Source organism: Micromonospora andamanensis (assembly GCF_016863495.1).
In the GTDB taxonomy this organism is placed as follows: domain Bacteria; phylum Actinomycetota; class Actinomycetes; order Mycobacteriales; family Micromonosporaceae; genus Micromonospora; species Micromonospora andamanensis.
The window spans coordinates 455,286-497,308 of the sequence record NZ_BOOZ01000003.1; the positions used below are offsets into that span (position 1 = coordinate 455,286).

The 42,023-nt window shown below is 72.0% G+C and carries 36 protein-coding genes and 1 pseudogene (1 of these 37 only partly in view); 24 read left to right on the forward strand and 13 right to left on the reverse strand.

Annotated features, from left to right (window positions below; translation table 11 throughout):
- The 4 genes and pseudogenes from Van01_RS04650 to thiC all read left to right on the forward strand — a co-directional run.
- Positions 1–784: the 3' portion of a thiazole synthase gene (locus tag Van01_RS04650; RefSeq protein ID WP_204000363.1), read on the forward strand. The gene continues 2 nt to the left of window position 1, outside the view; 784 of the gene's 786 nt are visible here — the last part of the coding sequence; its start codon straddles the left edge of the window (only 1 of its three bases is visible, at position 1); its stop codon occupies positions 782–784.
- 65 nt (positions 785–849) lie between these two features.
- Positions 850–1,521 (forward strand): annotated as a pseudogene (locus Van01_RS04655) (thiamine phosphate synthase); the annotation flags it as partial.
- Between the two features lie 173 nt (positions 1,522–1,694).
- A complete protein-coding gene (gene thiD / locus Van01_RS04660; protein WP_204000366.1) occupies positions 1,695–2,483 on the forward strand; it encodes a bifunctional hydroxymethylpyrimidine kinase/phosphomethylpyrimidine kinase in 789 nt (262 codons plus the stop codon).
- Between the two features lie 14 nt (positions 2,484–2,497).
- Positions 2,498–4,090, forward strand: a complete 1,593-nt coding sequence (thiC, locus tag Van01_RS04665) for a phosphomethylpyrimidine synthase ThiC (protein WP_204000381.1) — start codon at positions 2,498–2,500, stop codon at positions 4,088–4,090.
- 104 nt (positions 4,091–4,194) lie between these two features.
- On the opposite strand, the gene Van01_RS33430 is transcribed toward thiC, so the two are convergent.
- The 4 genes from Van01_RS33430 to Van01_RS04685 form a co-directional block, all read right to left on the reverse strand.
- The gene (locus tag Van01_RS33430) at positions 4,195–6,258 is read right to left on the reverse strand and encodes a hypothetical protein (protein ID WP_275410248.1); all 2,064 of its coding nucleotides are present in this window, start codon (positions 6,256–6,258) and stop codon (positions 4,195–4,197) included.
- 78 nt (positions 6,259–6,336) lie between these two features.
- Positions 6,337–6,666: a cupin domain-containing protein gene (locus Van01_RS04675; RefSeq protein ID WP_204000385.1), complete on the reverse strand. Its 330-nt coding sequence runs from the start codon at positions 6,664–6,666 to the stop codon at positions 6,337–6,339.
- The gene (locus Van01_RS04680) at positions 6,663–7,613 is read right to left on the reverse strand and encodes an LLM class F420-dependent oxidoreductase (protein WP_204000637.1); all 951 of its coding nucleotides are present in this window, start codon (positions 7,611–7,613) and stop codon (positions 6,663–6,665) included. The genes Van01_RS04675 and Van01_RS04680 overlap by 4 nt, the downstream gene beginning before the upstream one ends.
- Positions 7,614–7,695: 82 nt before the next feature.
- Positions 7,696–8,481, reverse strand: a complete 786-nt coding sequence (locus tag Van01_RS04685) for an ABC transporter ATP-binding protein (RefSeq protein WP_204000387.1) — start codon at positions 8,479–8,481, stop codon at positions 7,696–7,698.
- 268 nt (positions 8,482–8,749) lie between these two features.
- On the opposite strand from Van01_RS04685, the gene Van01_RS04690 reads away from it, so the two are divergent.
- A complete protein-coding gene (locus Van01_RS04690; protein ID WP_204000413.1) occupies positions 8,750–9,775 on the forward strand; it encodes an ABC transporter substrate-binding protein in 1,026 nt (341 codons plus the stop codon).
- A 98-nt stretch (positions 9,776–9,873) separates the two neighbouring features.
- On the forward strand, positions 9,874–10,734 hold the full coding sequence (locus tag Van01_RS04695; protein WP_204000416.1) for an ABC transporter permease: 861 nt from the start codon (positions 9,874–9,876) through the stop codon (positions 10,732–10,734).
- Between the two features lie 15 nt (positions 10,735–10,749).
- Here the strand turns inward: Van01_RS04695 and Van01_RS04700 are convergent, their stop codons facing one another.
- Positions 10,750–11,931, reverse strand: coding sequence for an ABC transporter substrate-binding protein (locus tag Van01_RS04700; protein WP_204000420.1), 1,182 nt, complete (start codon positions 11,929–11,931; stop codon positions 10,750–10,752).
- A 445-nt stretch (positions 11,932–12,376) separates the two neighbouring features.
- Here Van01_RS04700 and Van01_RS04705 point away from each other — a divergent pair, with 445 nt between their 5' ends.
- From Van01_RS04705 to Van01_RS04720, 4 genes are read left to right on the forward strand one after another with little or no spacing between them, the layout of a single operon-like run.
- A complete protein-coding gene (locus Van01_RS04705) occupies positions 12,377–15,520 on the forward strand; it encodes a sensor histidine kinase (protein ID WP_204000423.1) in 3,144 nt (1,047 codons plus the stop codon).
- Positions 15,517–15,924 (forward strand): roadblock/LC7 domain-containing protein, encoded by a 408-nt coding sequence (locus Van01_RS04710; RefSeq protein ID WP_099849649.1) that lies wholly within the window; start codon positions 15,517–15,519, stop codon positions 15,922–15,924. The genes Van01_RS04705 and Van01_RS04710 overlap by 4 nt, the downstream gene beginning before the upstream one ends.
- A gap of 42 nt (positions 15,925–15,966) precedes the next feature.
- Positions 15,967–16,329, forward strand: coding sequence for a DUF742 domain-containing protein (locus Van01_RS04715; RefSeq protein WP_093403660.1), 363 nt, complete (start codon positions 15,967–15,969; stop codon positions 16,327–16,329).
- On the forward strand, positions 16,310–16,933 hold the full coding sequence (locus tag Van01_RS04720) for a GTP-binding protein (protein ID WP_099849653.1): 624 nt from the start codon (positions 16,310–16,312) through the stop codon (positions 16,931–16,933). Before Van01_RS04715 ends, Van01_RS04720 begins: the two co-directional genes overlap by 20 nt.
- A 68-nt stretch (positions 16,934–17,001) precedes the next feature.
- Here Van01_RS04720 and Van01_RS04725 read toward each other — a convergent pair whose 3' ends face one another.
- From Van01_RS04725 to Van01_RS04745, 5 genes are read right to left on the reverse strand one after another with little or no spacing between them, the layout of a single operon-like run.
- The gene (locus tag Van01_RS04725) at positions 17,002–18,090 is read right to left on the reverse strand and encodes a uroporphyrinogen-III synthase (RefSeq protein ID WP_204000425.1); all 1,089 of its coding nucleotides are present in this window, start codon (positions 18,088–18,090) and stop codon (positions 17,002–17,004) included.
- Positions 18,090–18,437 (reverse strand): nitrite reductase small subunit NirD, encoded by a 348-nt coding sequence (nirD, locus tag Van01_RS04730; protein WP_204000428.1) that lies wholly within the window; start codon positions 18,435–18,437, stop codon positions 18,090–18,092. The genes Van01_RS04725 and nirD overlap by 1 nt, the downstream gene beginning before the upstream one ends.
- Positions 18,434–20,956 (reverse strand): nitrite reductase large subunit NirB, encoded by a 2,523-nt coding sequence (gene nirB, locus Van01_RS04735; RefSeq protein ID WP_204000431.1) that lies wholly within the window; start codon positions 20,954–20,956, stop codon positions 18,434–18,436. The genes nirD and nirB overlap by 4 nt, the downstream gene beginning before the upstream one ends.
- Positions 20,953–22,398: an FAD-dependent oxidoreductase gene (locus Van01_RS04740; RefSeq protein WP_204000434.1), complete on the reverse strand. Its 1,446-nt coding sequence runs from the start codon at positions 22,396–22,398 to the stop codon at positions 20,953–20,955. The genes nirB and Van01_RS04740 overlap by 4 nt, the downstream gene beginning before the upstream one ends.
- A complete protein-coding gene (locus Van01_RS04745) occupies positions 22,395–24,506 on the reverse strand; it encodes a molybdopterin oxidoreductase family protein (RefSeq protein ID WP_204000437.1) in 2,112 nt (703 codons plus the stop codon). Before Van01_RS04745 ends, Van01_RS04740 begins: the two co-directional genes overlap by 4 nt.
- A 147-nt stretch (positions 24,507–24,653) precedes the next feature.
- Here Van01_RS04745 and Van01_RS04750 point away from each other — a divergent pair, with 147 nt between their 5' ends.
- The 8 genes from Van01_RS04750 (at position 24,654) to Van01_RS04785 (ending at position 31,322) form a co-directional block, all read left to right on the forward strand.
- Entirely contained in the window at positions 24,654–25,385 is a 732-nt protein-coding gene (locus tag Van01_RS04750; RefSeq protein WP_204000440.1) for a class I SAM-dependent methyltransferase, read from the forward strand.
- A gap of 71 nt (positions 25,386–25,456) precedes the next feature.
- Positions 25,457–25,714, forward strand: coding sequence for a hypothetical protein (locus tag Van01_RS04755; RefSeq protein WP_099849667.1), 258 nt, complete (start codon positions 25,457–25,459; stop codon positions 25,712–25,714).
- Complete coding sequence (locus Van01_RS04760; RefSeq protein ID WP_204000443.1) at positions 25,692–25,997, forward strand: type II toxin-antitoxin system PemK/MazF family toxin; 306 nt, start codon at positions 25,692–25,694, stop codon at positions 25,995–25,997. Before Van01_RS04755 ends, Van01_RS04760 begins: the two co-directional genes overlap by 23 nt.
- 119 nt (positions 25,998–26,116) lie before the next feature.
- Positions 26,117–27,484, forward strand: coding sequence for a NarK family nitrate/nitrite MFS transporter (locus Van01_RS04765; protein ID WP_204000445.1), 1,368 nt, complete (start codon positions 26,117–26,119; stop codon positions 27,482–27,484).
- A 204-nt stretch (positions 27,485–27,688) separates the two neighbouring features.
- Positions 27,689–28,132 carry a 50S ribosomal protein L13 gene (gene rplM, locus Van01_RS04770; RefSeq protein ID WP_099849671.1) on the forward strand — a complete coding sequence of 148 codons (444 nt, stop codon included), beginning with the start codon at positions 27,689–27,691 and terminating at the stop codon, positions 28,130–28,132.
- Between the two features lie 20 nt (positions 28,133–28,152).
- Entirely contained in the window at positions 28,153–28,617 is a 465-nt protein-coding gene (rpsI, locus tag Van01_RS04775; protein WP_018784602.1) for a 30S ribosomal protein S9, read from the forward strand.
- A gap of 133 nt (positions 28,618–28,750) precedes the next feature.
- Positions 28,751–30,103, forward strand: a complete 1,353-nt coding sequence (glmM, locus tag Van01_RS04780; RefSeq protein ID WP_204000448.1) for a phosphoglucosamine mutase — start codon at positions 28,751–28,753, stop codon at positions 30,101–30,103.
- 124 nt (positions 30,104–30,227) lie between these two features.
- Positions 30,228–31,322: a hypothetical protein gene (locus tag Van01_RS04785; protein ID WP_204000451.1), complete on the forward strand. Its 1,095-nt coding sequence runs from the start codon at positions 30,228–30,230 to the stop codon at positions 31,320–31,322.
- 11 nt (positions 31,323–31,333) lie between these two features.
- Here Van01_RS04785 and Van01_RS04790 read toward each other — a convergent pair whose 3' ends face one another.
- A complete protein-coding gene (locus Van01_RS04790; RefSeq protein WP_204000454.1) occupies positions 31,334–32,527 on the reverse strand; it encodes a pyridoxal phosphate-dependent aminotransferase in 1,194 nt (397 codons plus the stop codon).
- A 158-nt stretch (positions 32,528–32,685) separates the two neighbouring features.
- On the opposite strand from Van01_RS04790, the gene glmS reads away from it, so the two are divergent.
- Positions 32,686–34,599 (forward strand): glutamine--fructose-6-phosphate transaminase (isomerizing), encoded by a 1,914-nt coding sequence (glmS, locus tag Van01_RS04795; RefSeq protein WP_204000457.1) that lies wholly within the window; start codon positions 32,686–32,688, stop codon positions 34,597–34,599.
- Between the two features lie 11 nt (positions 34,600–34,610).
- On the opposite strand, the gene Van01_RS04800 is transcribed toward glmS, so the two are convergent.
- Together Van01_RS04800 and Van01_RS04805 are read right to left on the reverse strand one after the other, a co-directional pair.
- The gene (locus tag Van01_RS04800; RefSeq protein ID WP_204000460.1) at positions 34,611–36,209 is read right to left on the reverse strand and encodes an alpha/beta hydrolase; all 1,599 of its coding nucleotides are present in this window, start codon (positions 36,207–36,209) and stop codon (positions 34,611–34,613) included.
- Positions 36,206–36,502, reverse strand: coding sequence for a type VII secretion target (locus Van01_RS04805; protein WP_204000463.1), 297 nt, complete (start codon positions 36,500–36,502; stop codon positions 36,206–36,208). Before Van01_RS04805 ends, Van01_RS04800 begins: the two co-directional genes overlap by 4 nt.
- Positions 36,503–36,698: 196 nt before the next feature.
- On the opposite strand from Van01_RS04805, the gene Van01_RS04810 reads away from it, so the two are divergent.
- From Van01_RS04810 to ung, 5 genes are all read left to right on the forward strand, one after another.
- A complete protein-coding gene (locus Van01_RS04810; RefSeq protein ID WP_204000466.1) occupies positions 36,699–38,168 on the forward strand; it encodes an NAD(P)H-hydrate dehydratase in 1,470 nt (489 codons plus the stop codon).
- Between the two features lie 42 nt (positions 38,169–38,210).
- Positions 38,211–39,329: an alanine racemase gene (gene alr / locus Van01_RS04815; RefSeq protein ID WP_204000469.1), complete on the forward strand. Its 1,119-nt coding sequence runs from the start codon at positions 38,211–38,213 to the stop codon at positions 39,327–39,329.
- Positions 39,326–40,429, forward strand: a complete 1,104-nt coding sequence (locus Van01_RS04820) for an alpha/beta fold hydrolase (RefSeq protein ID WP_204000473.1) — start codon at positions 39,326–39,328, stop codon at positions 40,427–40,429. Before alr ends, Van01_RS04820 begins: the two co-directional genes overlap by 4 nt.
- Before the next feature lie 5 nt (positions 40,430–40,434).
- Complete coding sequence (gene tsaE, locus Van01_RS04825) at positions 40,435–40,905, forward strand: tRNA (adenosine(37)-N6)-threonylcarbamoyltransferase complex ATPase subunit type 1 TsaE (protein ID WP_204000653.1); 471 nt, start codon at positions 40,435–40,437, stop codon at positions 40,903–40,905.
- Between the two features lie 80 nt (positions 40,906–40,985).
- On the forward strand, positions 40,986–41,687 hold the full coding sequence (ung, locus tag Van01_RS04830) for a uracil-DNA glycosylase (protein ID WP_204000476.1): 702 nt from the start codon (positions 40,986–40,988) through the stop codon (positions 41,685–41,687).
- Positions 41,688–42,023 lie beyond the last annotated feature (336 nt).

Sequence of the window (42,023 nt, forward strand, 5' to 3'; positions counted from 1 at the left end):
GGCGAACGAGTCGACAGGCTTCGAGCTGGGCGGTGTGCGGTTCAACTCGCGGCTGATCCTCGGTACCGGCGGTGCGGCGAACCTGCACGTGCTGGAGCAGGCGATCCGGGCTTCCGGCACCGAGCTGGTCACCCTGGCGCTGCGTCGGGTGGAGACGGTGCCTGGCGGTTCAGGTGGCCTGCTGGACCTGCTCGACAGGTGTGGCGTGCGGCTGCTGCCGAACACCGCCGGCTGCTACACCGCGGGCGAGGCGGTGAAGGTGGCCCGGCTGGCCCGGGACGCGTTCGAGACCGACTGGGTCAAGCTTGAGGTGATCGGCGACGAGCGGACGCTGCTGCCCGACGGGGTGGAACTGCTGCGCGCCGCCGAGGAACTCGTCGACGACGGGTTCACCGTGCTGCCGTACACCTCCGACGACCCGGTGCTGGCGCGGCGGCTGGCCGACGTCGGTTGCGCTGCGGTGATGCCGGCCGGCGCGCCGATCGGCTCCGGCCTGGGGATCAACAATCCGCACCACATCCGACTCATCCGGCAGGACGTCGGCGTGCCGGTGATCCTGGACGCGGGTATCGGCACCGCCTCCGACGCGGCGCTCGCCATGGAGCTGGGCTGCGACGCGGTGCTGCTGGCCAGCGCGGTGACCCGGGCGGCGGACCCGGTGGCGATGGCCACCGCGATGCGGTACGCGATCGGGGCCGGCCGCCTCGCCCACGCCGCCGGTCGCATCCCCCGCCGCTTCCACGCCCTGCCCTCCACCCCCGACGAAGGCCGCCCCCACCTGTGACCACACAAACTGATTTCGTGGATCTTGGCCCGGGAGCGCCCCTCCAGGGGCCGGTCCGCACCAAGATCCAAGTGCCCTCGGGGGTCGTGGTGTTGACGGATCGGCGGGTGGCGCGGGGTGGGCTGGTTCGGGTGGTGGCGGCGGCCGTGGCCGGGGGAGTGCGCTGGGTGGTGCTGCGGGAGAAGGATCTGCCGCGTGCCGAACGCCTCGCCCTCGCCGTCGAGCTGCGGTCGATCCTGACCGAGGTCGGCGGAACCCTCATCGTCGCCGGCCCCGACCCGGTGCTGGATGACGATCCGGGCCGCTCGGTCACCGCCGAGCCCGGCTCCCGTACCTGGGCCGGTGGCACCGGAACGGGCAGCTTTCCGATCGCACTGCATTTGCCGGCGGCTGGCCCGTACCCACCGCCCCCGGCCGACCTGGTCGGCCGCTCCTGCCATGACGCGGCGGAACTACGCCGGCTCACCACCGAGGACTACGTGACCCTCTCGCCGGTCTTCCCCACCCGGACCAAGCCCGGCTACGGCCCACCCCTGCTCGCCGAGGGGCTGGCCGAGCTGATCCGGCTGAGCCCGGTACCCGCGCTGGCCCTCGGCGGCATCGAGACCCCCGCCCAGGTACACGCCTGCGTCCAGGCCGGAGCCTCCGGCGTGGCAGTCCTCGGCGCCATCATGCGCGCCAACGACCCACAACGGACAGCCACCACCCTCACCGCCGCCTTCCACGCCACGACCGCTCCGGAACCCGCCAAGAATCCGCCAAGCTGGCACGTTCCGGCGGGCGATGACCACGACGGGGCTGCGGCCGACCGTGCCCACGCAGGGATCAAGCCTGACCGCCCGGAGTGGGCACGGTCGGCCGCAGCCCCCAACCGCAACCACAAGACAACCCCAGACCAAGAGGACGTGCCGTGACCCCCACCACCGTGCTCACCGTCGCCGGTTCCGACTCCGGTGGCGGTGCCGGCATCCAGGCCGACCTGAAGGTCTTCGCCGCGCTGGGCGCGTACGGCACGAGCGTGCTCACGGCGGTCACCGCGCAGAACACCAGGGGTGTGGACGCGGTGCTGCCGCTGCCCCCGCAACTGGTCACCGACCAGCTCGACAGTGTGCTGTCGGACTTCGCGGTGCGGGCGGTCAAGACCGGGATGCTGGGTACCCCGGCTGTGGCGGCCGCGATCGCCGACGCGGCGGCGGCGGGCCGGCTGCCGCAACTGGTCGTCGACCCGGTGCTGGTGGCCACCAGCGGGCATCAGCTCGGTGTGGTGGAGGCGGTGGAGCGGTTGCTGCCGTACGCCCGGGTGGCGACCCCGAACAGCGCGGAGGCGGCGGCGCTCACCGGGGCGGCCGTGACCGACGTGGCGGAGATGACCACTGCGGCGCGGGCCCTGGCGGCCGGTGGACCGGAGTGGGTCATCGTCACCGGCGGCGACGTGGATGCCGGCGACGAGGCGGTGGACGTGCTGCACGGCCCGGAGGGGACGACGGTGCTGCGTGCCCCTCGGGTGCCGACCCGGCACACCCACGGCACCGGTTGTTCGTTCTCGGCGGCCGTGACGGTGCGGCTGGCGTTCGGCGATCAGGTGCCGGCGGCGGTTGGTGCCGCGAAGGAGTACGTGACCCGCGCGCTGACCGGCGCGCGGGACTGGGAGCTGGGCGCGGGACGCGGACCGATGGACCACTTCGGCTGGTCCGCCTGATCAGGGAGGCTGTCATGCAGGCACGTCGCAAGGTGTACGTCGAGGGATCCCGACCGGACATCCGGGTGCCGTTCGCGGAGGTGGAGCTGACCGGGGACAACCCGCCGGTACGGCTCTACGACACCTCCGGCCCGGGCTCCGATCCGGAGGTGGGGTTGTCGCCGTTGCGCGGACCGTGGATCGCGGAGCGGGGCGACGTGGCGCCGGTACGCGGTGCCGGGACCCCGCTGGCCGGCTCGGACGGCAAGCGGCCGACGCAGCTCGCGTACGCGCGGGCTGGTGTCGTCACGCCGGAGATGGAGTTCGTGGCGATCCGGGAGGGGATGGCACCGGAGTTCGTCCGGGACGAGATCGCGGCGGGGCGGGCCGTGCTGCCGCTCAACATCAACCACCCGGAATGTGAGCCGGCGATCATCGGCAAGGCGTTCCTGGTCAAGGTCAACGCCAACATCGGCACCTCGGCGGTGACCTCCTCGGTGGCCGAGGAGGTGGAGAAGCTGACCTGGGCCACCCGGTGGGGTGCGGACACCGTGATGGACCTGTCCACCGGCAAGCGGATCCACGAGACGCGCGAGGCGATCGTGCGCAACTCACCGGTGCCGATCGGCACGGTACCGATCTACCAGGCGCTGGAGAAGGTCGGCGGCGATCCGGTGAAGCTGAGCTGGGAGGTGTTCCGGGACACCGTGATCGAGCAGGCTGAGCAGGGCGTGGACTACATGACGGTGCACGCGGGGGTGCTGCTGCCGTACGTGCCGTTGGCGGTGGACCGGGTCACCGGCATCGTGTCGCGGGGCGGTTCCATCATGGCCGCCTGGTGCCTGGCGCATCACGAGGAGAACTTCCTCTACACCAACTTCCGGGAGCTGTGCGAGATCCTGGCCCGTTACGACGTGACGTTCTCCCTGGGCGACGGTCTGCGGCCCGGTTCGATCGCGGACGCCAACGACGAGGCGCAGTTCGCTGAGCTGCGTACCCTCGGCGAGTTGACGAAGATCGCCTGGGAGTACGACGTGCAGGTCATGATCGAGGGTCCGGGGCACGTGCCGATGCACAAGATCAAGGAGAACGTCGACCTCCAGCAGGAGTGGTGCCACGAGGCGCCGTTCTACACGCTCGGCCCGCTGACCACGGACATCGCGCCCGCGTACGACCACATCACCTCGGCCATCGGGGCCGCGATGATCGGTATGTTCGGCACCGCCATGCTCTGTTACGTCACGCCGAAGGAGCACCTCGGACTGCCGGACCGGGACGACGTGAAGGCCGGCGTGATCGCGTACAAGATCGCGGCGCACGCGGCCGACCTGGCGAAGGGCCATCCGGGGGCGCAGGCGTGGGACGACGCGTTGTCCAAGGCGAGGTTCGAGTTCCGCTGGGCCGACCAGTTCAACCTCTCGCTGGACCCGGAGACCGCGCGTTCCTACCACGACGCGACGCTGCCCGCCGAGCCGGCAAAGACCGCGCACTTCTGCTCGATGTGCGGGCCGAAATTCTGTTCGATGAAGATCACCCAGGATCTGAAGGAGTACGCCGCCCGCGGCATGCAGGACAAATCCGACGAGTTCGTCGCCTCCGGTGGGAAGGTCTACCTGCCGCTGGCCTGATCGCGTCGGGCCGGGGGACGAGGATGTCTTGAGCGCCCGTATGTCTGGGTGACATGATCATGTCACCCAGACGTGAGGTGCTCAACACTCACTGTGCTCCACCCTCAGCGCTTGTGGTGCCGTCCGGTCGAGCGCAGGGAGCGGCGGGGCTCCTTCGGCGGCGTCGGTTCGTCGTCGTCAAGTGGCCGGCTGAGCCCGGCGACCCAGTCCACGTACTCCTCGTCGTGGGCCGGCAGCGGCTCGTCCTGATCGGTCGCCGCACCCTCTCCGGAGCGGGACCTGCCCCGCCGGAACAGCCCGCGTCGGCCCTTCTCCGGCTCGCCGTCCGGCTGGACGTCCTCGGGCCGGACGGCAGGTGGTTTCGTGAAGGCGGCCGACAGGTCCCGGGCGGCGGCCGACGTCTCGATGGAGACTTCCGGGGTCTCCGGGAGAGTCGCCGCGATGCCGGCCGCGGTCGGCGCGTCGGACCCGGCCGTCGCCCGCCCGAGATCGGGCAACGCGAACTGCCGTGGCCGAGGTGTCGCCCCGGGCGACTCCGCCCCCACCGCGTCGGCCTCGGCACTACCGGCCGGTGCCGGCTCGATGACAGGTGTGTCCTGCGCCGCCGCTGTCCCGGGCGACGGAACGGCCTCCGGAGCCGGGACAGTGACCGGAGCTTCGGCTCCGGCCGGGGCCGACGCCGGGACTGCTGCGGGAGCCGAGGTCGGGGCTGGCGCCGGGGCCGGAACTCGGGTCGGGGCTTGGGCTGGGGTCCGGGGCGTGCGGGTGCGTCGAGGCGTCGGGGTCTTGCCGACGGGATCCGCCGACGCCTCCGTCTCCACGGTGGTGGGTGCCGTCCGGGGAAGGTCGCTGCCGTCACCCACCGGAGCCGGATCGGTCGCCCCGGGCTTGCCGTCGGCCTGGCCGACAGCACCGAGGCGTTCGCTGTCGTCTGAGCGCGCGTCGTCCCGAGGGCGCTCGCTGTCCTCGACCGGTGCGTCGATCGTCGGTGCGGCTGCCTGTCGTGGGGCTGCCTGCGGTGCTGCTGCCTGTGCTGCGGTTGCCTGTGGTGCGGGGACGGCGACGGCCTCGGTGCGGGCGCCCGCAGTGCTGGCGGTCGGCGTGGTCGTCACGGCGGACGGGTCGGTGTGCGCGATCGGCCAGTGCCAGTGCGGCGGTGAACCGTCAGCGGTGGCCGGGGCGTCAGCGGTGGCCGGGACGTCAGCCGAGGCACCGGCCGACGAGGGAAGCGCGGGGGTCGCGGGCAGCGGCTGGAGGATGGCGGTCGGCTCGATGGCGGTCCTGCTGGCGGGCGCGGCGGCTCGCTGGGTGAGCCAGCCGGTGGCCGTCCAGGGCAGCAGGGCAGCCGCAGCCGACCCGAGCGCGCCGACCACCACAGCGATAAGCGCCGCGTAGTAGGGGGTCAGCTGGTACCGATCGCCGGGGTCACCGGGACCGGCGGCCAGGTAGGCGAACGCCACCAGAACCGGTCCGGCGACCCCGCTGGGTCCGCTGACCAGCGGCGGATGCCCACGCCACCGGGCCACCGCCGCAGTCGTCGCACCGGCCAGCAGGGTCACCATCGGCAGCAGCAGCAGGGCCAGTTGCTGCGCGGTGCCGGCGGTGAGCCAGGCCGGTTCCAGCACGCCGAGGCGTACCGGGGTCAGTGGTCCGGTCGCCCCCAGCGACGGCAGCACCGAGAGCAACGCGAGCAGCCAGACCACCGCTGCGACAGCCGCCATGTTCCAGGCCAACGGGGGCCGGACCAGCACGGCCAGCGCGGCACCGGCGCCGACCACCGCGCCGAGACCGGCGCAGATGGCCACGGCCCAGACCGGATCGACCGAGATGAGTTCGGCGCTGCGGGCCGGCTGCATGCACAGCGGCGCCACGACCGTGGCACCCAGCGCGGCGCTGCCCGCGACGGCCAGTTGCCGGGCAGTGCCGGTGAGCTGCCCACCGGGCCGGGCCAGCCGTTCGGTGAGCACGGCACCGATGACTGCGGCGTTCGTGGCGAACCAGCCGGCCCAGACGAGCTGTGCCGGCCACTGGTTGATGCTCGCGCCGGTGAAGGTGCCGGTGAGCCGGACGATCCCGAAGCCGAAGGCGAGGCCGAGCTGACCGGCACCGGCCAGCAGGCTCACGCCGAAGGCGGTGAACAGTAGTCGGCTCGATGTCCGATGGGCCATGACCGGCACGTTACGGTCCGTTTCCACCAATCGCCACCGGCACGCCGTGGACGGACGTATGACCTGCTCGCGGCGGGTCTACTTGAGCTCGACCAGCCGGGCCAGGTATGTCGTGTCGCCGACGTTCGTGAGCATGTGCACCGCACCCGGATCGCGGTAGACCACCCCGCCTGTCGGCTCGTCGGCGTCGATCCGCACGCCGTCGACGGTCTGGATGAGGTTCTTCGCGCCCTGAACGGCCACCACGAGGTAGGGGTGGTCGTGCCGGTGCAGCGGCTGGCGTTCACCGGGCGCCAACCGGATGTGCCAGACCCGGACCCGGTCGTTCTCGAAGACGATCTCCTGCCCCACCGGGCCGAGCGCCTGTGCGGGGTCGAGCGTGGAGACCTCGGGCGGCGTCTCGGTCATCGGGTTCCGTCCAGTCGGGGGAGCACCTCGGCGGCGATTAGCTCCAGGTGGTCCAGGTCGGTGAGTTCGATCAGGCGGAGGTGCACCCGGGTGGCGCCGATCGCCGCGAACTCGCCGATCCGGTCGACAAGTTGCTGTGGTGAGCCGACCACCGGGTCCTCGGGCGGCAGGGCGCTCTTGACGTGCAGCGGCGCCGCTCGCCGACGGGCCTCGCTGTCGGTACGGCCGATCGCCACCACGATCCCGGCCGAGAGGGTCAACGGCTTGCGCCCGGTGCCGGGGCGGTCGACCCGGTGACACGCCTCCTGCACCCGTTCGTACGCCTCGCGCGCCTGCTCGACGCTTGTGAACGGGACGTTGAACTCGTCGGCGTACCGGGCGGCGAGTTCCGGGGTGCGCTTCGGGCCCCGCCCACCGACGATCACCGGTGGGCCCGGCGTCTGCACCGGTCTGGGCAGGGCCGGACAGTCGGTGAGCCGGTAGTGGTCACCGTCGTAGCTGAAGGTCCCGCCGGACGGGGTGCGCCACAGGCCGGTGATCACGTCGAGCTGCTCGGCGAGCCTGTCGAAACGTTCGCTGGTGCTGGGGAACGGGATGCCGTACGAGACGTGCTCCCGGGCGTACCAGCCGGCGCCGATGCCCAGCTCGACCCGGCCGCCGCTCATCTGGTCGACCTGGGCCACCATCACCGCCAGCGGGCCGGGCAGCCGGAAGGTCGCCGAGGTGACGAGCGTGCCCAACCGGATCCGGCTGGTCTCCCGGGCGAGCGCCGCCAGGGTCAGCCAGGCGTCGGTCGGCCCGGGTGGGGCCGGTTCGTCGCCCATCGCCTGGTAGTGGTCGGCCCGGAGGAAGGCGTCGAAACCGCCCTGTTCGGCGAGCCGGGCGAAGCGGAGCTGATCGTCGTAGGTGGCGCCCCGGTGCGGCTCGGTGAAGACGGCAACCCGCATGCTCACCACGCCACCTCGCTGCGCTCGGCGCCGCGATGAGGCACCATCGCACTGAGCCGAATGATTCGCTCGCCCTGCTCGCTCATCGTCCCTCCGCAACGGCTTCCGCCGGCTGGTCGCGTTCCATAAGCAGTTCGTGCAGGTCGGCACTGACCCGGGCGACGTCCGCCAGGTGCGCGTTGCGACCCAGGGTGCGCGGGCGGGGAATCGTCACCTCGACGACCTTGCGGACGCGGCCGGGGCGGGGGCTGAGCACCACCACCCGGTCGGCGAGCAGCACCGCCTCGTCGATGGAGTGGGTGACGAAGACGACAGTTGCGCCGTTGCGCATGTGTACCCGCTGGAGTTCGCCGGCGAGTTCCTCACGGGTGAGCGCGTCGAGCGCGGAGAAGGGTTCGTCCATCAGCATCACCCGGGGGTCGCCGATCAGCGACCGGCACAGCGAGACCCGCTGCTGCATGCCACCGGACAGCTCGTGTGGCAGCCGCTTCTCGAAGCCGGACAACCCGGCCACGTCGAGCAGGTCCCGGGCCCGGTCACGGTGCTGAGCCCGCTTCCAGCCGAAGATCTCCACCGGCAGCAGGACGTTGTCCAGGACGGTGCGCCAGGGGAGCAGGGCCGGCCGCTGGAACAGCATGGCGATGTCCCGGCGTGGGCCGGTGACCGGCTTGCCGGCGACGGTGACCTCGCCGGAGGTGACCGGGATCAGGCCGGAGATCAGCCGCAGCAGGGTGGACTTGCCGCACCCGGAGCGGCCGAGGACCGCGACGAACTCACCCTCGGCGACGTCGAGGTCGATGCCCCGCAACGCCTCGACCCGGCCGGCGCGGCCGTCGAAGGTGCGGGACACCTCGGAGAGTCGGATCATCGCCGACGGGCCTCCCCTGAGTGGAAAGTCAGGAACTGGCAAAGGCTATCGGCCTCGGTCCCGTATCGCACCGTCCGGGGTGGACATCACTTTGTTTCCGTTCCGCAACCCGGTACGCCTGGCGTCGCAACTGTGTGGTTCTCGTACGCTGTGCCCGCGAGAGTCCCCCTCGATACGCGGTGTCGGCTTGCATCCGGCTGCCGGTGCCGCCCCCGACAACTCCCTCCCGGCGGCCCGACGCCCCGGTTGGAAAGGACAAGGTGCACTGATGAGAAGGCTGACCCGCACGGTCGCCGCGGCCACGATGGCCACCGCCCTCGCCCTGGTCTCCGCGTGCAGCAGCGGCTCGGATGACGCGGACGGCAGCGACGTCGGCTCGTCGCTGGAGAAGGTGACCTACCTCACCTCGTTCGGCAACTTCGGGCGCGACTCCTACGCCTGGGTGGCCAAGGAGAAGGGCTACTTCAAGGAGGCCGGCTTCGACGTCGAGATCAAGCCCGGGCAGGGCACCGGTGCCGTGATCCAGACCGTCGTCGGCGGTCAGGCCCAGTTCGGCCCGATCGACCTGACCGGTGGCCTGCTCCAGCTCGGCAACGGTGACGCCAAGGACTTCGTCGCGGTCGCCGCCATCCAGCAGCGCACCATGGCGGCCATCGCCACCGTCGACGGCACGGGCATCACCACCCCGAAGGACCTGGAGGGCAAGACTCTCGCCGACACTCCCGGCTCGGTGGTCCGCAACCTCTTCCCGACGTACGCGCGGATGGCCGGCATCGACTACACCAAGGTGAAGTGGGTCAACGGCGAGGCGCAGACCCTGATGGGCACGCTGGCCTCCGGATCGGTGGACGGCATCGGCCAGTTCGTGGTCGGCCAGCCGACCATCGAGGCGGTGACCAAGAAGAGGGCGGTCCTGCTGCCGTACAGCAACGTGATGCAGGACCTCTACGGCAACGTGCTGATCACCTCGAAGCAGTACGCCAGCGAGAAGCCGGAGCAGGTCAAGCGGTTCAGCGAGGCGCTGCTCAAGGGCCTGGAGTACGCCCTGGCGAACCCGCAGGAGGCGGCCGAGATCCTGGCCAAGAACGCCGAGGCGGTCGTGCCCGCGGCAGCCGCCGCCGAGTTGCAGCTGATGGCCGGGTACGTCCGCTCCAGCAACTCCGGCACCGCGCTGGGCACGCTGGACAGCGGCCGGGTCGCCAAGAGCATCGCGATCCTGCGCGGTGCCGGCGCCCTGAAGTCGGACCTCACCCCCGACCAGATCATCGACTTCAACCTGGCACCGAAGGCCTGAGGTCGCCCGGTATCACCGCACGGAGTACGCCGCACCGCATCGGCGGTGCGGCGTACTCCGCTCCCCGACACGAAGGCGCCGAACCGCAGGAGGATCCGATGACCTACGTCCGACCACGGGAGCCGGAGGCGACGCTCGCACCCGAGCAGTCCCCGGCCGCACCGGGTGGCCGACGGTGGCGAGCGGGCGACCTGCGCTCCGGTACGACGGCGGCGTTGCTCCCGGTCGCCGGGCTGCTCGTCGCGCTCGGCCTCTGGTGGCTGGTGGCCCGGCTGGAGCTGATCCACCCGGCTGCCCTGCCGCCGCCCGGCGACGTGCTCGCGGCTTTCTCCGACCGACCGGCCCGGCTGCTGGAGCACACCGTCGCCACCACCGGCGAGATCCTGATCGGGTTCGCGCTCTCCGCGGTGGCCGGGGTGCTGATCGGCCTGGCGCTGGCCGCCTCCCGGACCGTCGAGCGGATGTTCACCCCGCTGCTTGTCGCGGTCAACGCGGTCCCGAAGATCACTCTGGGCCCACTGCTGGTGGTGGCGCTCGGTTGGGGCCAGAAGCCGATCCTCACAATGGTCTTCCTGCTCTGCTTCTTCCCGATCGTGCTGTCCACCGCCACCGGCCTGACCACCACCCCGGCCGAACTGGCCGAACTGGTGCGTTCCTGGAACGCCTCCCGTTGGCAGGCGTTCCGCAAGGTTCGCTTCCCGGCCGCGCTTCCGCAGATCTTCGTGGGCCTGAAGGTCGCCATGCCACTGGCCGCGATCGGTGCCGTGATCGGCGAGTTCCAGGCCGGCGAGGGTGGCCTCGGCTACGTGATCCAGCAGTACGCCGGCATCGGCGACACCGCCACCGCGTGGGCCGCGATCATCCTCGTCGCCCTGGTCAGCATCCTGCTCTACGCCGCGCTTGTCGTCATCGAGCGGCGCAGCCTGCCCTGGCTGCGGGAAACCACGTCCAGCCGCTGAGCCGGCCGGTCCGGCTCAGCCTGCCAGACGCCACCTGCCGTTGCGGGCGATCAGGGTCGTCAGCGCCTGCGGCATCAGTCCGGAGTGGTTGTCGGGCGTCATCCGGATCGGGCCGGACAGGCCGTCCATCTGGGACGTCTCCAGCACGTCGCGGAGGCGGTTCCGGTCGACCTCGCCGACGGGTCCGCCGGCCCGCAGCTCCGCGTCGGCGATCAGCTGGATCGCGTCAGCGGCGAACGAGGCGGAGCCGTGGTATCCACCGAAGCGGGCCGTGTAGTCCTGGAACCACTGACGGCGTGCGGCCTTCGCGGGGGTGGTCGCGATCACGTCGTCGATCACCATCGTCTGGGTGAAGACCAGGGTGGCCCGTTCCGCGGACCTGGCGGCCGGCCCGAGGAAGAGGTCGCCCGCAGCCGAGGCGTCCAGGAACAGGGCGCCTGTGTAGTCGGCCCGCTTGACCGCGCTGGAGGCGAGCATCGCCTGCTCCGGCGGGGTCCAGATGACCAGCGCGTCGGGGTCGGCCGAGGCCAGTCGGCCGGCCTGCCCGTCCAGCTCCGTGTCGGTGCCACGGACGGTCGCCTCGGCCAGCACCTGAATGCCGACCTTGCTGAACTCGCGGCGCAGGGCGGTGGCACCCTCCTGGCCGTACGCGTCGTCGCTGCGCAGGAGACCGACCGTGTCGACGTTGCGGCGACGCAGTTCGACGGTGAGCGCCCCCGCGTTGTCGTCGGCGTTGGGGGCCAGTTTGAACATGTAGCGACGTTCCGCGACCGGGTTCACCACAGCGCCGGCCGCGGCGAGCGCGACGGTCGGGATCTGGTTCTCATTCACCGTGCGCACCGCGCCGACAGCGCATTCGTTGCAGCCGCCCATGATGATGGCGGTGACCCGCTTATCGTTGCTGAAGTCGACGATGTTCCGCAGCGACTCACTGGCGTCGGATCGGTTGTCCTTCAACAATAGTTCGACAGTGCGGCCGTTGAGCGCGCCGGAGGCGTTCAACTGATCGCGCTTCAGTTCCAGGGCCTGCCGGTACGCCTTGCCGACCCCGGCCGCAGCCCCGGAGAGTTCCAGGTCGGCGGCGATCACGATCGGGCTCGTGTCCTGCTCGTCCCCGCCGAACTGACAGCCGACGAGGGTGGTGGCGAGCACTGTCGACACGAGCGCCGTGGCGGTCGCGGAGCGGAAGGGGGTCAACTCTGTCCTCCTGATGCGGCACGGGCGGGGCCCGGTCACCGGCGGCGCGTCCGTCCTCTGTGGATAATGAGACGGCGCTGCCGTACCGTGTGCGCGAAGCCTGCAAAACCTTGCCAATGCCGGGCGCTGCGGTCAAGCGAGTCAGCGATGACGTTTCGGGACACCGATCCCACATGTTGGTGTAACCAAATGTTTTCAAATGCTCACTGTGGCGACACGTATGGCCACTCTGGAGTTACATGCCCTGTTCAGGGGCGCTGTGGAAATGTAGGTATTAGTTGACCGGATCACGGGTTGCGTGCCGTCCGACCGTTTCCTGCCCTCCTGCGGCTTCCCAAACACGATCTCGTCTGATGAAATCGCGGCCGTGCCGCGCGTGGCGCCGGCCGTCGCCCGGCGCACGGGTCGGCGGTTCTGGCGGGAAGAAAACGACGGAGGCGATGTCGTGAGCACCGGACCGACGACCCTGCCCGCCAGCGGTGACGCCGCGCCGAAAAACGGCGGTCGGCTGCCCCGGCTGCGCGACGCCCGGATCCGGTCCAAGCTGGCGCTGATCCTCGTCGTGCCGGTGGCGGCGGTCATCGCGCTGGCCACGGTACGCCTGGTCTCCGTTGGTGAGGGTGCCTACGACGCGAGCCAGGCCCGCGCTCTCACGGCCCTGTCCATCGACGTCTCCGCATTGACGAACGAGTTGCACGCCGAGCGGATGGCGGCGGCGGCCTTCCTCGCCGCACCGCAGCAGCGGGCCGACGCGTACAACCTGCGGGTCCGGGAGACCCAGCAGCGGATCGACGAGTACCGCGCGGAGCGAGCCGAGATCGATGATGCGCCGGCCGCGGTACGGGACCGGCTCGCGGCCATCGACGCACACCTGGACACCCTCGACGGCACCCGGCAGGAGGTGCTCGCCCGCCAGCAGATGGAGGTAGCCGAGGCGGCGTTGCGCTACGGCGTGGTCCTCAACGACCTGGTCGCGTACGGCGACGGGCTGGCCCAGCTGCCCGGCGACGAGGAACTAGGTGACACCCGCCGGGCGGTCGCCGCCTTCGCCCGGGCGAAGGCGGCAGTGGCCGAAGAGGAGGCGGTCGCCTTCACCGCACTCAGCGCCGGCCGACTGGACAACGAGCAGTTCTCCTCCTTCGTGGCCACCCTCACCGGGCAGCAGGAGGCGCTCGTGGCCTTCTCGCTCGCCGCCGACCCGGCGCAGCGGGCGCTTGTCGAGAGCACCGTTTCCGGTGACGCGGTGGTGCTTGCCGACCGGATCGCCACCGATCTCACCCGGTCGGTCAACCAGCGCGCGCCGTTCACCGCGCAGGAAGCCACGGCAGCGATCGGCGCGGTAAACGAGCTGATGCGGTGGGCCGAGATCGAGTTGCAGAGCCGCCTGCTCGACCAGGCCGAGCAGGCCCGTTCGGACGTCATCCAGCAGGCCGTCGTCGAGACGACGCTGGTGCTGCTCACGCTGATCATCGCGGTGACCCTGGCCGTGGTGCTGGCCCGCTCGTTGAACCACTCCCTGCGCCGGCTGCGGGAGGGCGCGCTCTCCGTGGCGAACCACGACCTGCCGGAGGCGGTGCGGCGGCTACAGGGGATGGGCAACGTCAGCGACGGCAGCGTCGACGAGATCGTCCGCGAGGTACGCGACCCGATCCAGCTCAACAACCGCGACGAGGTGGGGCAGGTCGCCCTGGCCTTCAACGTCGTGCACCGGGAGGCGGTCCGGGTCGCGGCCGAACAGGCGGCCCTGCGGACCAGCGTCTCGGCGATGTTCCTGAACCTGGCCCGGCGTAGTCAGACCCTGGTCGACCGCATGATCGGCGAGCTGGACGCGATCGAGCGCGGCGAGGAGGACCCGAAGCGGCTCGCGCAGCTCTTCGAACTCGACCACCTCGCCACCCGGATGCGCCGCAACGACGAGAACCTGCTCGTGCTGGCCGGAGCGGACTCGGCCGTGCCGCGACGCGACGACGCCCTGCTGGTGGACGTGCTGCGGGCCGCGCAGTCCGAGGTCGAGCTCTACAACCGGATCGAGTTCGGCACCGTCGACACCGACGTGTCGGTGGCCGCCCACGCGGTGAACGACGTGGTACGGCTGGTGGCCGAACTGCTCGACAACGCCACCCGCTTCTCGCCGCCGAACACCACTGTCGTCGCCGACGGGCGGCGGATCCGGGACTACGTGCTCATCCAGATCGAGGACCGGGGTCTCGGCCTCACCGACGAGCAGTTGGACTCGCTCAACCGGCGGCTGTCCGCGCCGTCCACTGTCGACGTCGCGGCGTTCCGCCTGATGGGTCTGGCGGTGGTCAGCCGGCTGGCGGCCCGCTACGGCATCCGGGTCGAGCTGCGCCGCAATGTCGAGGGCGGCACTGTCGCCCAGGTCACCCTGCCCGCCGCCACCGTGGTGCTGCCCAGCCTGCGGGGCCGCGACCAGGCGATCACCCGGCCCCGGCAGCCGCTCGCGGTCGAGCAGCCCCCACTCGCGTCGGTGGGCCTCGGCGATCCGGCCGGGGCCACGGGGCGCGGCAGCACCGCGACCCTTGTCGACAGGTGGCACAACGGCACGTCCTCCGGCCCGACCTGGCCGGGGACGGGGGCCACCCCGGCGGACCCGCCGCCGACCCGTACACCGCCGCCCGCCTTCAGCGGATTCAACGCGGGTACGCCGACTGTCGCGCAACCCACCCTGGACCCGCTGCCGAGCCGGGGTGCCGGCGACCACAGCCAGGCCGCCGCGCCCGGGCTGCCGGTGGGACCGGTCGCGGGTGCGGGGGTGGCCGCACCTACCGGATTCGCGCCGACCGCCGGCCAGCAACCCGGCGGTACCGGTTTCGACGGCTCCGGGTTCCGTGGGCTGGGCGCCAGCCTGGCCGCCACCGCTCCACCCCCGACGCGGCCGATCACCGTCCCACCCGAGCAGACCTCCGAAGCGCCCATCTTCCGGGAGATGGAGGCGGTCTGGTTCCGGTCGCACGGCAACGACGTCACCACGATCTTCAGCCGGCCCCAGTTCGACGAACCGGCCCCGCAGCCGGCCGCCGGACCACCGGCGCCCCCGGTCGAGCCGACCAGGGGACGGAGTCCGTTGCCGACCCGTACGCCGGGTGCGGCTGCCGCCGCGACGCCCGCGCCGGCACCGACGCGGACGCCCGGTACGGCCGCCGCCGCACCGTCCGCGCCGCCACCGTCGTACACTGCCTCGTCCGTCAGCACGACCGGTCCGGCGCCGAGCGCGCCGCCGACCCCGCCCCCGCCGCCACCACCGTCCGCGCCACCGCAGTCCGCCCGGCCCGAAGCGGGTCAACCGGAGGACGACGCCTGGCGGACGGCGGCCGACGAGGGCTGGTCACGGGCCAGTCGGGCGGCCGAGCCCACCCCCGCCGGTACGACCCGGTCAGGGCTTCCGGTGCGGGTGCCCCAGGCACAGCTCGTGCCGGGTGGCATCGAGCCACGCGGCGGGCGTGAGCACGGCCGCCGGACCCCCGACGAAGTACGCGGTCTGCTGTCGGCCTACCACCGAGGCGTCCAGCGTGGCCGGATGGCCGGAGTGAGTCAGAACAGCACCTCGACCAAGGAGACGAGCCGATGAACAGGCCAGCGGCCATACAGGACATGGGTTGGCTGCTCAGCAACTTCGCCGACAGCGTGGCAGGCATCGCCCACGTGGTGGCGGTGTCCGCGGACGGGCTGTTGCTCGCCTCCTCCCGGGACCTGCCGACCGACCGGGCGGACCAGCTCGCCGCGATCACCTCCGGTGTGGTGAGCCTGACCGAGGGTGCCGCGCGGATGTTCAGCGCCGGCGGGGTGTTGCAGACAGTGATCGAAATGGACAGTGGCTACCTGTTCCTGATGTCCATCAGTGACGGGTCGTCGATGGCGGTGCTCGCGGCGCGCAGCTGCGACGTCGGCCAGGTGGGCTACGAGATGGCGCTGCTCGTGGAACGGGTCGGTGCGGCGCTGGTGCCGCTGCCCCGGGACGCGGTGCGGTCGTAACGGGTGCACCAGACCGGCGGAAGGCAGAGGAGGTGATCGCGGATGGAGCGGCAGCGTGACCCACGAGGTGCGCTGGTCCGGCCGTACGCGGTCACCCGGGGCCGGACCGAGCCGTTGCAGGACATCGCCCTGGAAGCGGTGTTGGTGGCCAGCCCCACGCAGATCGCCGAGTCACGTTTCGCCGGGCACGACAAGCATCGCATCGCCATGGTCTGCGAGGGCCGGCCCGAGTCGCTGGCGGAAATCGCCGCGTACACCCGGCTACCGCTGGGTGTCGCCCGGGTGCTGGTCGCCGACATGGTGGCCGAGGGCCTGTTGACGCTACAGACGGCCGCTCCCGCCACAGGTTACGAGGAGCGGATGGAAATGCTGGGAAGGGTGCTGAGTGGACTTCGCGAGCTATGACCCCGCCGGGGCCCGCCAGAGCCGGGGAATCATCTCCGCGAAGATCGTCGTCGCGGGTGGCTTCGGTGTCGGTAAGACCACGCTTGTCGGTGCGATCTCCGAGATCACACCGTTGACCACCGAGGCGGTGATGACCTCGGCCGGCGTCGGCATCGACGACCCGTCCAAGGTGCCGGGCAAGGAGACCACCACGGTCGCCATGGACTTCGGCCGGATCACCATGGCGCAGGATCTGATCCTGTACCTCTTCGGCACGCCTGGGCAGACCCGGTTCTGGTTCATGTGGGACGAGATCATCCGTGGTGCGGTAGGTGCCGCGGTACTTGTGGACACGCGCCGCATCACCGACGCGTTCGCCCCGCTCGACTACTTCGAGAACCGCAACCTGCCGTACGTCGTCGCGCTCAACCGGTTCGACGGCGCGCCTCAGTACGAGCTGGACGAGGTGCGCGAGGCGTTGGCCATCTCGCCGGACGTGCCGTTGGTGATGACCGACGCCCGGCAGCGGGAGTCGGTCAAGAGCGTTCTGGTGACGGTCGTCGAGCACGCCATGGCGCGACTCCAGGCCGAGCACGACCGAGGCTTCCCGACCCCTGTCGGATAGGCCCTGCGTTGGCGGCGTCCTCCCGCCGGTCCGGCCGAGGCCGGGGCCGGCGGGAGGACCGTACCGCCTCAGTCGACGCGGAGGCGGTAGCCCCGCTTGACCACCGTCTGCACGACGCGTGGTGCCTTCAGCCCGGCCCGCAACCGGGCCACCGCCATCTCCACGGCGTGCTCGTCGGCACCCCGGGGCAGCGTCCGCAGCAGTGCGGTACGCGACAGCACCCGCCCCGGGGTCTGGGCCAACGCCCGCAGCACGGCCATCGGCGCGGGGGCCAGTGGCCGCAGCTCACCGTCGACCACCGCCGCATGGCCGCGCAGGGTGAGCAGATGCCCGGCGACCTTGATGGTCACCGTACGGCGGGGTAGTTCGTCGACGATGGTGCGGACCAGCGCGCCGAGCCGGGCCCGGCTCGGCGCGCTCACCGGCACCCCGCGCCGGACCAGCGGTTCGGCGGTGACCTGGCCGACGCAACTGGCCAGCACGTCACTGCGCAGCGCGTCCAGCACCGCGTCCGTACGATCACCGGCGGCCCGCAGCAGCGCCTCCACCGCCGGCGCCGAGGTGAAGGTGACCGCGTCGACGAGCCGCCCCGCCACCAGGTCGACAAGCCGGTGCAGCGGCGCCGGGTCGGTAGGCGGGGCCCAGCGGTAGACCGGGATCTCGATGACCGTGGCACCCGCCTCCTCCAGCGCACGGGTGCACTCCGGCTGCCGTTCGCCGTGCAGCTGCATGGCGATCACCTGACCGGACACACCCCGCTGGCGCAGGTGGTCCACCACCTCGTCACAGCTCTCCGAGGCGGGCGACCACTGGTCGTACAGGCCGGCCGCCCGGATCGCGCCGCGGGCCTTGGGCCCCCGGGCCACCACGTACGCGTCACCGAGGACCCCACGCAGCGGCTCGGCGAGCCCCCAACCCTCAGCGGCCTCCAGCCACCCGCGCATCCCGATGCCTGTGTTGGCCATCAGGATGTCGGGTGGCCGTTCCAGGCAGGCCCGGGTGGCCTCGCGCAACTCGGTGTCGTCCGCGAGCGGCACGATCCGCAGGGCGGGGGCGAGCACCACCCGGGCACCGCGCCGTTGGAGCAGCGCGGCGAGTTCGTCCCGCCGCCGGTCGGCGGTCACCCCGATGGTGAAGCCGGCCAGTTCCTCGCGCATCAGCCCTCCTGTCGCAGCCGCACCTCGACCATGCCGTTGTGGCAACGGACCTGGTGCCGGGCGACCGAGACGCCCGGCAGGTCGAGACAGTCCCCCGTGCGCAGGTCGTACACCTGCTTGTGCAGCGGCGACGCGACCGTCGGCACCTCGCCTCGGCTGCCCACGATGCCGCGGGAGAGCACGTACGCCCCGGAGACCGGGTCGAGGTTGTCGATCGCGTACAGCCCGTCCGCGGTCCGGAAGATCGCCACCTGCACCCCGGCGACCAGCGCGGCGACGCCACGGTCCTGGTCGAGGCGATCCAGCGGGCAGACGGTGACCCAGCTCAGTACCGTCGCGGCGGTCATCGACGCACCTCCGGCAGGCCGAGCGCGACCGGCTGGCGGCCCTGCGCGTCGGATGGATGTCCGCCGACGGGTACCGGTTGTCCGCGTTCGGTGACGAAGGTGATCGACGGGTCGGGCACCCCAGGCGCGTTGACGAACGAGGTGAACCGGCGCAGCCGGTCGGCGTCGCCCAGCACGTCCCGCCACTCGTCCGAGTAGGACACCACGTGCCGGGCCATCGCGGCGTCGAGTTCGGCGCAGAGGCCGAGTGAGTCCTCCACGATCACCGCCCGGAGGTGGTCCAGGCCACCCTCCATCGCCTCGATCCAGGCGGCGGTGCGTTGCAGCCGGTCGGCGGTACGGATGTAGTACATCAGGAATCTGTCGATGAGCGTGACAAGCGCTTCGGTGGACAGGTCGGTGGCGAACAGGTCGGCGTGCCGGGGTCGGAAGCCGCCGTTGCCGCCGACGTAGAGGTTCCAGCCGGTTTCCGTGGCGATCACACCGAAATCCTTGCTGCGGGCCTCGGCGCATTCCCGGGCGCAGCCGGACACCGCCGACTTGATCTTGTGTGGGGCGCGGAGGCCCCGGTAACGCAGTTCCAGGGCGACGGCCAGTCCGACCGAGTCCTGCACCCCGTAGCGGCACCAGGTGGAGCCGACGCAGGACTTCACCGTGCGCAGCGCCTTGCCGTACGCGTGCCCGGACTCGAACCCGGCGTCGACAAGCCGTCGCCAGATCTGCGGGAGCTGGTCCACCCGGGCGCCGAACAGGTCGATCCGCTGCCCCCCGGTGATCTTGGTGTAGAGGTTGAAGTCGCGGGCCACCTCGCCGATGACGATCAGCTTCTCCGGGGTGATCTCGCCACCCGGGATCCGGGGCACCACCGAGTAGCTTCCGTCGCGTTGCAGGTTCGCCAGGAAATGGTCGTTGGTGTCCTGCAACGAGGCCTGCTCGCCGTCGAGGATGTGACCGTTGCCGAGCGAGGCGAGGATCGAGGCGACTACCGGTTTGCAGATGTCGCAGCCCCGCCCCCGACCATGCTCGGCGATCAGCCGGGAGAACGTCCTGATGCCGCGTACCCGGACGATGTCGAACAGCTCCTGCCGGCTGACGTCGAAGTGCTCGCACAGCGCCTTGGACTGGACGACACCTGCCGCGTCGAGCAACTGCTTGAGCATGGGTACGCAGGAGCCGCAGCTCGTGCCGGCCCGGGTGCACGTCTTCAGGGCGGCCACGTCGGCGCAGCCGTCCGCGATGGCCGAGTCGATGTCCCCCCGGGTCACCGCGTTGCAGGAGCAGACCTGGGCGGTCGCGGGCAGGGCGCCGGCCGTGGCTCCCACCGCGTCGTCGCCGGCCAGCAGGGCCAGCGGAGCGGCCGGCAGCGGCCCGCCGACGCTGGCGCGCAGGGTCGGGTACGCGCTGGCGTCGCCGACCAGCACCCCACCGAGCAGCGTCGACGCGTCGTCGGAGAGGACCAGCTTGGCGTACACCCGGGCGGCCGGGTCGGTCCAGGTGACGTCCAGGCAGCCCGGCGTGGCGCCGTGCGCGTCGCCGAACGAGGCGACGTCGACGCCGAGCAGCTTGAGCTTGGTGGCGGTGTCCGCGCCGGGGAACGTGGCGGCGCCACCGACCAGCCGGTCGGCCACCACCTCGGCCATCGCGTAACCGGGGGCGACCAGGCCGTAGCAGGTGCCGTCGACCGCCGCGCACTCGCCGACCGCGTAGATCCGCTCGTCGGTGGTGCGGCAGGCGGCGTCGACGAGCACGCCACCGCGCGGACCGATGTCGAGGCCGGCCGCCCGGGCCAGTTCGTCCCGGGGCCGGATGCCGGCGGCCACCACCACCAGATCGGCCTCGACCACCGCGCCGTCGGCGAGTTCCAGGGCGGCCACCGTCCCGTCCGCGCCGGGCCGCAGCGCGGTGGTGGCCACGCCCAGGTGGCAGGACACGTCAAGGTCCTCGACGTAGCGGCGGAGCATCGCGCCACCGGCGGTGTCCACCTGCACCGGCATCAGCCGTGGGGCGAACTCCACGACGCTTGTGGTCAGCCCGAGCAGACGCAGCGCGTTCGCCGCCTCCAGGCCGAGCAGCCCGCCCCCGATCACCGCCCCGGTGCGGCGGTCCTTCGCGTACCGGCGGATGGCGGCGAGGTCGTCGAGGGTCCGGTAGACGAAGACACCTGACAGGTCCGCGCCCGGCACCGGTGGCACGAACGGGTACGACCCGGTGGCGAACACCAGGACGTCGTACGGGTGCTCGCCGACGGTGGTGGTGACCACCCGCCGGCTCCGGTCCACGCCGGTGGCCGGCTCGCCGAGTCGCAGCTCCACCCCGTCGTGCGGCGTGTGCAGGTTCAGGTCCTCCTCGTCGGCGCCGTCGAAGTACGCCGAGAGCCGCACCCGGTCGTACGCCGGCCAGCTCTCCTCGGCGAGCACCGTGACCCGCCACAGTCCCTGTGGGTCGCGGGCCCGCAACGCGTCCACGAACCGCTGGCCGACCATGCCGTTGCCGATGACGACCACGTTTCCGCCGGTCATCGCCCCACCTCCACCGGATCCGTTCTGGACAACCAGTCGACGATGCCGGCCACCGCGTCGCGGCATCCGCCGCAGCCGGTGCCGGCCCGCGTCCCCGCGACCATGGCGTCGACAGTGCGGGCTCCGTCCCGCCAACACCGCACGAGAGCGCCCTTGCTCACCGTGTTGCACTGGCAGACGGTGGCCGCGTCCGGCATCAGCGCCGGTGACGCGGCCGGTGCCGCGACAGCCCCGCCGACAGCCCGGCCGAGCAGCAGCGCCCGGCGGTCGGTGGGCACCGGGTGACCACGGTCGAACAGTTGGATCACGGTGCCCACCGAGGGGTTGTCGCCGAGCAGGATCGCGGCGGCCAACCGCTCGTCGTGGATGCGCAACCAGGCGTACGTGCCCCGGGCCGGGTCGGCAAAGGTCAGCTCCTCGCCGGGGCCACCCGTCGGGTCACCCATCGCGGCGAGATCGATGCCGGCCGCCTTGAGTCGGGTGACCGCCGGTCGGGGCCGGTACCGGGCCAGTGGGTCCTGCCCGGTCACCACCTGGGCCACCACCCGGGCCTGCGCCCAGGCCGGTGCCACCAGCCCGGTAAGCGTGCCGTCGTGCTGGGCGCAGTCGCCGATCGCGGAGATGCGCCGGTCGCTGGTGCGCAGCCGGTCGTCGACGAGCACACCCCGGTCCACGGCCAGGCCGGCCGCCGCGGCGAGCGCGGTGTCCGGGCGTACGCCGCAGGCGAGGACCAGCAGATCGGCGTCGAGTGACCTACCGTCGGACAGCTCCAGCCGCACCCCTGCGGCGTCGGCGTGTACCGCAGTCGGTTCCACAGCCAGGTGGGTGGTCACGCCGAGACCGGCGAGCGTGCCGGCGAGCACGGCCCCGGCGGCCGGGTCGAGCTGACGGTCCATCAGGTACGGCACCCGGTGCACCACGCCCACGTCGAGCCCGCGGATGGCCAGCCCTCGGGCGGCCTCCAGGCCGAGCAGCCCACCGCCGAGCACCAGGGCGCGCCGGGCGGTGCCGGTGAGGGCGAGGATGCGCCGGCAGTCGTCAAGGGTGCGGAACGGGATCACCCGTTCCGGCAGGTGCTCCGGGTCGAGCCCGGGTAGCGCGGGCACCACCGCCCGGCTGCCGGTGGCGAGGACCAGGTGGTGGTACGGGATCCGGTCGCCGTCGTCGGTGCGTACCTGGCCGGTGGCCCGCTCGATCGCGCTCACCGTCACCCCGGTACGCAGGTCAACGCCACGTCCGGCGACCTCCGCCAGTTCCACGTCCGACTCGCCGATCTTGCCGGTGAGCAGGGTGGACAGCATGATCCGGTTGTACGCGGGGTGCGGTTCCGCGCCGAGTACGGTGACCTTGAGGTCCTCGCCCCGGGCGTGCAGTTCCGCGGCCACCCGGGCACCGGCCATCCCGTTGCCGACCACCACGACCCGCTCGCTGTGCCCGGTCATGCCTTCTCCACCCGTACCGCGCAGATCTTGAACTCCGGCATGCCGGAGATCGGGTCGACGGCGTCGTTGGTGACGGAGTTCGCCCGCGCCCGTCCACCCCAGTGGAACGGCGCGAAGACGGTGTCCGGCCGGATGCCCGGGCTGAGCCGGGCCGGTGCCTGGAACTCGCCGCGCCGCGAGAGCACCCGTACCGGCTCGCCGTCGGCGACGCCCAGCCGTTCGGCGAGGTCCGGATGCAGCTCCACGAACGCCTCGGGGGCCGCCCGGCGCAGCGCGGCCACCCGGCGCGTCTGGGTGCCGGACTGGTACTGGGCGAGCACCCGGCCGGTGGTGAAGTACAGCGGATAGTCGGCGCAGACCTCCTCGGCCGCCGGTCGGTGCTCCACCGGGTGGAACCGGGCCAACCCGTCGGCGGTGGCGAAGCGGTAGGTGAAGAGCCGGGGGGAGTCGGGCCCCTCGTCGTCCGGGCACGGCCAGTAGACACCGTCGGCGGCGTCGATCCGGTCCCAGCTGATCCCGGCGTAGTCGGCGATGCCACCGGCCGAGGCGCGGCGCAGCTCGGCGAAAACCGTGTGCGGGTCGTCGGGCGGCTGCCGCCCGGGCGCTCGGAGACGGCTGGACAGGGCGGTCAGGATCGACAGGTCGGTGCGGACACCCGCCGGGGGCGGACGGAGCGCCCGGCGGCGCAGCACCCGCCCTTCCAGATTGGTCATCGTGCCGTCCTCCTCAGCCCACTGGGCGGTGGGGAGTACCACGTCGGCCAGCGCGGCCGTCTCGGAGAGCAGGAAGTCGGTGACGACAAGCAGGTCGAGGTCGCGCAGGCGGCCCTCGATCCGGGCGGCGCGGGGTGCGGAGACCACCGGGTTCGAGCCGAACACCAGCAGCGCCCGTGGCCCCTGGTCGGTGCCGAGCGAGTCCAGCAGCTGGTACGCCGGTACGCCCGGCCCGGGCAGCTCGTCGGCGGGCACTCCCCAGACCTGTGCGACGTGGGCGCGGGCCTCCAGATCGTCGATGCGTCGGTACCCCGGGAGCTGGTCGGCCTTCTGCCCGTGCTCCCGACCACCCTGCCCGTTGCCCTGCCCGGTGAGGCAGCCGTACCCGGAGCCGGGACGGCCGGGCAGACCCAGCGCGAGGGCGAGGTTGACGAAGCCGGTGACGGTGTCGACGCCCTTGGCGTGCTGTTCGGCACCGCGTGCGGTGAGGATGATCGCCCGGCCTGCGGTGCCGAGGGCCCGCGCGGTCTCTTCCAGGTCGGCCACGGGCACCCCGGAGAGCGCTTCGGCGCGCGCCGGCCACCAGCCCGCCACGGTGCGCCGCACCTCGGTGAACCCGGTGGTACGGGTGGCGACGTAGTCGCCGTCGACGTACCCCTCGGTCAGGGCGATGTGCAGCAGCGCGTTTGCCACCGCCAGGTCGGTGCCGGGCAGCGGTTGCAGGTGCAGGTCGGCCTGCCGGGCGGTGGCGGTGACCCGAGGATCGATCACGATCAGCCGGCCACCCCGCTCCCGTTGCTCGGTCAGCCAGCGCATCAGCGGCGGCATGGTCTCCGCCGGGTTCGCGCCGACCAGCAGCAGGGTGTCCGCCCGACCGAGGTCGGACAGCGGGAACGGCAGGCCCCGGTCCACCCCGAACGCCCGCATGCCGGCGGCAGCCGCCGACGACATGCAGAACCGTCCGTTGTAGTCGATGTGCCGGGTGCCCAGCGCCACCCGCGCGAACCGGCCCAGGGCGTACGCCTTCTCGTTCGTGAGCCCGCCGCCGCCGAAGACGGCGACCGCGTCGCGGCCGTGCTTCTCCTGCACGTCGCGAATGCCTGTGGTGATCCGGTCCAGCGCGGCGTCCCAGCTGGCCGGGCGCAGCTCGCCGCTGGCCGGGTCGCGCAGCAGGGGACTTGTCAACCGCTGCGGGTGGCTGAGCAGCTCGGCCGAGGTCCAGCCCTTCTGGCACAGGCCGCCCCGGTTGGTGGGGAACTGGCGGGGGAGCACGCTTACCGCGTCGTCCTCCTCGCGCAGGATCATCCCGCACTGGAGGGCACAGTACGGGCAGTGGGTGGCCACCTCCCGGGGCTCCCGCCCCGGTGGCGTTGCCGGCCGTGCACCGTCTGTCATGTCGGCAAAGCGTGCCGTTGGGCAGTTTCCGGTCCGCGTCCCGTTTGTTTCGGTCCTGTCAAGAGCCGCTCACACCGCACCGCGGCTGAGGGCCGGCTCGCGAGGTCTACAATGTGGAACGGTAATCCTGTTATATGGGAGGCTGTTGTGAGCGTTGCCAAGGCGTTCGACGCGGTGGCGGGCGACTACGACGCCGCGCGCCGCAGGCTGATCCCCTGTTTCGACGCGTTCTACTCCACCGCCGTGGAGGTGGCCGCGCCACAGTTGCGGGCCGCCCTGGCGGCCGGGCGTACGCCCGAGGTGCTCGATCTCGGCGCCGGAACCGGTCTGCTCTCGTCGTTACTCTCCGCAGTCGTGCCGGGCGTGCGGCTGACCCTTGTGGATGCCGCACCGCAGATGCTTGCCGTCGCCGCCGAGCGGTTGGCCGGCCGGGGCGTCGCGCACCAGGTGGTGGTGGCCGACCTGGCTGACCCGCTGCCCGCCGGGCGTTACGACGCGGTGGTCAGCGCGTTGGCCATTCACCACCTGGACGACGCCGCCAAGCGTGACCTCTACCGGCGGGCGGCAGGTGCGCTGATCTCCGGTGGGGTCTTCGTCAACGCCGAGCAGGTGGCCGGCCCGACCCCGGAACTGGACCGGCGCTACCACGAGGTCTGGCTGGCACAGGTCGCGGCGCTCGGCTCCGATTCCGCCGAGATCGCCGCTGCCGAGCAACGGATGGCCTACGACCGCCCCGCACCGGTGGCGGAGCAGTGCCGTTGGCTGACCGAGGCGGGCCTGGCGGACGTGGACTGCTTCTTCAAGGCGTGGCGCTTCGCCGTGATCGGCGGCCACGCGCCGGACGGAACCGGCGCTGCGGGAGCGCCGACCGCTGGCTGAACCGCCATCCGGCCGGGGTGAGCGGTACGTCGAGGATGACTGGAAGTCATACCGGCGGGTAGTCTGCCGGTATGACAGCCAAGGTGACTCTGTCGTTCGCTGACGAGACGATCGCGGACGCCCGGCGGTTCGCCAAGCGGGAAGGGCTCTCGCTCTCCGCCTGGATGGACCAGGCGGCCCGGGAGAAGGCGCTGCGCGAGGTCTTCGCCGCGCACGCCGCCGCGGTCGGGCGGGCGGGGCTGGATCTGGAATCCGCCGCACTGGCCGACGCACAGGAAGTCGGCATGGTCGACGACCTGCTCTTCGGTGGTCCGCCGCGTGCTGCGTAGGGGCGAGGTCTGGCGGATCGAAGGCGCCCGGGAGCGCCTCGGTTTGGTGATCAGTTCCGATGTCTACAACTCGACGGCCGTGCCCATCGTGATCGTGGCCGAGGTGGTGGAGGCGGCGCTGCTGCGTGACTCGCCGCTCGCGGTGCCGATGGAGGATCGGGTGGTGATGCCCGACCGGATCTCCTCGCCGATGAAGAAGTGGTTCACCGAGTGCGTGGACGTCGCCGACACGGAGACCATGCGGCGGGTGGACCGGGCGTTGCGGATCCTCCAGCAACTCTGACAGTGACTGTGCCGCACCGCGCTCCTCACCACCGTCGCCGGTGGGTGGTGCGATCCCCGTTGCCGGGCCGACCCGAACGGCGAACGCCGTGGTAACGGCGGCTGCCTAGCTTCTGCGCCATGACCACCACGAGCGCACAGCCGACGGTAATCGACGAGGAGAGCCTGGACCACCGACCGGGGCGGTGGATCGGGCACTGGGCACCTGAGGATCCGGCCTTCTGGCGGCGGATCGGTAGCGGCGTCGCCCGGCGCAACCTCATCTGGTCGATCTTCGCCGAACACATCGGCTTCTCCGTATGGCTGCTCTGGAGCATCGTCGTCGTCCGGCTCGGCGACGCCGGCTGGCAGCTCACCACCAGCCAGGCGCTCTGGCTGACCGCCGTGCCCAGCGGGGTCGGTGCCCTGCTGCGGCTGCCGTACACCTTCGCCGTGCCGGTCTTCGGCGGGCGCAACTGGACGGTCATCTCCGCGTTGCTGCTGATCGTGCCCTGCGCCGGACTCGCGTGGGCGGTCGAGCACCCGGAGATCGGCTTCGTGTCGTTGCTGTTGATCGCGGCCACGGCCGGGTTCGGTGGCGGCAACTTCGCCTCCAGCATGGCCAACATCTCCTTCTTCTATCCAGAGCGGGAGAAGGGATGGGCGCTGGGGCTGAACGCGGCGGGCGGCAACATCGGGGTGGCCGTCGTGCAGTTCGTGGTGCCCCAGGTGATCGTGCTCGGTGGCGGTCTCGCGCTGGCCCGGGCCGGACTGATGTACATCCCGCTCGCGGTGATCGCGGCCGTCTGCGCGTACCTGTTCATGGACAACCTGGTCGAGGCGAAGGCCGACGTGCGGCCGGTCTGGTCGTCGCTGCGGCACCGGGACACGTGGATCATGTCGCTGCTCTACATCGGCACCTTCGGCTCGTTCATCGGCTACTCGGCAGCCTTTCCCACCCTGCTCAACTCGGTGTTCAACCGACCGGACGTCGCCCTGGCCTGGGCGTTCCTCGGCGCGGGGGTGGGCTCGCTCTGTCGGCCGTTCGGTGGCCGCCTGTCCGACATCGTCGGCGGGGCCCGGGTGACGGTGGCCAGCTTCGTGCTGATGGCGGTCGGTGCCCTGGGCGCGCTCTGGTCGGTCGAGCGACGCAGCATGGGCCTGTTCTTCGTGGCCTTCCTGCTGCTCTTCGTGGCCACCGGCGTCGGCAACGGCTCCACCTACCGGATGATCAGCAGGATCTTCCAGATCAAGGGGGAGGAACGGGGCGGTACGCCGGAGGTGATGCTGGCGATGCGCCGGCAGGCCGCCGGTGCCCTGGGCATCATCTCGGCGGTCGGTGCCTTCGGTGGCTTCCTGGTGCCGATCTGTTACGCCTGGGCCCGGTCGACGTACGGGGGCATCCAGCCGGCGTTGCGCTTCTACGTCGGGTTCTTCCTGGTACTGCTGGTGGTCACCTGGGTCGCGTACCTGCGTCCCGGCAGTCGGATGGCCCGCGCCGGGGTGTGACAGTCGTCATACGGACCCGCTTGCCCCGCCAGCCGGACCCCGTTTTGACCGGCCGGTGGGGCTGCGGGTATCGTTGCCTGCTGTTGTACGACATCTGTGGGCGTGCCGCCTGAGGTACGCTTGGTCGTTCGTGCGCGCTGGTCCGGCTGGGTAGCCCTGGTCACCTCGCGCTACCCCAGACCGACGACGAGACAAGGTAGACCTGTGCGTACGTACAGCCCGAAGCCGGGTGAGATCGAGCGTCAGTGGCACGTCATCGACGCCTCTGATGTCGTGCTGGGCCGCCTGGCCACCCACGCCGCCACGCTGCTGCGGGGCAAGCACAAGCCGACTTTCGCGCCGCACGTTGACACGGGCGACTTCGTCGTCGTCGTGAACGCGGGCAAGGTCGCGCTGACCGGCAACAAGCGCCAGCAGAAGATCGCTTACCGGCACTCCGGATACCCGGGTGGCCTGAAGCAGGTCGGCTACGAGGAGCTGCTGGCGAAGCGTCCCGAGCGGGCCATCGAGCTGGCGGTTAAGGGGATGCTCCCGCACAACAAGCTCGGCCGTCAGCTCATCAAGAAGCTGAAGGTCTACGCCGGTGCCGAGCACCCGCACGGCGCGCAGCAGCCGATGCCGTTCGAGATCAAGCAGATCGCGCAGTGAGCGCGGGCGAAGGAAGCAGCATGACCGACATCACCGCCACCGAGGTCGCCCCTGAGGCCACCGAGGCGCCGGCGCCCGTCGCGCGCGCGCCTCGTGGTGACCGCCCGATCCAGACCGTGGGTCGGCGCAAGGAGGCCATCGTCCGGGTGCGCATCGTGCCGGGCACCGGCAAGATCACCTGCAACGGGCGTGACCTGGAGGCGTACTTCCCGAGCAAGGTGCACCAGCAGCTGATCAAGGATCCGCTGGTCACCGCCGAGAAGCCCGAGGCGTTCGACGTCATCGCCAACCTGCGTGGCGGCGGCACCACCGGCCAGGCCGGTGCGCTGCGGCTGGCCATCGCCCGGGCGCTTATCGTCAGCGAGCCCGACGACCGTCCGGCCCTGAAGAAGGCCGGCTTCCTGACCCGGGACGCCCGGGTCAAGGAGAGCAAGAAGTACGGCCTCAAGAAGGCCCGTAAGGCTCCCCAGTACTCGAAGCGCTGATCTCCAGCCGCACCTTGTACTTCTGACGGACGGCCGGTCCGCCTCCCCTCGACAGGGGAGGTGGGCCGGCCGTTTCCGTCGCCTCACGACAAGGCACTCTTCCTGTAACGGCAGTTCATCGGAGGTTGTGGGTATGGGCCGGTTGTTCGGCACGGACGGCGTACGCGGGCGGGCGAACGCCGATCTCACCCCGGAGTTGGCGCTCGCGGTGGCCGTCGCGGCCGCCCACACCCTCGCCGAGTCGGATCGTGGCCGCGCTCCACTGGCCGTGGTGGGCCGGGACACCCGGGCCAGCGGCGAGATGCTCGAGGCGGCAGTGGTGGCCGGGCTGACCAGCGCGGGCGCGACGGTGATCCGGGTCGGAGTGCTGCCCACGCCGGCGGTGGCGTTCCTCACCGCAGAGGCCAAGGCGGACCTCGGGGTGATGTTGTCGGCCTCGCACAATCCGATGCCGGACAACGGGATCAAGTTGTTCGCCGCCGGTGGGCACAAGCTGCCCGACGAGATCGAGATGCGGATCGAGGCGGCCATCGAGGCCAACGCGGCAAGCGCCTGGGAGCGTCCGGTGGGTGCCGGCGTGGGCCGGGTGCACGACCTGCTCGACGGCGCGAACCACTACGTGCAGCACGTCGCCGGCACCGCGGCGCACCGGCTCGACGGGATCAAGGTAGTTGTCGACTGCGCCAACGGTGCCGCCGCCGAGGTCGCTCCGGCGGTCTACCGGGAGGCCGGCGCCGAGGTCGTCGCGATCCACGCCGAGCCGGACGGGCTCAACATCAACGACGAGTGCGGCTCCAACCACATCGAGGCGCTGCGCCAGGCAGTGGTGGAGCACGGCGCGCATCTCGGCATCGCGCACGACGGCGACGCCGACAGGTGCGTGGCCGTGACCGCCGACGGCGACGAGGTCGACGGCGACCAGGTGATGGCGATCCTGGCGCTGGCCATGCGGGAGGCCGGCACGCTTACCGGAGACACCCTTGTCGCCACCGTGATGAGCAACCTCGGTCTGCGCCTGGCAATGTCCGCGGCCGGCATCCGGCTGGTCGAGACAAAGGTCGGCGACCGGTACGTACTTGAGGAACTGCGTGCCTCCGGGTACGCCCTGGGCGGCGAGCAGAGTGGCCACATCGTGATGCCGGCGTACGCGACCACAGGCGACGGGGTCCTCACCGGGCTGCACCTGATGGCCCGGATCGCGGCCACCGGCCGCACCCTGGCGGACCTGGCCAGCGTGGTCACCAAGCTGCCGCAGGTGCTGATCAACGTGCCGGTGGGTGACCGCACCGTGGGCGCCGCCGCGCCCGCGGTACGCGCCGAGGTCGAGCGGGCCGAGGCCGAGCTGGGCGAGACCGGCCGGGTGCTGCTGCGCCCGTCGGGTACCGAGCCACTGGTCCGGGTGATGGTCGAGGCCGCCACCGAGCAGACCGCCCGCGACGTCGCGGAGCGCATCGCCGCCCACGTCCGTACCGCCAGCCCGGCCTGACCCTGACCGCCTGCGGTGATCGGCTCCACCGTGGCCGGACGGGCGTCCCCCTACTGTGTAGGGTGCCGTGGGACGATGACCGCCGGCCGCCGTAGGGCGGACACCACGTCTCACGGGGGTGACTGTGTCCCACCCAGGTTCTCCTGGTTCCGTCGGGCAACCCGCCGACAGTGCGCTGGACGAGGCGCCGCCCAGCGCGCCGCAGAGCTGGCTCGGGGCCCGCTGGGGCCGGCTGCTCATGATCATGATTGTCCTCGGGCTGACCATCGGCTCCGTGGCGACACCGTGGTCCGAGGTGACGATCGAGGTGCTGGGCAGCAGGTCCGGCTCGCTCCTCTACCAGGATTCGACTGTCGGGCTCAGCGTCACGGAGATCGGCGGGTGGGGATGGGCGTACCTGCTCCTGGTGGTTCCGATGGTGCTGCTGACGTTGGCCTCGGTGATGCTGCCCGGGTACGCGGGACGGGCCGCCGCCGTCGCGGCGGGTGGCACCCTGCTGGCCACGACGACGGTCCTGGCCGGTGCCGCCTATCGCCTCTCGTCGACGCCGGACGAGGGTGCCGACCGCTGGGCTGAGATCGTGCGCCGGGTGGCACCCGCCCTGGACCGGGACTACGGGGCCATCTGGTTCGCCTACGAAAGCTCCGGGCTGACGTTCGCGGTGCTCGTCGTGGCAGCCCTCGCCACAGTGGTGCTGGCCAGCTGGTGGCCGGGCTCCGGCCGGATCGTCGCTGCCGCAGCCGGCACCGTGGCGCTGCTCGCCGGCCTCGCGCTGCCCTGGCTGACCGTGTACGGCGCGACCGCTGACGGACTGGATCAGCGCGACGTCTGGTGGCCCACCTTCGGCACGGCCTCCGTGCTCACCATGGTCGGCACGCTGGCACTCGCCGCCCTGACCTGGTGGGCCGCGCTACGTCGGTCGACCCGGGGTCGGCTGCCCCTGCTGCTCGTCACGGTGCCGGCGGCCTGCGCGCTCATCCTCGTGCACGACTATCTCGGGCTGGATCCTGAGGAATGGCAGGATGCGGCCGAGCGGGCCCGCTACCTCGCGGTCACCGACGACATCCGTTCGGCAGCCGAATTCGCGCAGCTCGCACCCGCGCTCTTCCTCGCGGCGATGGTGCTGGCCTGGTCGGCGGCACGGCGGCGAGCCCGGGCCGCGCGGTCGGCGGTCGACGCGGCGCCTGTCGACACCGGTACGGCCCACGTCCCGAACTGACGCCGGTCCGGTCACCTGACCTCAGGCAGCCGGCGCAGCCGGGTCACCGCCTCGGCCAGCACCTCGGGGCGTTTGCAGAAGGCGAACCGGACCAGCCGCCGACCGGCCTCGGGGTCGTCGTAGAAGACCTGGGTGGGTACCGCCACCACACCGGACCGCTCGGGCAGGGTGCGGCAGAAGTCGACCCCGTCGGTGCCACCCAGGGCGGTGATGTCGGCAGTGACGAAGTACGTGCCCTCCGGGGTGAGCACGTCGAACCCGGCAGCGGTCAGCCCGTCGATCAGCTGGTCGCGGCGGGCCTGCAGGTCGGCCCGGAACGCGGTGAAGTAGTCGTCCGGCAGGGCGAGTGCCACCGCCACAGCGGGTTGCAGGGGTGCGGCGTTGACGAAGGTGAGGAACTGCTTGACCCGCAGCAGCGCCGACACCAGTGGCGCCGGCCCGCTGGCCCAGCCCACCTTCCAGCCGGTGCAGGAGAAGGTCTTGCCGGCCGAGGAGATCCGCAGGGTCCGCTCGCGCATCCCGGGCAGCGTGGCCAGCGGCACGTGCCCGCTCGCCGCGTCGGTGAAGGCCAGGTGCTCGTAGACCTCGTCGGTGACCGCGTACGTGCCGTGGTCCTGGCACAGCTGCGCGACCAGGGCCAGCTCGTCCGGGGTGAACACCTTGCCTGTCGGGTTGTGCGGCGAGTTGAGCAGCACCAGCCGGGTCCGGGCACCGAACGCGTTCCGCAGGTCGTCGGGGTCGAAGGCATACCGCCCGTCGACGCCGGGACGGAGGGTCACCGGTCGCCGGGTCGCGCCGGCCAGGGCGATCGAGGCGGCGTACGAGTCGTAGTAGGGCTCGAAGCAGACGACCTCGTCGCCGGGCTCACAGAGGGCGAGAATGGCCGCGGCGACCGCCTCGGTCGCCCCGGCGGTCACCACCACCTCACCGTCCGGGTCGTACTCCAGCCCCCAGAAGCGGCGCTGGTGCGCCGCCACGGCCGCGCGTAGTTCGGCGATGCCGGGACCGGGTGGGTACTGGTTCCGGCCGGTGGCCAGGGCCTCCGCCGCGGCGGCGAGCATCTCAGGCGGGCCGTCGGTGTCCGGGAAACCCTGGCCGAGGTTCACCGCGCCGGTACGCGTCGCCAGGGCGGACATCTCGGCGAAGACCGTCGTCCCGAACGGGCGCATCCGGGCCACCAGCGGGTCGACATCACTGCTCGTCACGCCCGTCAGGGTACGGCTGCGATCACCTGGCCCGCCCGCCCGCCGGCTGCGTGGTTTGTGGCAACCTGCCACCGCCATCGCCAAATCGCTCAAATTCAGTGATTGTTTACCCCGCTTTCGAGCAGACATCGTGAGCGAAACTGGTTAGGCTGCCACCCATGTGTGGAATCGTGGGTTACGCCGGCGCCCGACCGGCGCTCGGCATCGTGCTCGACGGCTTGCGGCGGTTGGAGTACCGCGGCTACGACTCGGCAGGCGTCGCGATCGTGTGCGACGGCGAGCTGCTGACCGAGAAGAAGGCGGGCAAGCTGGCCAACCTGGAGAAGGTGCTCTCCGAGCGGGCGGCCGAGGACCCGGCCGGCTGCGGCGCCAGCCCGATCGGCATCGGCGACGGCACCACAGGCATCGGGCACACCCGGTGGGCCACCCACGGCGGTCCCACGGACCGTAACGCCCACCCGCACCTGTCGCCCGACGGTCGGGTCGCGGTGATCCACAACGGGATCATCGAGAACTTCGCCAAGCTCCGGACCGAGTTGGAGGACCAGGGCGTCACCTTCGCCAGCGACACCGACACCGAGTGCGCGGCGCACCTGCTCGCCGCTGCCCTGGCCGAGCTGCGCGCCGCCGGCCAGCCGGACGGGCCGCACCTGCTGACCGCCGCCATGCGCGTGGTCTGCCAGCGGCTGGAGGGCGCCTTCACGCTGCTCGCCGTCGACTCGGCGATTCCCGGCGCGGTGGTCGGTGCCCGTCGCAACTCACCCCTCGTGGTCGGCCGTGGTGACGGGGAGAACTACCTCGCCAGTGACGTCGCCGCGTTCATCGAGCACACCCGGGACGCGGTCGAGCTGGGCCAGGACCAGATCGTCCTGATCACCGGGGACAGCATCGAAATCACCGACTTCGACGGTCAGCCGGCCAGCGGCAAGGACTTCCACATCGACTGGGACTCCTCTGCCGCGGAGAAGGGCGGCTACGACTGGTTCATGCTCAAGGAGATCGCCGAACAGCCGGCGGCGGTCGCGGACACGCTGCTCGGCCGGCTCACCGAGACCGGCGAGATCATGCTGGACGAGGTCCGCCTCAGCGACCAGGACCTGCGCGACGTCGACAAGGTCTTCATCGTCGCCTGCGGCACCTCCTACCACGCCGGCATGGTGGCGAAGTACGCAATCGAGCACTGGACCCGGATCCCCTGTGAGGTGGAGCTGGCCAGCGAGTTCCGCTACCGCGACCCGGTGCTGGACCGGTCCACCCTGATCGTGGTGATCTCCCAGTCCGGCGAGACCATGGACACCCTGATGGCGCTGCGGCACGCCAAGGAGCAGAAGGCCCGGGTGCTGGCTATCTGCAACACAAACGGCTCCACGATCCCCCGGGAGTCCGACGCCGTCCTCTACACCCACGGTGGGCCGGAGATCGCCGTCGCCTCCACCAAGGCGTTTCTCACCCAGCTTGTCGCCTGCTACCTGATCGGCCTGCACCTGGCTCAGGTGCGCGGGGTCAAGTTCGCCGACGAGGTGGCGGCCGTGGTCGAGCAGCTCCACCAGGTGCCGGACAAGCTGCGGGACCTGCTCGGGCGGGTCGAGCCGGTCCGCGAGCTGGGCCGCGAGCTGCGCGGCGAACCGACGATCCTGTTCATCGGCCGGCACGTCGGTTACCCGGTGGCGTTGGAGGGTGCGCTGAAGCTCAAGGAGTTGGCGTACATGCACGCCGAGGGCTTCGCCGCGGGCGAGCTGAAGCACGGCCCGATCTCGCTCATCGACGAGAACACCCCGGTGATCTGCATCGTCCCGTCGCCCGTGGGTCGGGGGATGCTGCACGACAAGGTCGTCTCCAACATCCAGGAGGTACGCGCGCGTGGTGCCCGCACCATCGTGATCGCCGAGGAGGGCGACGAGTCGGTCGTCAGGTACGCCGATCACCTGATCTACGTCCCGCGTACGCCCACGCTGCTCGCGCCGCTCGTCACCACGGTGCCGCTCCAGGTGCTCGCGGCCGAGATCGCCGCCGCCCGGGGCCACGACGTCGACCAACCGCGCAACCTCGCCAAGTCCGTCACGGTGGAGTAGCCCGGGGCTGGTCACCTGCCCAGCACCACCCGCGCCATGCCGTCCAGCGCCGGATTGTCCGGATGCCAGTAGCCGGTGTGGCCGTACCGGCCGCTGGGGAACGTCCGCCCCCCGAAGCCCGGCTCGGCCGGGTCGCGCCCGAACCACAGTTCGTCGCCCGGCCCGGCCAGCCAACCGGCGATCGTGCCGATCGGGGAGGCGCCGAGCGCCGCCCGTCGGGCCAGTTCCTCGGGTGGGCGGGCCAGCCGGATCACGTCGTCAGGTGCGGTGCTGGCCCACACCTGCCCGGGCGGCAACCCCAGGTCGGCCGCGTGCGCCACGCCCACCCCGGGTGAGCCGACGAAGACAAGCGCGTCCGCGGCGAGACCGTGGTCGCGAGCGGCGGTGCCCACCACGAGCGACCCGTAGCTGTGCCCGAGCACGGTCTGCCGGCCGGGCGGGCCGTCGTGGGTGGCCCGTAGCCCCTCCTGGAACCGGTGCAGCGCCTCCCCGGCCGCGCGGGCCTGCCCGTCCCCGGCCGCCTCGTGCAGGAAATCCGGGGCGTCGTAATCCAGCCAGAGCACAGCCGAGGTCTGCTCACCCGGGGCCAGCTCGGCGCAGCGGGCCAGCACCCGCGCCGCCCGGCCCAGCTCGCCTGTGGCGTCGCCGAGCCCGGCGGTCATCCCCGGCACGTACGTGAGCACGTCCGAGGCCCGGTCCGGGTTGCCCAGGGCCACCACCGTCCGCCCCTCGCCGCCGACGTCCAGACCCAGCAGGTACGCCCGGGGCTGCCGGGTCGACTCCAGCCGGTCGACGAGCGCGTCCAGCCCGGACAGTTTGCCCTCGACGCCTCGCAGCCCGGCCACTTCCAGCGGGCCCCGGGGCACCCGGGCCAGCAACTGCTCCCACAACTCGGTGAGTGCCGCGCGGCGGGCCGCGAGCAGCAGCCTGTTGGCCTGGTCACGGGCGTCGGCCGGCACCCCGTCGAGCCGCCCGGTCCGCTCCGGCTCGTGCACCACCAACCAGCGCCGCTCGGCCGGGGTCAGCCCGGCCCACCAACGCCGCACCAGACCCGGCTCGGCGTTCGGCGGTGGTCGGTACGACGGTGGCCGGCTCGTCCAGCCGGTACCGGCGGCCTCGGCCAGCCGGGCGAGACGCGTCGTGGCCTCCCCGTCGGCCGTGGCGGCCAGGTCGAGAGCCTCCCGCAGGGCCGTGGCCACCTGGGCGACCGTCGCGCCGGAGCCGTCGGCCGGCACTCGGGCCGGATCGGCGCGTACGCCACCCCGGCGATCGATAAGCACCCCCGTGGCGGCGGCCGCCGCCACGGCCGCCGCCAGCCGGGCCCGGGCGGCCACCAACCGTGCGGCGAACTCGGCGAGCACCTGGTCGGTCTCGATCGCGACAGGCACCAGCGCGACAAGCTCGTCACGCAGCCCCGCCAGCCGGGCACCTGCCGACTCGGCGGCGCTGCCGGACCAGCCGGTGCGCAGGGTGACGCCACCGTCGGCAAGCTCACCGGCCCGCCGCTCGGCCACCCCGGCCAGACTCGCCCAGGCCGACCCGGTGGCCCGCCACGCGGCCGGGTCGGCCGGGGCGAGCTGGGCGTAGCCGACAGCCACAGGTGCGCTCATCGGGGCAGGGCGGAGAGCCGGGCGGCGGCCCGGTCGTCCACCGACTCGTACGCCCCGGCGGCGGCGCGCACCGCGTCGCCGGTCTCCGCGACCCGGGCACCGAGCCGCCCGGACCAGGCGTGCACGGCCATCTCCAGCGCGGCGAGGGCCCGCGCCGTCGACCATTCCCGGGACGGTGCGGTGAGCCCCGGCCAGCCGGCCACCCCGTGCGCCAGCCGGTGGCCGGTGTCACCAAGTGACAGCCCGACCCGGTGCAGCAGCTCCGGTCGTACGGCCAGCTTCTCCTCGACCATCGGTTCCTCCCGCCCGGCGTCAGCGCAACGTCGACGACGCTAGGCGGCGCTGGTGCCGGCCATGGTGCCCTGTGGACAGCCGGCGGTGGGCGTACCCCCGGTTCGTCCACAGGCGTTGCCGGACGCGTGGCCGACGGCTATCTTGCGGCCCGCACGCCGGTAGGGTTGGCCCGGTGATCGGGGAACGGGGTGTGGCATGAGGCCGGTCTGGCGGGTCGCGGACGTACGCGCGGCGGAGGCGGCTCTGCTGGCGACCCTGCCGCCCGGCACGTTGATGCAACGCGCCGCCGCCGGACTGGCCCGCCGTTGCGCGCTGCTGCTCGCCGAACGGGGCGGGGTGTACGCCGCGCCGGTGCTGCTGCTCGTCGGCTCCGGTGACAACGGCGGCGACACGCTGTACGCCGGCGCCCGGTTGGCCCGGCGCGGTGCCGCCGTGTCGGCGTTGCTGCTCACCCCGGATCGGGTCCACAGCGACGGGCTGGCTGCGCTGCGCGCGGCCGGCGGACGGGTCGTGTCGCGACCGCCGGCCGTGGTCGACGTGGTGCTCGACGGGATCGTCGGCATCGGTGGCCGGGGTGGCCTGCGGGAGACCGCCGAGCAGTTGGCGGCGAGTCTGCTGCGGCACCGGGGACGTGACGGTGAGCGGGCGACTGTGGTGGCGGTGGACGTCCCCAGCGGCGTCGCGGTGGACACCGGAGCGGTGCCGCTGACGCCGGCCGGCCGTCCGAACGCGGTGCGTGCCGACGTGACTGTGGCGTTCGGCGCGTTGAAGCCGGCACTGGCGGTCGGCCCCGCCGCCGCGCTGGCCGGCGAGGTGGAACTCGTCGACATCGGGTTGACGCCGTGGCTGCGCGGCAGCCCCGCGCTGCACGTGGTGGAGTGGTCCGACGTGGCCGACTGGTGGCCAGGGCTCGGCCCCACCTCGGAGAAGTACTCCCGGGGCGTGGTCGGGGTGGCCACGGGATCCGCCACGTACCCCGGCGCGGCGGTGCTCTCCGTCGGTGGCGCGCTCGCCGGTCCGACCGGCCTGGTCCGCTACGCCGGGGGTGCCCGGGAGGAGGTGGTCCGCGAACATCCCTCGGTGATCGCCACCGGCCGGGTGTCCGATGCCGGACGGGTGCAGGCGTGGGTCTGCGGGTCCGGGTTGGGCACCGACGAGCGGGGGGCCACCGAGCTGCGGACGGTGCTCGCCGCGCCGGTGCCTGTGGTGCTGGACGCGGACGCGCTGACCCTGCTCGTCGACGGCTCCCTCGCCGACCAGTTGCGCCGACGGGACGCGCCTATCGTGGTCACCCCGCACGACCGGGAGTTCACCCGGCTCTGCGGGGAGGAACCGGGCGCCGACCGGGTGGCCGCCACGCTGCGACTGGCCGCCTGGATGAACGCGGTGGTGCTGCTCAAGGGGGATCGTACGGTGGTCGGCACGCCGGACGGGCGGGCGTACGTCAACCCGACGGGCACCCCCGCGCTGGCCACCGGTGGCACCGGCGACGTGCTGGCCGGACTGCTCGGTTCGCTGCTCGCAGCGGGGCTGCCGGCCGAGCGCGCCGCCGCGGCGGCGGCGTACCTGCACGGGCTGGCCGGTCGGGAAGCGGCCCGGGGCGGCCCGGTGACCGCGCCGGACGTCGCCGTCGCGCTGCGTGCCGTGCTGGCCCGTCTGCCCTGAGTACCCGCCGTGGTGATCAGGGCGGAAAGTAGGGTGGGGAGCATGTGGCAGGCCGAGGTACGTGTCGACCTTGACGCGATCCGGGAGAACGTGGACCGGCTGCGCGCCGGCACCAGCGCGGAACTGATGGCGGTGGTGAAGGGCGACGGCTACGGCCACGGCATGGTCCCGGCGGCCCGGGCCGCGCTCGACGCCGGGGCGGACTGGCTCGGTGTCTGCACCCTGGACGAGGCGCTGACGCTGCGCGCGGCCGGCATCGAGGCTCCGGTGCTGGCCTGGCTGCTCGCGCCGGGGCTGCCGCTGCACAGCGGCGTGACGGCCGGCGTCGACCTGGGCGTGGCGAGCCTGCCGCAGCTCGACGAGATGCTGGCGGCGAGCCGGACGGCCGGGCGGCCCGCCCGGCTGCACCTGAAGATCGACACCGGGTTGGCCCGGGGCGGCGCGACTGTCGCCGACTGGCCGGTCCTGCTCGACGCCGCCGCGAAGGCACAGGCCGACGGACTTGTCGAGGTGGTGGGGGTGTGGAGCCACTTCGTGTACGCGGACCTGCCCGGCCATCCGACCACGGATCGGCAGGTGGCGGTATTCCATGAGGGGCTGGCCATGGTGGAGCGGGCCGGGCTGCGCCCGCGCTACCGGCACCTGGCCAACTCGGCGGCCACGCTGACCCGGCCGGACACCCACTTCGACCTGGTCCGTCCGGGGCTGGCCGTCTACGGCCTCTCCCCGGTGGCGGGCGAGACGTACGGGCTGCGGCCGGCGATGACCGCCCGCGCCCGGGTGATGCTTACCAAGCGGGTGCCGGCCGGTGCCGGGGTCTCCTACGGCCACACCTACACGACCGAGCGGGAGGCGAACCTGGCCGTGGTGCCGCTCGGCTACGCCGACGGGGTGCCCCGGCACGCCTCGAACTCCGGTCCGGTGCAGCTCGGCGGGGTACGCCGGACCATCTCCGGCCGGGTCTGCATGGACCAGTTCGTCCTCGACTGCGGCGACGACCCGGTGGCCGCCGGCGATGTGGCGACCCTGTTCGGCGACGGGTCCGAGGGGGAGCCCACGGCCGACGACTGGGCCGAGGCCGTCGGCACCATCAACTACGAGATCGTCACCCGGTTCGGCAGCACCCGGGTACCCCGCGTCTACGTCGGCGACCGGACATGACCGGCTGGCAGATCCCTCGGCCCCGGACCACCGCCGGAAAGGCCGCAGGTCTGGTCGGCGCGGCGCTGGGGGTGGCCGCCGCCGGACTGGCCGCCGGCGTCGCCACGGAACGCGCCCTGGTCCGCCGGCTCAAGGCCGACCCCGCCGACGCGTACGCCGACGAGGTCTTCGGCGATCAGCGGTACGACGAGGCGTACCGGCTGGAGATGAGCGACGGCACCGACATCCACGTCGAGGTGGTCGAGCCGACCCGGCCGGTCGAGGGCAACCCGACGGTGCTGCTGGTGCACGGCTTCTGCCTGGACATGGGCACCTTCCACTTCCAGCGCAAACTGCTCGCCGAGCGGGGCGAGCACCGGATCGTCGCGTACGACCAGCCGGGGCACGGCCGGTCGGGGCGGCTGGAGAGCGGCGAGTACGACCTCACCGCGCTCGGCCGTACGCTGCGCCGGGTGATCGACCGGGCCGCCCCGGAGGGGCCACTTGTGCTCGTCGGTCACTCGATGGGCGGCATGACCATCATGGCCCTGGCCGAGCTGTACCCGGAGATGTTCGGCGACCGGGTGGTGGGCACCGTGCTGATGGCCACGTCGGGCGGGTTGCTTGCGGAAACGAAGCTTGTCGCGCCCGCCCTGCTGGGCCGGGTGGGTGCGCCGGTACTCTACATGGCGGGCAACGTCACCAGGTACGGCGGGGCGGTGATCGACAGGGCCCGCCGGTCGACCACGAACGTGGCCTGGCTGCTGACCCGCAGGTACGGCTTCGGCACCCGACAACCGAGCCCCGCGCTCGTGTCGTACGTGGAGGAGATGAACTCCCGTACCTCCGCCGACACGGTGACCCGCTACCTGCGTACCCTGGCGACCCACTCCCGGTTCCCGGCGCTCGCCGCGTTGGCCGGCACGCCGGTGCTGGTGATCGTCGGCGCCAAGGACATGATCACTCCGGTGACCCATTCGGAGGAGATCGTCCGGCGGCTGCCGCACGCCGAGTTCGTGCGGATTCCCGACAGCGGTCACGTGGTGATGCTGGAGCACGCCGACGAGGTCAACGCCGCGTTGCTCCGCTTCCTCGACACGTGCGGGCGGGACGGCTCGTGACCGCTGTGGTGCTGCCGACCGTCGCGGACACCCACGCCTTCGGGCAACGGCTGGCCGGGCTGCTGCGCGCCGGTGACCTGGTGCTGCTCACCGGCCCGCTGGGCGCCGGCAAGACCGCGCTGACCCGGGGGATCGGCACCGGCCTGGGGGTGCTCGGCGACGTCACCTCGCCGACGTTCGTGATCGCCCGGGTACACCGTCCGGACCCGGCCGGCGGGCGAGGTGTGTCGCTGGTGCACGCCGACGCGTACCGGTTGGGTGACGCGGTCGATCCCCGGGCCGAGATCGACGACCTCGACCTCGACGCCTCGGTCGACGAGTCGGTGACGGTTGTCGAGTGGGGTGAGGGACTTGTCGAGCAACTGGCCGACGCTCATCTGTGGATCCGCCTGCACCGGCACGACGACGACACCCGCACGGCGGAGCTGGAGCCGGTCGGTGGCGACTGGGCGGAGCGCCTCGCCGCCCTGGGCTGAGCGCTGTCGTACCTGATACCTACAGTGCGTACCCGGCACCTACGGTGTCCGCAGACGTTCCGACCGGTGAGAGGTTGCCGATGCCCGACGACACCCCTGCTCTCGACCTGCTGGCGCTGCTCCCCGAGCAGTGGCGGGCGGTGCTGACCCCCCATCTCGACCCGGCCCGCACGGCCGCGCTCAGCGAATTCGTCGCCGGGGAGTACGCCGCCGGCCCGGTCTTCCCGCCGGTCGAGGACCTGTTCTCGGCCTATCGGCGCTGCGCACCGTCGGCCTGTCGGGTGTTGATCCTCGGGCAGGACCCCTACCACCGCGCCGGCCAGGCCCACGGGCTCAGCTTCAGCGTGCGCGAGGGGGTGTCGGTGCCGCCGTCGCTGCGCAACGTCTTCAAGGAGCTGGGCGAGGATCTGGGCGTGCCGAAGCCGCGCAGCGGCAACCTCGACGGCTGGGCGGGGCAGGGCGTGCTGCTGCTCAACTCGGTGCTGACCGTGCGGCAGGGTGCCCCCGGCTCGCACGCCAACCGGGGTTGGGAGGAATTCACCGACGCGACAATCCGGGCCCTCGACGCGCTGGAGTCCCGGGTGGTCTTCCTGCTCTGGGGCGGCTACGCGCGCAAGAAGGCGGCGCTTGTCACAAACCCGCAGCACGTGGTGCTGGAGGCGGGTCACCCGAGCCCGATGAATCCGCGCGGTTTCCTCGGCAGCCGGCCGTTCAGTGCCGCCAACAAGGCGCTCGCCGACGCTGGCCTGCCCACAATCGACTGGGAGCGCACGGCCGGCTGAGCCGCCGTACTTTCCCCCGCGCTGTCCGCACGTACCAGTGGTGGCATCCGCCTGGTTGGTCGGTGGGGCCGGTCGGACGAGGTTTCTTGACTGACGTCGTAGGTTCGATAACGATATCTAAATATAGATGTCCGCTTACGTCTTCAGTCAGGGGTCAGTTGGCGACGCGAAGCAGCAGTGGAGCACCCACCCAACCGACAGTCCGGCAATTCGTACAACCATGGCGCGACATCGACGTGCGGTGACCGTCCCCTCGACCGCGCGCACCCCACCACCTCAAAGGAGAAGCACGCCGAGATGAACGAAATCCCCACACACCGCAAGAGTCGCCGACGC

Bases quoted from the DNA above. Each gene is read 5' to 3' on its own strand.
- thiC (WP_204000381.1), top strand. From the start codon at position 2,498: ATGCAGGCACGTCGCAAGGTGTACGTCGAGGGATCCCGACCGGACATC.
- Van01_RS33430 (WP_275410248.1), bottom strand. From the start codon at position 6,258: ATGGCCCATCGGACATCGAGCCGACTACTGTTCACCGCCTTCGGCGTG.
- Van01_RS04675 (WP_204000385.1), bottom strand. From the start codon at position 6,666: ATGACCGAGACGCCGCCCGAGGTCTCCACGCTCGACCCCGCACAGGCG.
- Van01_RS04680 (WP_204000637.1), bottom strand. From the start codon at position 7,613: ATGCGGGTTGCCGTCTTCACCGAGCCGCACCGGGGCGCCACCTACGAC.
- Van01_RS04685 (WP_204000387.1), bottom strand. From the start codon at position 8,481: ATGATCCGACTCTCCGAGGTGTCCCGCACCTTCGACGGCCGCGCCGGC.
- Van01_RS04690 (WP_204000413.1), top strand. From the start codon at position 8,750: ATGAGAAGGCTGACCCGCACGGTCGCCGCGGCCACGATGGCCACCGCC.
- Van01_RS04695 (WP_204000416.1), top strand. From the start codon at position 9,874: ATGACCTACGTCCGACCACGGGAGCCGGAGGCGACGCTCGCACCCGAG.
- Van01_RS04710 (WP_099849649.1), top strand. From the start codon at position 15,517: ATGAACAGGCCAGCGGCCATACAGGACATGGGTTGGCTGCTCAGCAAC.
- Van01_RS04715 (WP_093403660.1), top strand. From the start codon at position 15,967: ATGGAGCGGCAGCGTGACCCACGAGGTGCGCTGGTCCGGCCGTACGCG.
- Van01_RS04725 (WP_204000425.1), bottom strand. From the start codon at position 18,090: ATGCGCGAGGAACTGGCCGGCTTCACCATCGGGGTGACCGCCGACCGG.
- nirD (WP_204000428.1), bottom strand. From the start codon at position 18,437: ATGACCGCCGCGACGGTACTGAGCTGGGTCACCGTCTGCCCGCTGGAT.
- nirB (WP_204000431.1), bottom strand. From the start codon at position 20,956: ATGACCGGCGGAAACGTGGTCGTCATCGGCAACGGCATGGTCGGCCAG.
- Van01_RS04740 (WP_204000434.1), bottom strand. From the start codon at position 22,398: ATGACCGGGCACAGCGAGCGGGTCGTGGTGGTCGGCAACGGGATGGCC.
- Van01_RS04745 (WP_204000437.1), bottom strand. From the start codon at position 24,506: ATGACAGACGGTGCACGGCCGGCAACGCCACCGGGGCGGGAGCCCCGG.
- Van01_RS04755 (WP_099849667.1), top strand. From the start codon at position 25,457: ATGACAGCCAAGGTGACTCTGTCGTTCGCTGACGAGACGATCGCGGAC.
- Van01_RS04765 (WP_204000445.1), top strand. From the start codon at position 26,117: ATGACCACCACGAGCGCACAGCCGACGGTAATCGACGAGGAGAGCCTG.
- rpsI (WP_018784602.1), top strand. From the start codon at position 28,153: ATGACCGACATCACCGCCACCGAGGTCGCCCCTGAGGCCACCGAGGCG.
- glmM (WP_204000448.1), top strand. From the start codon at position 28,751: ATGGGCCGGTTGTTCGGCACGGACGGCGTACGCGGGCGGGCGAACGCC.
- glmS (WP_204000457.1), top strand. From the start codon at position 32,686: ATGTGTGGAATCGTGGGTTACGCCGGCGCCCGACCGGCGCTCGGCATC.
- Van01_RS04800 (WP_204000460.1), bottom strand. From the start codon at position 36,209: ATGAGCGCACCTGTGGCTGTCGGCTACGCCCAGCTCGCCCCGGCCGAC.
- Van01_RS04805 (WP_204000463.1), bottom strand. From the start codon at position 36,502: ATGGTCGAGGAGAAGCTGGCCGTACGACCGGAGCTGCTGCACCGGGTC.
- Van01_RS04810 (WP_204000466.1), top strand. From the start codon at position 36,699: ATGAGGCCGGTCTGGCGGGTCGCGGACGTACGCGCGGCGGAGGCGGCT.
- alr (WP_204000469.1), top strand. From the start codon at position 38,211: ATGTGGCAGGCCGAGGTACGTGTCGACCTTGACGCGATCCGGGAGAAC.
- Van01_RS04820 (WP_204000473.1), top strand. From the start codon at position 39,326: ATGACCGGCTGGCAGATCCCTCGGCCCCGGACCACCGCCGGAAAGGCC.
- ung (WP_204000476.1), top strand. From the start codon at position 40,986: ATGCCCGACGACACCCCTGCTCTCGACCTGCTGGCGCTGCTCCCCGAG.